The 57,215-nt window shown below is 60.9% G+C and carries 53 protein-coding genes and 4 tRNA genes (1 of these 57 running past the window's edge); 19 read left to right on the forward strand and 38 right to left on the reverse strand.

Going from position 1 to position 57,215, the window contains the following annotated elements:
* Nucleotides 1-1,020: 1,020 nt before the first annotated feature.
* From AWB69_RS24045 to uvrC, 5 genes are all read right to left on the reverse strand, one after another.
* A tRNA-Cys gene (locus AWB69_RS24045) sits at nt 1,021-1,094 on the reverse strand.
* A 115-nt stretch (nt 1,095-1,209) separates the two neighbouring features.
* Nucleotides 1,210-1,285, reverse strand: a tRNA-Gly gene (locus AWB69_RS24050).
* Nucleotides 1,286-1,343: 58 nt separating this feature from the next.
* Nucleotides 1,344-1,419 (reverse strand) — tRNA-Gly (locus AWB69_RS24055).
* Between the two features lie 159 nt (nt 1,420-1,578).
* On the reverse strand, nt 1,579-2,175 hold the full coding sequence (gene pgsA / locus AWB69_RS24060; protein WP_062089334.1) for a CDP-diacylglycerol--glycerol-3-phosphate 3-phosphatidyltransferase: 597 nt from the start codon (nt 2,173-2,175) through the stop codon (nt 1,579-1,581).
* A gap of 85 nt (nt 2,176-2,260) precedes the next feature.
* A complete protein-coding gene (gene uvrC, locus AWB69_RS24065) occupies nt 2,261-4,447 on the reverse strand; it encodes an excinuclease ABC subunit UvrC (RefSeq protein WP_062089335.1) in 2,187 nt (728 codons plus the stop codon).
* 260 nt (nt 4,448-4,707) lie between these two features.
* Here uvrC and earP point away from each other — a divergent pair, with 260 nt between their 5' ends.
* The 4 genes from earP (at nt 4,708) to AWB69_RS24085 (ending at nt 8,987) form a co-directional block, all read left to right on the forward strand.
* Nucleotides 4,708-5,910: an elongation factor P maturation arginine rhamnosyltransferase EarP gene (gene earP / locus AWB69_RS24070; RefSeq protein ID WP_082913555.1), complete on the forward strand. Its 1,203-nt coding sequence runs from the start codon at nt 4,708-4,710 to the stop codon at nt 5,908-5,910.
* Nucleotides 5,911-6,171: 261 nt separating this feature from the next.
* Nucleotides 6,172-6,729 carry an elongation factor P gene (gene efp / locus AWB69_RS24075; RefSeq protein WP_062089336.1) on the forward strand — a complete coding sequence of 186 codons (558 nt, stop codon included), beginning with the start codon at nt 6,172-6,174 and terminating at the stop codon, nt 6,727-6,729.
* A gap of 272 nt (nt 6,730-7,001) precedes the next feature.
* Nucleotides 7,002-7,337 carry a BON domain-containing protein gene (locus AWB69_RS24080; protein ID WP_075643978.1) on the forward strand — a complete coding sequence of 112 codons (336 nt, stop codon included), beginning with the start codon at nt 7,002-7,004 and terminating at the stop codon, nt 7,335-7,337.
* A 267-nt stretch (nt 7,338-7,604) separates the two neighbouring features.
* The gene (locus tag AWB69_RS24085; RefSeq protein WP_062089337.1) at nt 7,605-8,987 is read left to right on the forward strand and encodes a sigma-54-dependent transcriptional regulator; all 1,383 of its coding nucleotides are present in this window, start codon (nt 7,605-7,607) and stop codon (nt 8,985-8,987) included.
* A gap of 110 nt (nt 8,988-9,097) precedes the next feature.
* On the opposite strand, the gene nagZ is transcribed toward AWB69_RS24085, so the two are convergent.
* The 22 genes from nagZ to AWB69_RS24195 form a co-directional block, all read right to left on the reverse strand.
* Nucleotides 9,098-10,102: a beta-N-acetylhexosaminidase gene (nagZ, locus tag AWB69_RS24090; protein WP_062089338.1), complete on the reverse strand. Its 1,005-nt coding sequence runs from the start codon at nt 10,100-10,102 to the stop codon at nt 9,098-9,100.
* Between the two features lie 49 nt (nt 10,103-10,151).
* Nucleotides 10,152-10,583: a holo-ACP synthase gene (acpS, locus tag AWB69_RS24095; protein ID WP_062089339.1), complete on the reverse strand. Its 432-nt coding sequence runs from the start codon at nt 10,581-10,583 to the stop codon at nt 10,152-10,154.
* Between the two features lie 43 nt (nt 10,584-10,626).
* Entirely contained in the window at nt 10,627-11,400 is a 774-nt protein-coding gene (gene pdxJ, locus AWB69_RS24100; RefSeq protein WP_062089340.1) for a pyridoxine 5'-phosphate synthase, read from the reverse strand.
* On the reverse strand, nt 11,397-12,311 hold the full coding sequence (gene recO, locus AWB69_RS24105; protein WP_062089341.1) for a DNA repair protein RecO: 915 nt from the start codon (nt 12,309-12,311) through the stop codon (nt 11,397-11,399). Before recO ends, pdxJ begins: the two co-directional genes overlap by 4 nt.
* The gene (gene era, locus AWB69_RS24110) at nt 12,298-13,197 is read right to left on the reverse strand and encodes a GTPase Era (protein ID WP_062089342.1); all 900 of its coding nucleotides are present in this window, start codon (nt 13,195-13,197) and stop codon (nt 12,298-12,300) included. Before era ends, recO begins: the two co-directional genes overlap by 14 nt.
* A gap of 106 nt (nt 13,198-13,303) precedes the next feature.
* Entirely contained in the window at nt 13,304-14,689 is a 1,386-nt protein-coding gene (rnc, locus tag AWB69_RS24115; protein WP_062089343.1) for a ribonuclease III, read from the reverse strand.
* Nucleotides 14,690-14,901: 212 nt separating this feature from the next.
* Nucleotides 14,902-15,795 (reverse strand): signal peptidase I, encoded by an 894-nt coding sequence (gene lepB, locus AWB69_RS24120; protein WP_062089344.1) that lies wholly within the window; start codon nt 15,793-15,795, stop codon nt 14,902-14,904.
* 21 nt (nt 15,796-15,816) lie between these two features.
* Nucleotides 15,817-17,607: a translation elongation factor 4 gene (gene lepA / locus AWB69_RS24125; protein ID WP_062089345.1), complete on the reverse strand. Its 1,791-nt coding sequence runs from the start codon at nt 17,605-17,607 to the stop codon at nt 15,817-15,819.
* Nucleotides 17,608-17,738: 131 nt separating this feature from the next.
* Nucleotides 17,739-18,011 (reverse strand): glutaredoxin family protein, encoded by a 273-nt coding sequence (locus AWB69_RS24130; RefSeq protein WP_197500305.1) that lies wholly within the window; start codon nt 18,009-18,011, stop codon nt 17,739-17,741.
* Between the two features lie 5 nt (nt 18,012-18,016).
* Entirely contained in the window at nt 18,017-19,639 is a 1,623-nt protein-coding gene (locus tag AWB69_RS24135) for a DegQ family serine endoprotease (protein WP_062089347.1), read from the reverse strand.
* 19 nt (nt 19,640-19,658) lie between these two features.
* The gene (locus AWB69_RS24140; protein WP_062089348.1) at nt 19,659-20,702 is read right to left on the reverse strand and encodes a MucB/RseB C-terminal domain-containing protein; all 1,044 of its coding nucleotides are present in this window, start codon (nt 20,700-20,702) and stop codon (nt 19,659-19,661) included.
* 3 nt (nt 20,703-20,705) lie between these two features.
* Entirely contained in the window at nt 20,706-21,335 is a 630-nt protein-coding gene (locus tag AWB69_RS24145; RefSeq protein WP_062089403.1) for a sigma-E factor negative regulatory protein, read from the reverse strand.
* Nucleotides 21,336-21,415: 80 nt separating this feature from the next.
* Complete coding sequence (gene rpoE, locus AWB69_RS24150) at nt 21,416-22,015, reverse strand: RNA polymerase sigma factor RpoE (RefSeq protein ID WP_047844769.1); 600 nt, start codon at nt 22,013-22,015, stop codon at nt 21,416-21,418.
* 95 nt (nt 22,016-22,110) lie between these two features.
* Complete coding sequence (locus AWB69_RS24155) at nt 22,111-22,590, reverse strand: hypothetical protein (protein WP_062089349.1); 480 nt, start codon at nt 22,588-22,590, stop codon at nt 22,111-22,113.
* A gap of 34 nt (nt 22,591-22,624) precedes the next feature.
* Nucleotides 22,625-23,863: a beta-ketoacyl-ACP synthase II gene (gene fabF / locus AWB69_RS24160; RefSeq protein ID WP_062089350.1), complete on the reverse strand. Its 1,239-nt coding sequence runs from the start codon at nt 23,861-23,863 to the stop codon at nt 22,625-22,627.
* A 145-nt stretch (nt 23,864-24,008) separates the two neighbouring features.
* Entirely contained in the window at nt 24,009-24,248 is a 240-nt protein-coding gene (gene acpP, locus AWB69_RS24165; protein WP_004197638.1) for an acyl carrier protein, read from the reverse strand.
* 251 nt (nt 24,249-24,499) lie between these two features.
* Nucleotides 24,500-25,240 (reverse strand): 3-oxoacyl-ACP reductase FabG, encoded by a 741-nt coding sequence (gene fabG, locus AWB69_RS24170; RefSeq protein ID WP_062089351.1) that lies wholly within the window; start codon nt 25,238-25,240, stop codon nt 24,500-24,502.
* Between the two features lie 56 nt (nt 25,241-25,296).
* On the reverse strand, nt 25,297-26,229 hold the full coding sequence (gene fabD, locus AWB69_RS24175; RefSeq protein ID WP_062089352.1) for an ACP S-malonyltransferase: 933 nt from the start codon (nt 26,227-26,229) through the stop codon (nt 25,297-25,299).
* 73 nt (nt 26,230-26,302) lie between these two features.
* Nucleotides 26,303-27,292: a beta-ketoacyl-ACP synthase III gene (locus tag AWB69_RS24180; RefSeq protein WP_062089353.1), complete on the reverse strand. Its 990-nt coding sequence runs from the start codon at nt 27,290-27,292 to the stop codon at nt 26,303-26,305.
* Complete coding sequence (plsX, locus tag AWB69_RS24185) at nt 27,292-28,464, reverse strand: phosphate acyltransferase PlsX (RefSeq protein WP_062089354.1); 1,173 nt, start codon at nt 28,462-28,464, stop codon at nt 27,292-27,294. The genes AWB69_RS24180 and plsX overlap by 1 nt, the downstream gene beginning before the upstream one ends.
* A gap of 141 nt (nt 28,465-28,605) precedes the next feature.
* Nucleotides 28,606-28,785, reverse strand: coding sequence for a 50S ribosomal protein L32 (gene rpmF, locus AWB69_RS24190; RefSeq protein ID WP_047844776.1), 180 nt, complete (start codon nt 28,783-28,785; stop codon nt 28,606-28,608).
* Nucleotides 28,786-28,983: 198 nt separating this feature from the next.
* On the reverse strand, nt 28,984-29,637 hold the full coding sequence (locus tag AWB69_RS24195; RefSeq protein ID WP_062089355.1) for a DUF177 domain-containing protein: 654 nt from the start codon (nt 29,635-29,637) through the stop codon (nt 28,984-28,986).
* A 524-nt stretch (nt 29,638-30,161) separates the two neighbouring features.
* Here AWB69_RS24195 and AWB69_RS24200 point away from each other — a divergent pair.
* Entirely contained in the window at nt 30,162-30,776 is a 615-nt protein-coding gene (locus tag AWB69_RS24200; protein ID WP_062089356.1) for a Maf-like protein, read from the forward strand.
* On the forward strand, nt 30,773-31,492 hold the full coding sequence (locus AWB69_RS24205; protein WP_062089357.1) for an SAM-dependent methyltransferase: 720 nt from the start codon (nt 30,773-30,775) through the stop codon (nt 31,490-31,492). Before AWB69_RS24200 ends, AWB69_RS24205 begins: the two co-directional genes overlap by 4 nt.
* A gap of 87 nt (nt 31,493-31,579) precedes the next feature.
* Here the strand turns inward: AWB69_RS24205 and AWB69_RS24210 are convergent, their stop codons facing one another.
* From AWB69_RS24210 to AWB69_RS24225, 4 genes are read right to left on the reverse strand one after another with little or no spacing between them, the layout of a single operon-like run.
* A complete protein-coding gene (locus tag AWB69_RS24210) occupies nt 31,580-32,578 on the reverse strand; it encodes a S49 family peptidase (protein ID WP_062089358.1) in 999 nt (332 codons plus the stop codon).
* A 60-nt stretch (nt 32,579-32,638) separates the two neighbouring features.
* The gene (locus AWB69_RS24215; RefSeq protein ID WP_062089359.1) at nt 32,639-33,037 is read right to left on the reverse strand and encodes a Rieske (2Fe-2S) protein; all 399 of its coding nucleotides are present in this window, start codon (nt 33,035-33,037) and stop codon (nt 32,639-32,641) included.
* Nucleotides 33,034-33,693 carry an HAD-IIIA family hydrolase gene (locus tag AWB69_RS24220; protein ID WP_062089360.1) on the reverse strand — a complete coding sequence of 220 codons (660 nt, stop codon included), beginning with the start codon at nt 33,691-33,693 and terminating at the stop codon, nt 33,034-33,036. The genes AWB69_RS24215 and AWB69_RS24220 overlap by 4 nt, the downstream gene beginning before the upstream one ends.
* Nucleotides 33,694-34,698, reverse strand: a complete 1,005-nt coding sequence (locus AWB69_RS24225; protein ID WP_062089361.1) for an RluA family pseudouridine synthase — start codon at nt 34,696-34,698, stop codon at nt 33,694-33,696.
* Nucleotides 34,699-35,622: 924 nt separating this feature from the next.
* Here AWB69_RS24225 and AWB69_RS24235 point away from each other — a divergent pair.
* The 6 genes from AWB69_RS24235 to AWB69_RS24260 all read left to right on the forward strand — a co-directional run bounded on the left by AWB69_RS24235 (nt 35,623) and on the right by AWB69_RS24260 (nt 43,395).
* On the forward strand, nt 35,623-39,063 hold the full coding sequence (locus AWB69_RS24235) for an Rne/Rng family ribonuclease (protein WP_062089363.1): 3,441 nt from the start codon (nt 35,623-35,625) through the stop codon (nt 39,061-39,063).
* A gap of 184 nt (nt 39,064-39,247) precedes the next feature.
* Nucleotides 39,248-40,357, forward strand: a complete 1,110-nt coding sequence (gene moaA, locus AWB69_RS24240) for a GTP 3',8-cyclase MoaA (RefSeq protein ID WP_062089364.1) — start codon at nt 39,248-39,250, stop codon at nt 40,355-40,357.
* A 1-nt stretch (nt 40,358) separates the two neighbouring features.
* Nucleotides 40,359-41,000, forward strand: a complete 642-nt coding sequence (mobA, locus tag AWB69_RS24245; RefSeq protein ID WP_062089365.1) for a molybdenum cofactor guanylyltransferase MobA — start codon at nt 40,359-40,361, stop codon at nt 40,998-41,000.
* A 160-nt stretch (nt 41,001-41,160) separates the two neighbouring features.
* Nucleotides 41,161-42,495, forward strand: coding sequence for a molybdopterin molybdotransferase MoeA (moeA, locus tag AWB69_RS24250; RefSeq protein WP_062089366.1), 1,335 nt, complete (start codon nt 41,161-41,163; stop codon nt 42,493-42,495).
* Nucleotides 42,496-42,628: 133 nt separating this feature from the next.
* Nucleotides 42,629-42,904 (forward strand): hypothetical protein, encoded by a 276-nt coding sequence (locus tag AWB69_RS24255; RefSeq protein WP_031363462.1) that lies wholly within the window; start codon nt 42,629-42,631, stop codon nt 42,902-42,904.
* Nucleotides 42,901-43,395: a GNAT family N-acetyltransferase gene (locus tag AWB69_RS24260; RefSeq protein WP_407923056.1), complete on the forward strand. Its 495-nt coding sequence runs from the start codon at nt 42,901-42,903 to the stop codon at nt 43,393-43,395. Before AWB69_RS24255 ends, AWB69_RS24260 begins: the two co-directional genes overlap by 4 nt.
* Here AWB69_RS24260 and AWB69_RS24265 read toward each other — a convergent pair.
* The 4 genes from AWB69_RS24265 to pncB all read right to left on the reverse strand — a co-directional run bounded on the left by AWB69_RS24265 (nt 43,392) and on the right by pncB (nt 48,681).
* On the reverse strand, nt 43,392-44,876 hold the full coding sequence (locus AWB69_RS24265) for a DNA recombination protein RmuC (RefSeq protein WP_062890658.1): 1,485 nt from the start codon (nt 44,874-44,876) through the stop codon (nt 43,392-43,394). The two genes, AWB69_RS24260 and AWB69_RS24265, sit on opposite strands and share 4 nt — an antisense overlap.
* A 2-nt stretch (nt 44,877-44,878) precedes the next feature.
* Entirely contained in the window at nt 44,879-45,859 is a 981-nt protein-coding gene (locus AWB69_RS24270) for a 2-hydroxyacid dehydrogenase (RefSeq protein ID WP_062089368.1), read from the reverse strand.
* 9 nt (nt 45,860-45,868) lie between these two features.
* Nucleotides 45,869-47,260 carry a sodium:proton antiporter gene (locus AWB69_RS24275; RefSeq protein ID WP_062089369.1) on the reverse strand — a complete coding sequence of 464 codons (1,392 nt, stop codon included), beginning with the start codon at nt 47,258-47,260 and terminating at the stop codon, nt 45,869-45,871.
* Between the two features lie 230 nt (nt 47,261-47,490).
* On the reverse strand, nt 47,491-48,681 hold the full coding sequence (gene pncB / locus AWB69_RS24280; RefSeq protein WP_062089370.1) for a nicotinate phosphoribosyltransferase: 1,191 nt from the start codon (nt 48,679-48,681) through the stop codon (nt 47,491-47,493).
* A 417-nt stretch (nt 48,682-49,098) separates the two neighbouring features.
* Here pncB and fdxA point away from each other — a divergent pair, with 417 nt between their 5' ends.
* The 7 genes from fdxA to kdgD all read left to right on the forward strand — a co-directional run bounded on the left by fdxA (nt 49,099) and on the right by kdgD (nt 54,445).
* Entirely contained in the window at nt 49,099-49,422 is a 324-nt protein-coding gene (fdxA, locus tag AWB69_RS24285; RefSeq protein WP_062089371.1) for a ferredoxin FdxA, read from the forward strand.
* Nucleotides 49,423-49,555: 133 nt separating this feature from the next.
* Nucleotides 49,556-49,631: transfer RNA gene (locus tag AWB69_RS24290), tRNA-Asn, on the forward strand.
* A gap of 345 nt (nt 49,632-49,976) precedes the next feature.
* Nucleotides 49,977-50,219 carry an antitoxin gene (locus AWB69_RS24295; RefSeq protein WP_062089372.1) on the forward strand — a complete coding sequence of 81 codons (243 nt, stop codon included), beginning with the start codon at nt 49,977-49,979 and terminating at the stop codon, nt 50,217-50,219.
* Entirely contained in the window at nt 50,216-50,608 is a 393-nt protein-coding gene (locus AWB69_RS24300; RefSeq protein WP_062089373.1) for a type II toxin-antitoxin system VapC family toxin, read from the forward strand. The genes AWB69_RS24295 and AWB69_RS24300 overlap by 4 nt, the downstream gene beginning before the upstream one ends.
* 293 nt (nt 50,609-50,901) lie before the next feature.
* Entirely contained in the window at nt 50,902-51,645 is a 744-nt protein-coding gene (locus AWB69_RS24305) for a FadR/GntR family transcriptional regulator (RefSeq protein WP_062089374.1), read from the forward strand.
* 480 nt (nt 51,646-52,125) lie between these two features.
* On the forward strand, nt 52,126-53,475 hold the full coding sequence (gene gudD, locus AWB69_RS24310) for a glucarate dehydratase (RefSeq protein WP_062089375.1): 1,350 nt from the start codon (nt 52,126-52,128) through the stop codon (nt 53,473-53,475).
* A 52-nt stretch (nt 53,476-53,527) separates the two neighbouring features.
* Entirely contained in the window at nt 53,528-54,445 is a 918-nt protein-coding gene (kdgD, locus tag AWB69_RS24315; protein WP_062089376.1) for a 5-dehydro-4-deoxyglucarate dehydratase, read from the forward strand.
* A gap of 84 nt (nt 54,446-54,529) precedes the next feature.
* Here the strand turns inward: kdgD and AWB69_RS24320 are convergent, their stop codons facing one another.
* The 3 genes in view from AWB69_RS24320 to AWB69_RS24330 are tightly spaced (each overlapping or abutting the next) and all read right to left on the reverse strand, a layout consistent with a single transcriptional unit that may run on beyond the window.
* A complete protein-coding gene (locus AWB69_RS24320) occupies nt 54,530-55,120 on the reverse strand; it encodes a LutC/YkgG family protein (RefSeq protein WP_062089377.1) in 591 nt (196 codons plus the stop codon).
* A complete protein-coding gene (locus AWB69_RS24325; RefSeq protein ID WP_062089378.1) occupies nt 55,117-56,526 on the reverse strand; it encodes a lactate utilization protein B in 1,410 nt (469 codons plus the stop codon). Before AWB69_RS24325 ends, AWB69_RS24320 begins: the two co-directional genes overlap by 4 nt.
* A protein-coding gene (locus tag AWB69_RS24330; RefSeq protein ID WP_062089379.1) for a (Fe-S)-binding protein crosses the window boundary here: on the reverse strand, nt 56,523-57,215 show its 3' portion. 51 nt of this gene lie beyond the right edge of the window; only the last 693 of its 744 coding nucleotides appear in the window; its start codon lies beyond the right edge, outside the window; its stop codon occupies nt 56,523-56,525. The genes AWB69_RS24325 and AWB69_RS24330 overlap by 4 nt, the downstream gene beginning before the upstream one ends.

Raw genomic sequence — 57,215 nt, forward strand, 5'->3', positions numbered from 1 at the left:
GGCGGCCGTAGTACGCCAAATATGCTTGTTGAACAGTGTCAGTGATTGATGCAGCAGCCATGTATAACTCCAATTAGATTCAGATTAAAAACACATGTAACGACGTCGAAGTGAAATGGCTCGTCGTGGTATGCCTGAATCAACTCGGGCCTGCCAAGCCTCCGCTCACATCGAGCGCTGGCGGATTGTCGGGGGAGGATTCGAAACTATGTGTGATGGCGCGCACAAATCACTAAATTTCGGTATACAACGAGGGCGAGCAGGGACATGAGCTGAAGCTGCAGGAAAACAGGCTGGCAAAGGTGCAACGCGCCATTGCCTATTGATTAGCAGTTCGATATAAACAGGAGGGGCCGCCAATCCCGAAGGATTGGCGGTTTGCTGCGACATGTGTGAACCTATGGCTGCCCATTACTACCGAGCGCACAGAGTCTAGCTGTCTCACTAGTGCGAGTTTGTGATCCAAGTCACATCAATTGCACGATGATCCGTATAGCTTTCGGCACCACTCCCCAGGGGGGGTGTAATTGCGCATAGTCCGAATATAGGACCGTCGTTGACCTTGTAGTTCATGTGAGCCCCAAAGACGCAGGGGACCGATGAGGGCACATGTCATCAGAGAATCACGCCTCCCTTGATAGACGTTCTTAAAAGAAGACCGCCTACCGTTCAATGACCTCGCTCACCAGCGCGGACAAGTCCAACCGCAGACAGCGTCCGATCTGACGAACCAGATTCAGCCGGGTAGTGATGTGTAATCCCACGTCATTGACTGCGTCTGGCAACTCCGCCACGCGGTTCTCGACAGCAGCGTTATTCCATGCCATATATTCAGTCGACATAGCCCCGTTACAAAAACTCGCATCAACGGCCAATGAGCCGATCTACGCGTGGTTGTGGGTGTTTTCCGAAGGATAAGTGAGGGTTTTGTACCGCTTAAGAAGGCGCATTTCCATGTATCTGAAAACAGCATGGACAAAGAAAAAGCCCTGACAGGTCAGGGCTTTTTCTGTAAAACTTTGGAGGCGCGAGCCGGAGTCGAACCGGCCTAAACGGCTTTGCAGGCCGCTGCATAACCGCTTTGCTATCGCGCCAGAAGCGGGGACTACTGGACTACGTACGGCAATCCGTGCCTGGCAAATCCAACCCAAATCAACCTGTTGAGCTGGTGCACCAAACAAAAAGGGAAGCTTGGCTTCCCCTTTTTGTTGGAGCGGGAGACGAGGCTCGAACTCGCGACCTCAACCTTGGCAAGGTTGCGCTCTACCAGCTGAGCTACTCCCGCATGGTCCTGCACTTTGCTGCCAGCCACCGGCTTACCATTGCCAATGACCTTCTAAATTTGGAGCGGGAGACGAGGCTCGAACTCGCGACCTCAACCTTGGCAAGGTTGCGCTCTACCAACTGAGCTACTCCCGCATCTTGCTGACTTCTTCTGCCAATTTACTGCTTTTGTACTTCATCGAGCGCTGCGTTGTTTTGCGTTCACCCGACAGAAACGAGATTATGGAGAAGGCCAACTTTAGTGTCAAGAGCTTTGTATGTACCCCATCACTTTTAAACGCTCTCCAATCTGAATCACAGCATGCCGCCCCGCTCACGAATCTGCGGCCATGCGAGTTTCATGTAATAGAGCATGGACCAGACCGTGAGGAACGCCGCGACGTAGATCAGCCAGAGCCCCCAAACACGGGTGTCGATAACGAGCGGCGTGCCGGCAATCCTCAGCGGCCCATAGAACAGCAGCATGGGGATGGCCACCATCTGGCAGACCGTCTTGAATTTGCCGAGCGAATTCACCGCCACGCTCTTCGATGCCCCGATCTGCGCCATCCATTCCCGCAACGCCGAAATGGTGATCTCACGGCCCACGATCACCAGCGCAATCACCGCGTTCAGCCGCATCAGTTGCACGAGCACGAGCAGCGCGGCGGTGACCATGAGCTTGTCTGCTACGGGATCGAGAAACGCGCCGAATGCCGATGTCTGATTGAGCTTGCGCGCGAGGTAGCCGTCGAACCAGTCGGTCAGCGCGGCCAGCACGAAAATGACCATTGCAAGCAGGTTGCGATGGTCCGGGCTCATCATCACGTCCGGCAAATAGAAGACGCCCACGACGAGCGGAATCAGCACAATTCGCAGCCACGTCAGGAAAATCGGAAAATTAAACGGCATGGGCGTGACTCTTATAGAGAGGTGCCATTGTGCCGCGTCGCCTTATATGTCACAAGACGACGGGCCGGACGGCCGGAGGTTGCGCTCAATGCAACTGCCGGTAGATCTGCTCGGCCAGTGCTTGCGAAATGCCTTCGACGCTCGCCAGATCCTCCACGCTCGCCGCCTGCACCCCGCGCAAACCACCGAAACGCGACAGCAACCGCTGGCGCCGTTTCGCGCCAATGCCCTCCAGTTCCTCAAGCCGCGATGTCTGCCGGGTCTTCGCCCGTTTCGCGCGCATGCCGGTAATCGCAAAACGGTGCGCCTCGTCGCGGATCTGCGCGACAAGCATCAGCGCCGCGCTCTCCTTGCCGAGTTCGAGCGGCGTGCGGCTATCGGCGAAAATCAGCGTCTCGAGTCCCACCTTGCGCCCTTCCCCCTTTGCCACGCCGACCAGCATGCCCTGGTCGAGTCCAAGTTCTGCGAACACTTGCCGCGCGATCTCGACCTGGCCCTTGCCGCCATCGATCAAGACGATATTCGGCAAACGGCCGCCCGATGGAACCGGTTCGGCGACATCGGCTTCGGCAGCACCAACGGGTCCAGGTTCAACTTGCGCTTCGGCCTCCAACTCCACCGCTTCCTGCGGCGGTTCATCGGCGGCTCGCGCGGCGGCCTGCGCCAGCATCTTCTCGTAGCGGCGCGTGAGGACCTGGCGCATGGCGGCGTAATCATCACCGGGGGTGATGCCGGTGATGTTGTAGCGCCGGTATTCGGCCGACTGCATCTTGTGATGGTGATACACCACGCACGATGCCTGCGTTGCCTCGCCCATCGTGTGGCTGATGTCGAAACATTCGATCCGCAATTGCGCGAGGTCGTCCATTTCGAGGCTCAGCGTGTCCGCGAGAGAACGCGTGCGCGCCTGCTGCGAACCCTGTTCGGACAACAGGCGCGCGAGCGCGAGCTTCGCATTCGATTCGGCCATTGAGAGCCACGCGCGCTTTTGTCCTTGCGGCTGGCGCAGCACCACGACCTTGTGCCCCGCCTGTTCGATCAGCAGGTCGACGAGCTCGCGGTTCGCCGGTGCGTGGCTCACCACCAGCACTGGCGGTACACGATTGCCGATGTAATGCTGGGCGATGAACGCCTCCAGCACCTCGGCTTCGAGCGCGCCCTGACGTTCCGATTCCGTCGTGTCGTCCAGCGGCGCGGCGCCGGTTTCAGCAATCTCCTCCTGCATTTCATCGGTAGTAGCGTGCGCTTCAAACGCCTGCTCGCGCGCCGCGAGCGTGCCGGCGGGCAGCGCGATTTCGTCGGCCTGCGCATCCACTTCTTCGATGACGATATTCGCCACGCCGTCCACGAAGTCATCGCCGGCAAGCTCTTCCGGCATTGCATCTTCTATTGCCAGCGCCGCTTCCACATGCGTCGGGAAATAGGCTTTGTCGCCGAGATGCCGGCCGCCGCGCACCATCGCGAGATTCACGCACACCTTGCCGCCCAGCGCCGCGACCGCGAGGATATCGACGTCGTTATCGCCGCCCACCTCGATTGCCTGCTGATGCAGCACGGTGGACAGCGAGCTCATCTGGTTACGCACGGCCGCGGCCTGCTCGAACTTGAGATCGGCGGCGAACGCGTGCATCTTCTGCTCGAGCTCCTTCATCACTTCGCCCTGGCGTCCGAGCAGGAACCGTGATGCGTTCGACACATCGCGTGCGTAATCTTCCTCGTTGATCAGCCCGACGCACGGCCCGGTGCAGCGCCCGATCTGATGCAGCAGGCAAGGCCGCGTGCGATTGTTGAAGACGGAATCCTCGCAGGTGCGCAACTGGAAAACGCGCTGCAGGATCTGGATGCTCTCGCGCACGGCCCACGCGCTCGGGAACGGGCCAAAGTACTGGTTCTTCTTGTCCACACCGCCACGGTAATACGCCATGCGCGGAAACTTGTGGCCGGTGAGCTTCAGATACGGATACGACTTGTCGTCGCGAAACAGGATGTTGTAGCGCGGCGCGAGCGCCTTGATCAGATTATTCTCGAGCAGCAGCGCTTCGGCTTCGGAGCGCGTGACCGTGGTTTCGATTTTGCGAATACGCGTCACCATCATCGCGATGCGCGGAGAAAGCAGCGTCTTCGTAAAATAGCTCGACACGCGTTTTCTCAGGTCGCGCGCCTTGCCGACGTACAGCACGTTGCCATGCTCATCGTAATAGCGGTACACGCCCGGCAAGTGCGGCAACTGAGCCAGGCTTTTTTTAGGGTCGAAAACGTCGGAGTCTGTCATGCAGGGATGATGGCGGGGAGCGCGCAGCTTGGAAACAGCGAAATGATTTGCGAAATGATTTTATTGGTTCCCGGCAGCACTGGATTACGCGGGAAGACCAGCAGGGCGCGGCCGAAGCACTCCCGCCCAGGCAAGCCCTTGACGTAATCGCAACGCAACCGTAACGCAGCGCGCCGCGCGAATCGTTATCCTTAAAAACGCCAGTTTAGTTCAATCTGTTGTCCACCATTCATTAGCGGTTCATCGCCGCTCTATTGCCCATGCCGTCTTCATCGCAACAATTGCCGGCTGCTACCGGCCACGCCAGCGTCGACACCGGCGCTCCGGCCAGCGACATCGCGTGCGACATTTTCTGCGCGGTCATCGACAATTTCGGCGACATCGGCGTCTGCTGGCGGCTCGCGCGCCAACTGGCCAGCGAGCATGACTGGCAGGTACGGCTGTTCGTCGATGATCTCAAGGCCTTTCATGCGCTCTGCCCCGCCGTCGATCCTGCACTGGACCGCCAGAGCGCGGCGGGTGTCGTGATCGAGCACTGGCACGCGCCGTCGCGCGCGGGCGACACGCTACAGATCGCCGATGTCGTGATCGAGGCGTTCGGCTGCGAATTACCGGCGGTCTACGTGAGCGCAATGGCCCGCCGCGAGCAGAAGCCCGTGTGGCTGAATCTCGAATATCTGAGCGGGGAGGACTGGGTCGCGGATTTTCATCTGCGGCCCTCGCCGCATCCGCGCTACGCGCTCGACAAGACGTTCTTTTTCCCCGGCTTGGGGCCGGGCACCGGCGGCGTGCTGAAAGAGAGCGCGCTCGATGCCGGGCGTGAGGCGTTTGATCGCGATGCCTGGTGGCACACACGGGTTGGCATCGCTACGCCGCCGCCCGGCACGACCGTCATTGCGATGTTCGCGTACGAGAATCCGGCCATCGACACGCTGCTCGAACAATGGCGCCACTCCGCCACGCCGATCGCGCTGCTCGTGCCGGAGGGACGCATTTCCGGGGCGGTGGCACGGTTTTTCGGCCTGCCGGACTTCCTTGCCGGAACGAAGGCGAAAAGCGGGTCACTGGAGGCGTACGCGCTCGGTTTTGTCGAACAGCCGCTCTTCGATTCCCTGCTCTGGGCCGCGGATGTGAATTTCGTGCGCGGCGAGGATTCGTTCGTGCGGGCGCAATGGGCGCGAAAGCCATTCGTCTGGCACATCTACCCACAAGGCGACGACGCCCATCTGCCGAAACTCGATGCCGCGCTCGCACACTACGCGAACGGCCTGCCTGCCGGGGCGCGGGCCTCGCTCGAACGCTTCTGGCATGCGTGGAACGGCGCGGGCACCCCGGACTGGGAAGATCTCTGGCAAAACCGCGCGCTGCTGGAACGGCGTGCCGCCGATTGGGCAGAGGAACTGGCAGGCGTTGGGGATCTGGCTGGAAATCTGGCGGAATTCGCGAAAACTCAGTTAAAATAAGCGGTTATCCAACGGCTTGCAGTTCGGGGCGCCATCAGTTCCGGACGAATTCCACAGTGCGCACAGTGGAATAAGCACGGTGGGAATAGTCAAATTGGTCAAATTGGTCAGAATAGCCAGTGAAGCGGCCTCAAGCGAGCATTTAAGCGAGCACAAACGGGCCATCGCCCGGGTTGGGGATCGATCGGATCCCTGGCCACGAGCCAGCCGTCCACACTGCAGCGATCAGGCTCACATTTTCGTACAGGACAGTTTTTTAATATGAAGACCGCACAAGAACTCCGCGTCGGCAACGTCGTGATGATCGGCAGCGATGCCATGGTCGTGCTGAAGGCCGAGTACAACAAATCCGGCCGCAATTCCGCGGTCGTGAAGATGAAGTTCCGTAACCTGCTGTCAACCGGCAACATGGAATCGGTGTACAAGGCGGACGACAAGTTCGACGTCGTCCAGCTCGACCGCAAGGAAGTGACGTACTCGTACTTCGCCGACCCCATGTACGTGTTCATGGACGCCGACTACAACCAGTTCGAAGTCGAAGCCGACATGATGGGCGACGCCCTGCACTACCTCGCAGACGGCATGCCGTGCGAAGTGGTGTTCTACAACGAGAAAGCCATCTCGGTGGAACTGCCGACCACGCTGGTTCGCGAAATCATCTATACGGAACCGGCTGTGAAGGGTGACACGTCGTCGGGCAAGGTCCTGAAGACCGCCAAGCTCGCGACGGGTTTCGAACTGCAGGTGCCGCTGTTCTGCGGTATTGGCGACAAGATCGAAATCGATACGCGTACCAACGAGTATCGCAGCCGCGCTTAAGGCTTCGGTCCGCCGGCTGCAACGCCGGCTCGCGTGCTCAAGGTAAGAAAAGCGCCCTTCGGGGCGCTTTTTCTTTTTGCTGAACATTATTGCCAATTCAGGCAAACTTTACCGGACCGTTTCCCGAAATTTCCGGGTGCTCCCTTGCATGGAATGCGATGTTGAGTGCTAAGACCTTGATTTTTCTAAAACACGCCGATGGCATGAAACCTGCTCAGTTAGTTGTAGCCACGCTGTGACGGCGTCGAATTTTCCAACAACAACACACGACCATGCCTATCACAAAAACCGCTCTCACCCGTCTTGCTCTTGCTCTTTCATGTGCCGTACCGGTAGTAGCGATCACTGCCGGATGTTCGTCGACACCATCGCATGAATCGGCTGGCGAATACACCACCGACTCCGCGCTGACCGCCAAGGTGAAAGCAGCATTGCTGGAAGATCCGGGTCTGAAGTCGCTGGCGGTCAGCGTGACGACATATCGGAGTGAAGTGCTGTTGTCGGGCTTTGTGAATTCGCAGGAACAGATTCAAAAGGCGGTGTCGGTCGCACGCGGCGTGGAAGGCGTGCAGTCGGTCAAGAACGAACTGCAGGTGAAGCCGCAATAGCACGCTGAAAACGCTGAACGACCGCGTCGGGCACACGTCGTGCCTAGAGAGAACCGGCTGCTTCAGGAAAACTGCAGGAAGCGCAGGACGAAGACCCCGCAGCGTCGGGCAAGGGCTGGAAGCTGGAGCGGAAACTGACACCATGACGTCATCCCGCCCGTGGCCCACGCCGACGTTGCCCGGCATCGAGGCGTCCGCCGCTGGATTTCGCCATTAGAGGCGACCGGCACGGAACGCATTTCAGACCATTTATACGTTGTGTCCGCCATGCCACACGCTTTGATTGTCGAAGACGATCCCAACAGCCTTTCCGGCCTCTCCGCCATCCTCACGGCCGACGGTTTTTCCGTCGACACCGCGACGACGCTCGCCGAAGCGCGCTCAGCGCTTACGCGCTTTATCCCGGACGTCGTGCTCGTCGACCTGAACCTGCCCGACGGCAGTGGTCTCGAGCTGCTGCACAACCTGCCGGCGCAACCGCCTGGCGGTGCGCTGCCCGTGATTGTGATGACGGGTAACGCGACAGTGGAAAGCGCTATCGAAGGCTTGCGGCAAGGGATCTGGGATTACCTGCTGAAGCCGGTCAACATTCCGCGCTTGCGCAGCTTGCTCGCCCGTATTCCGCGCCCGTACGAATTGACAGAGGAAGTGCGGGCGTTGCGCACCACGCTCCGCGAACTGGGGCATTTCGGCGGGTTGCTCGGCCGCAGCGGCGCGATCCAGCATGTGTACGACCTGATCGAACACACCGCGCCCACCGAGGCGGCCGTGTTGATCTGCGGCGAAAGCGGCACGGGCAAGAAAGTCGCGGCGCGCACGCTGCATGAGATGAGCCGGCGTCGCAAAGGCCCGTTCGTTTCATTCGATTGCGCTGCGGCCAACGAAACCAGCAACCGGTCGATGGAAAGCCTGATGTTCGGCCACGAGCGCGGCGCGTTCGCCGGCGCGGAAAACCGCGAACCCGGCTTGCTCGAGCAAGCTGGCGGCGGAACGCTGTTCCTCGATCAGATCGACGCATTGCCGATCCCGCAGCAAGAAGCGCTGCTGCGCGCGCTCGATTCGCAGACCTTCATGCGCGTGGGCGGCAGCAACAAGATCGTGACGGACTTCCGCCTGCTCGCGGCGACGCGCACGCCGGTAAAAGACGCGTTGGCCGAAGGCAAGTTGCGCGAAGATCTGTTCCTGCGCCTGAATGCATCGTCGATAGCGTTGCCGCCCTTGCGCGACCGGGGCGACGACATTGCGTTGCTCGCAGAGTATTTCGTCGACGAACTGAACCGTGAGAACCACGTGAGCGGCATCACGAGCGGTGCGCCGAAACGCGTGAGCCCGGATTTCATTCGCGAATGCCTGGCGACAGAATGGCCCGGCAATGTGCGCGAACTGCGCGAGCGGGTACGCCGCGCGTATCACGCATCGGGCGATGTGATCGAAACCCTGCGGGCCGATGAGCACGCCGGTGCAGGCGGACGCGGACTGAACGGCAGCAGCGTGCAGGTGACGGTGGGCACGGCGCTAGCCGATGTGGAAGATATGCTGATCCGCGCGACGCTGGAGGCCGTGGGCGGCACGCGGCACCGCGCGGCGACGCTGCTCGGGATCAGCCCCAAGACGCTTTACAACAAGCTCCAGCGCATGAAGATGGAGTGATGAGGCGTTGATTGAAACAAGCCGCTCGTTCTTTCGTTTTTCGAACCAGCGGCTTTTTTTACGGCTACGCTCGCCTGTGCCATCTGCGGTAGAAAGCGCTGGAAACCGCTTCAGCCCAGCGCGCTTTTCACCAGCGCCCGCGCCTGCTGATACTCCACCTGCTCCATCAGCTTGCCCCAGCTCCACGCGCGGCCTCGTGGCCGCATCCGCCGCAAGCGGGCCTGCGATGCCTTCGTCTGCACGAACGTAAGCCGCTCCAGCACCTTCTCGGCTTCGTCCGGCTGATTGCAGATCAGCACCATGTCGCAACCTGCCGTGAGGGCCGCCGTGGCAGCTTGCGTCAGCGTTCCGCCGGCGCGGGCGGCTTCCATCGACAGGTCGTCGCTGAAAATCGCGCCGTTGAAACCCAGCTTGCCGCGCAGGATCTCCTGCAGCCAGACTCGCGAAAAACCCGCGGGCTTTTCATCGACCTGCGGGTAAATCACGTGCGCCGGGATCACCGACGCCAGGGACATGCCGAGCCAGTCGTACGGTTTGGTATCGGCGGCGAGTATGTCCTCGAGCGAACGATCGTCCACAGGCATGGCCACATGCGAATCCGCCGATGCAAACCCGTGCCCCGGAAAATGCTTGCCGCAATTGGCCATGCCGGCGAGTGCCAAGCCATGGTTCAGGCTCTTCGCGAGCAAGGTCACCACGCGCGGATCGCTGTGCAACGCGCGATCGCCGATCACTTTCGAGTGCCCGTAATCCAGGTCGAGCACGGGCGTAAAACTCATGTCGATGCCACATGCCCGCAGTTCTGCCGCGAGCACATAACCGAACGCGGTCGCGGTTTTCGTCGCCAGCAACACGTCACGGTCCCACAGCTCGCCGAGCTTGCCCGGCGCCGGCAAAACGGTGAAGCCATCGGTACGGAAACGCTGCACGCGGCCGCCTTCGTGATCAACGGCAATCAGGATGTCGTCACGAATCTCGCGAATCGCATGAGTCAGCGCGACGAGTTGCGCGCGATCCTGGAAATGCCGTGCGAAGAGGATGATGCCGCCGGTCATTGAATGGCCGATACGGCGAATGTCGGCGTCGGAGAGAGTGGTACCGGCCACGTCGAGCATGACCGGTCCGGGAATACGTTTTAACGAGTTCAAATTGAGGGAGAAAAAGTCAGGGGGTTTTTGTTGCTGTGGGTGGTGCCGGGCTTGCGCCTGTTTCCGCGATCACAAACGACACCGCGTAGTCGCGTTCATCGGTGATCGTGACCTGTGCGGTGATGCCGCGCACCGCCATCCAGTCGGCGAGTTCTCCCGACGCGACAATCTTCGGCTTGCCGCTCGGCTCGTTGAGCGTTTGCAGCGCACGCCAGGTCATCGGCCAGTGCATGCCAAGTCCGATGGCTTTCGAAAACGCTTCTTTCGCGGAGAACCGCGTCGCGAGGAATGCGAGACCGCGGACTTCGGAGCGGGCGTTGCGCGCGTGGTAAATGCGAAGCTCGTCGGCCCCGAGCACCTTCTCGGCGAAGCGCCCTTTCGTGCGCTCCATCACGCCCGCCACACGGCTTACCTGAACGAGATCGGTACCTATTCCGTAGATCGCCATCGTTGGGCCTGAGTTGGGGTTATGAGCGTTGACCGGTGATCGTTTATCGCGAGGCGGTGGCGGCAAGCCGCGACGCCACCATGATCGCCTTCATCTCGCGCACCGCATTGTCCCAGCCGGCGAAAATGGCGTGCGCAACGATCGCATGGCCAATATTCAATTCCACAATGCCCTCCAGCGCCGCGATCGGCTGGACGTTGGTGTAGTGCAGGCCGTGTCCGGCGTTCACTTTCAAGCCCAGGGAATTGCCGAAATCGACACTGCGCGCCACGCGCTCGTACTCCTTCTGCCGGGTGGCTTCGTCGTGGGCTTCGGCATAACACCCGGTATGCAATTCGATCACCGGCGCGCCGGCTTCGTACGCCGCGCGGATCTGCGTTTCATCGGCGTCGATAAACAGCGACACCCGCGCTCCCGCCTGAGCCAATTGCTCGCACGCGGCCTTCACGGCCTGGAACTGCCCGGCAACGTCCAACCCGCCTTCAGTCGTCAGTTCCTGGCGCTTTTCCGGCACAAGACACACGTCATGCGGACGCACGCCGCACGCGATATCTAGCATTTCCTGCGTCACCGCGCATTCCAGGTTCATCCGCGTTTTCAATAGCGGACGCAGCGTGTGGACATCGGCATCGACAATATGCCGGCGATCTTCCCGCAAATGCAATGTGATGGCGTCGGCGCCCGCTTCCTCGGCTTGGAGCGCGGCGCGGATCGGATCGGGGTACGACGTGCCGCGCGCGTTGCGCAGCGTGGCGACGTGATCAATATTGATACCCAGATCGATCACGTTGGCGGGCGACGAAAGGAAGAAGCTCATAGATTTTGCAGGTCGATCAGGATTTGACGGGTGGCGAGCGGCGTGCCGCCAAGATACACGTTCAGCAGAAAGCGCATCAGCGTCTTGCTTTGCGCGGCCGTCTGCGGGCGGCTGTATTCGTCCTTCTCCATGTCGAGAAGGGTCTGGCCGGCGATCACCGGCCATTGCGACGGTACATCATCCGATGCGTCACGCACACCGCGTTCGGGATCGAAGACGTATTTCTGATCGGCGAGAACCGGCTGGCGCGTGATGGTTTTATGCAACGCCATGGCGTAACCGGTCTCACGCAGCAGCACGCGTTCGAAGGAACGCAGCGCATGCAGGGCGGGCTCGCCATGCGCGAGACGAGACAACGTCAGTACGTAATGATTGAACAGCGCGGGATGCGCGTCTTCGCGAGCGCAAAACTTCACGAGCAATTCGTTGACGTAGAAGCCGCATAGCAACGCGTCGCCGGCAAGAGGCAACATGCCGCCCACCCATTCCGCCTGCGTCAAGGTGCGGACTTCACCTTTTCCCGTCCACGATAACCCCAGCGGCTGGAAAGTCTGCAGCACGCCGCGCAGCGCTGAATGCGGGCGCTTGGCGCCCTTGGCGACCAGAGCGACGCGGCCGTGATCGCGTGAAAACACGTCGAGCACCAGGCTGGTCTCACGGTACGGATAGCTGTGCAGCACGAACGACGGCTGCTCGGCGATACGAAAGTCCGAACGCGGCGCGGCGCGCGGCGGTTTTGGGGCTTTAGGTTCTTTGAACTCTTTCGGCGCGGCGGATTTCGCTGACGCAGACGCCGTCCGGCGCCTTTTAGGCGCAGGCGCTGACCGCTCGTCGGTGCTGAAGTTATTCTCGGCGAGCGGATCGGAGTCTGCGTCGGAGGACTGGGTCATCCACGCGTCATTCGTACCCATAGGCGCGCAGTCCCGCTTCGTTGTCCGCCCAGCCGCTCTTCACCTTGATGAAGGTCTCGAGATACACGGGGCCATCGAAGAGCTTTTCCATGTCGAGGCGCGCTTCGGTGCTGATCTGCTTCAGCTTCGCTCCCTTCTGGCCGATGATCATCGCCTTGTGGGTATCGCGTTCGACCAGGATCGTCGCGAAAATGCGGCGCAGGCGGCCTTCGGTTTCCCATTTATCGATAAGCACCGTGCTCGTGTACGGCAACTCGTCGCCGGTCCAGCGGAACACTTTCTCACGCAGGATTTCAGCGGCGAGAAAACGCTCGCTGCGATCGGTGAGATCGTCTTCACCGTAGATGGGCGAACCTTCCGGCAGATACGGCTTAACCACCGTCATCAGACGCGTGATGTCGTCGGGATGCTTCGCGGTCATCGGCACGATTTCCTTGAAGTCGTGCAGCGCGCTCATTTTCTGCATGAACGGGAAGAGCGTTTCCTTATCGTTCACGTGGTCGAGCTTGTTCGCGATCAGCAAGCAAGGCGTGTCATTCGGAATCAGGTCGAGCACCTTCTGGTCGTCGGGGCCGAAACGGCCCGCTTCGATCACGAACAGAATGGCGTCGACGGCCGTCAGCGTGGACGTCACCGCGCGGTTCAGCGAGCGGTTCAGCGCGCCGCTATGCTTGGTCTGGAAACCCGGGGTATCGACGAAAATGTACTGCGCGTCGTCAAGCGTGTGAATGCCAGTAATACGGTGACGCGTGGTCTGCGCCTTGCGCGACGTGATGCTGACTTTCTGCCCGACAAGCGCGTTCATCAAGGTCGATTTGCCGACGTTCGGCCGACCGACGATCGCGACCATGCCGCAGCGGAAACCAGGGGGAGTGGGAGCGTTCATAATGTGTGCGGCTGCGGATTCGGTGAATTCGTGGGGACGCGTGGCGTCGGGATCATGCTGGTGTTCGGGAGGGTGCGAGCTTCAACTGCGAGCTTTAAAGCCTGTGTCAATGGCCAGCATCGGCAGCGCGTACGACGGTTGCATCGACGCTTTCTTCCAGGTGCGCTTCGACCTTTGCTTCAACGCTCTCCGCACCCTTCGGGGCCGTTGCAGAGTGCGCGGCGGGCACGTCTTCCCGCTGCCGCGCGGAGGCTGCGGACTTCTCGACCGTGGACGTTTCGGCACTTTTCGCAGACGGCTTGTCGGCTTGCTTGTCGATCTGCTTGTCAGCAGGCTTCTCGGCTTGTTTCGCGACCGCCTTCTCACCCGTACTATCGGCCTTCGCCGCGTTTTTTTCCACCGGGTCATGCACAGCGTTATCCACCGGGGATTCGGCGTGCGCAACCAATGACTTGTCCGCGTTTTCGCTTCGAGCCGCCGGCGCATCGGCCGCTGCTTTGTCGGCCTTCTCCGTCCTCTCCGCCCGATGAATCGTCGCCCGCTCGGTTTTCTCCGCGCTGGCGAATGCACCCGCCGACGGTTCCACATGCGATGCGCGAATCACCGCGAACGGCGCGGTGGCCGGACGCTCGGGATCGTTATGCGTGTTGCTGCCATGCCCGGCGCTATTGCCGGTGCTGCTGGCACGTGCGCGCTCACGACGGTCCGGTGCGCGCAGATCGAGCGCCGCCTGCACACCCGTCACGCCCGGCACGATTTCCGGTTCCGCTTGCTTGGCCGCGCGTGCGCCTTTGCGCTTCGGCTTCGCCGTCATGGCCGGCGCGGCAGAGGCGAGCTCATCGAGCGCCTTCTTTGCCGCAGCCTGTTCAGCCGCGCGCCGGCTCGCACCGGAACCCGAGACCTTCACCTCGAGCTTCGGCACCGTACATTCGACTTCGAATTGCTGGTTATGCGCCGCGCCGTGCGTGGCCACGACGGTATAGGTCGGCAATGCGATCTTGTGGCCCTGCAGATATTCTTGCAGCAGCGTCTTCGCGTCTTTACCGATCGTGCGCGGATCGATGTGGTCGAGGATGGGCGTGTAGAGCCGCTTGATGACCTGATGCGCGGCGTCAAAACCACCGTCGAGAAAGACCGCGCCGAAGATGGCTTCGAGCGTGTCAGCCAGTATGGACGGGCGCCGGAAGCCGCCGCTGCGCAATTCGCCCTCGCCCAGCCGCAACGACTCCGAGACGTTCAGCGCCTGTGCGATCTCATAAAGGGACTGCTGCTTGACGAGATTGGCGCGGACGCGAGAAAGGTCGCCTTCGTCGAGTTTTGCGAATCGTTGGAACAAAAGCGCAGCCACCACGCAATTTAGAACGGAATCTCCGAGAAATTCGAGTCGTTCATTGTGCGTGGCACTGTGACTGCGGTGGGTCATCGCCTGGCGCAGCAATTCCGCATTGCGAAATTCGTACTGGAGCCGGCTTTCCAACGGGGTTGAGGGCATGGGCAGAGTATAACGCGGGCGCCGGGAGGGGCGAATCCGGCTGAAAGGCCGGAAAACCGCAAGGAAAATGGCGCGGCAAGCGCACGTTAGCCGCGATTCTTCGTGCTGTTTCTAGGCGGCTCAAAGGTGACTTGCAATAACAACTACGCCGCGATGACGCGGCGTAGTGGTCGAACGAAATTACTGCCTGGGTGACTGCACAAAACCACGCATCAATGGAACACGCCAATGCGTTTCAAACTGCTGAAGTTCATCCAGATAAAGAATGCGCGGCCAACAATATTTGCGTCAGGCACGAAACCCCAATAACGGCTGTCTGCGCTGTTATCGCGGTTGTCGCCCATCATGAAATAGTTGCCCGGCGGTACTTTGCAAATGACGCCTTGAGCGTTGTAGTTGCAGTTGTCGCGGAATGGGAAGTCGTCGGCGCCAATCACGAACGGCGGCACTTGCGCGTTATTCAGGATCGCGTTCTTGCGGCCGTCGAGATCTTCTTCGAATTGCTTCGCATAACCAATGCGTTCGTCATCGAAATAATCAGGCAGCGCCGTTTCCGGAACCGGCTTGCCGTTGATGGTCAGCTTCTTGTCCTGATACGCAACGGTGTCGCCGGGAAGGCCGATCACGCGCTTGATGTAATCCACCGACTCGTCTTTCGGATAACGGAACACCACTACGTCACCGCGCTTGAGCGGCGTGCCGCTGGTCAGCTTGGTATTGCTGATCGGCAGACGCAGGCCATATTCGAATTTATTGACGAGAATGAAGTCACCCACCAGCAATGTGGGAACCATGGACCCCGATGGAATCTTGAATGGTTCGACCACGAACGAGCGCACCACGAACACCACCAGGATCACCGGAAAGAAGCTTGCCGAATACTCCAGATACCACGGCTGGCGGAGCTTTTCATCGCGCAGGCGAGCGCGCGTTTGTGGCGCGTTTTCATCGGCGAAACGGGGCTCAAGGCGTGCCTGCTGCTGATCGAATTCCGCTACCGCTGCATCTGCTGCCCGGCGCCGCTGCTTCTCAAACACCAGTTTGTCGAACACCCACGCAATCCCCGTCACGATGACGAGCACCAAAAGAATCAACGCAAAATTCATCAATCGTTTCCGGTTGTTTTATTAATCTTCGACGCGAAGAATCGCGAGGAAAGCTTCTTGCGGAATCTCGACCGAACCGACTTGTTTCATGCGCTTCTTGCCGGCCTTCTGCTTTTCCAGAAGCTTTTTCTTTCGCGAGATATCGCCGCCGTAGCACTTTGCCAGAACGTTCTTACGCAATGCTTTAATGTTCTCGCGCGCGATAATGTTGGCGCCGATAGTCGCCTGGATTGCCACGTCGTACATTTGCCGTGGAATCAGTTCGCGCATCTTCGACGCCACTTCGCGTCCGCGATGCTGGCTCTGCGACCGGTGCACGATGACCGACAACGCGTCGACCTTGTCGCCATTGATCAGCATGTCGACCTTCACCACATCGGACGCGCGATATTCCTTGAACTCGTAGTCCATGGAGGCATAACCGCGTGACGTGGACTTCAGCCGGTCGAAGAAATCCAGCACGATTTCCGCCATTGGGATTTCGTAGGTGAGCTGGACCTGACGGCCGTGATACAGCATGTTGATCTGCGAACCGCGCTTGTTCGTGCAAAGCGTGATCACCGCGCCCACATACTCCTGCGGCATGTACAGGTTCACGGTCACGATCGGCTCGCGCACTTCTTCAATGAACGAAGGCTCCGGCATCTTGGCCGGGTTCTCGACCTGGATCAGCTCGCCGTCGCGCTTCAGGACTTCGTACACTACGGTTGGCGCCGTGGTGATGAGGTCCATGTCGAACTCGCGCTCGAGGCGCTCCTGCACGATCTCCATGTGCAGGAGACCGAGAAAGCCGCAGCGGAAACCGAAACCGAGTGCTTGCGACACTTCCGGCTCGTATTGCAGCGACGAGTCGTTGAGTTTCAACTTTTCCAGCGACTCACGCAGTGCGTCGTACTGGTTTGCTTCGACCGGATACAAACCCGCGAACACCTGCGGCTTCACTTCCTTGAAACCTGGCAGCGGCACTTCGGACGGGCGCGCGACGGTGGTGACCGTGTCGCCGACTTTCGCCGCCTGCAATTCCTTGATGCCCGCGATAATGAAACCCACCTGCCCTGCCGACAACGACGCAAGATTCGTGGATTTCGGCGCGAACACACCAAGATGCTCGACCGGATAAACCGCGCCGGACGCCATCATCTTGATCTTGTCCTTCGGGCGCAGCGTGCCGTTCTTGATACGCACGAGCATGACCACGCCGACATAGTTGTCGAACCATGAATCGATGATCAGCGCCTGCAGCGGTGCGTCCGGATCGCCCTTCGGGGGCGGCACTTTGGCGATCAGCGCCTCGAGCACGTCGGTCACGCCGAGGCCCGTCTTGGCGCTGCAACGCGCGGCATTGGTTGCATCGATGCCGATCACGTCTTCGATTTCCGAAATGGCGTTCTCGGGGTCGGCCGCGGGCAAATCGATCTTGTTCAGCACCGGCACGACTTCCACGCCCAGTTCGATCGCCATGTAGCAATTGGCAACGGTTTGCGCTTCCACGCCCTGGCTTGCGTCGACCACGAGCAACGCGCCTTCGCAGGCGGACAGCGAGCGGCTGACTTCGTACGAGAAGTCGACGTGGCCCGGGGTGTCGATGAGATTCAGGTTGTAGACCTGACCGTCCAGGGCCTTGTAGCTCAGTGCTGCAGTTTGCGCCTTGATGGTGATGCCGCGTTCGCGCTCGAGATCCATGGAGTCGAGCACCTGCGCGTCCATCTCGCGGTCGGACAAGCCGCCGCACAACTGGATGATGCGATCGGCGAGCGTCGACTTGCCGTGGTCGATGTGCGCAATGATCGAGAAGTTACGAATATGATTCATTCAGTGCCGATCAAGCAAAAAGGCGCGCCCAGACAAACGCGGAGCACGCCTTGAAAATGGGGGTGAAAAACCTTTCTATTTTAGCTGAAAAGACGGGCTGACGGCGGATTTTACGGAAAAGGTCCGACTGTTCAGGGACTTAAGCGCGTGCCGCGAATGCCCGGAAGCACGCTTGAGAGCGCGCTGCGCACACGTGTTTCATCCAGCCGGTAGTGGCATAACTCCACCCCATCCAGCACCAGAACGGGCACGAGTTCGTCGTATAACGCTTCGAGCGCGGGATCGGTGTCGATATCGATCCACTCGATCGGCACGCCGAACTCTGCCGCAATCGGCTCAAGCCCGGCGCGCAAGTCTTCACACAAATGGCACCACGCGCGCCCGTAAAGCTTGAACGCGCTCATTGTGCTTATTTCTGCACCGGCGCACGCGGGCGCAACGGCACAAACTGCGTGTTGTCCCCACGACGCACCAGCACCGCGACCATCTTGCTCGGATCGACGTTTTGCGCGACCGCGTCGAATTGCTTCGCGCTCGTGATGTCCGTGTCGCCAATGCGCAAGATGATGTCGCCCTTCTGGAAGCCGGCACGCGCCGCCGGACCTTCCACCGCGTCCACCATCACGCCGTTGGTGAGTTTCAGCGCTTTCTTCTGGTCAGCCGGAATGTCGCTCACCGCAATGCCGAGCGTATTGCTCGCGCTGGCCTTCGGCGGCGGCGTCTTCTTGGCCTCGGTCTTCGCGACCTTGTCCGGCTGCATTTCGGCGATGGTGATCGGCAGATCGCGCGACTCGCCCTTGCGCCACACGGTGATCGTCGCCTTCGTGCCCGGCTTCGTGTCGCCGACCATGCGCGGCAGGTCCGTCGCCGTGGCAACGTCGTGGCCGTTGTACTTCAGGATGATGTCGCCCGGCTGGATACCGGCCTTGTCGGCCGGACCACCTGCTTCCACGCTGCTCACCAGCGCGCCTTGCGCCTTCGGAAGCCCAAGCGAATCCGCCACTTCCTTCGTGACCTCGCCGATCGCCACCGCAATGCGGCCGCGCGTGACCTTGCCCGTTGTCTTCAATTGATCGGCGACACGCATGGCTTCATCGATAGGAATCGCGAACGAAATCCCCATGAAGCCGCCCGTACGGCTGTAGATCTGCGAGTTGATGCCAATCACCTCGCCCGCCATGTTGATCAGCGGACCACCCGAATTGCCCGGATTCACCGCGACGTCAGTCTGGATGAAAGGCAGATAGTCACCGGTGTCACGACCCTTCGCGCTGACAATACCCGCCGTCACCGTGTTGTCGAGTCCGAACGGCGAACCGATTGCCAGCACCCATTCGCCGACCCGCACCTTGTTCGAATCGCCGACGGTAATGGCCGGCAAGCTGCTCGCCTGGATCTTGACGACCGCCACGTCCGTGCGCTCATCGACACCAATCAGCTTCGCCTTGAATTCGCGCTTGTCCGTAAGCGTGACATAGATGGTGTCCGCGTCGTCGACCACGTGGGCATTGGTCATTACGTAGCCATCGGCCGACATGATGAACCCCGAGCCCACGCCGCTGCTCTGCTCCGAATTGTCCGGACTGTCAGGGCTGTTGTCCTGCGGGGCGTTGCGATTACCCTGACTGCCGCCGTTGTCGCCACCCTGGTCGCCGCCACCGCTCCCGCCGCCGCTTCCACCACCGCCGCGCGGTGAACCGGGCGTGCCGGGCATTGGAATACCGAAGAAACGGCGGAAGAACTCCGACATGTCGCCGTCGTCCATACCAGGCGGCAAGCCGCGCAGATCATTACTGCTGCTGACGCGGGTTGTCGTACGGATATTGACGACCGAGGGACCCACTTTATCGACGAGCGTGGTGAAGTCGGGCAGGTTCACTCCCGGCGCCGCGACCGGCCCAACCGGTGCGACGGCCGGCGCCGGCGTAGACGCGGGCGCCGTTGCTGTTGCTGTAGCCGCGTAGGTCGCGAGCGGCAGGCATGCGGCAAACGCCGCGGCCGCGAAATAGGTGCGCAGCGAGAGATTGCTCATATCGTGGTGGGCCGAGGAATTACTTGGAAGGCTTGTATTCTATGGCAGAAGCAAATTGCTGCAACGTGGCCTGGGGCACTTCGCCCAGCAAGGTAATCCAGAAATCCCCGCGACGCTTGACCAGCACGTGTGTCGCGCCGCTATTACCCGCGCCTTCCTTGCGGGAATTTTTTTCCACGGGCTCGACAAAAATCGAGATTGCCGCAAGTCCGTCAGAGAAAACAGCCTGATCGACGGGAATAGGCGGCTGGCCCTCTTCACTCGACGCCATCGGCCGGCGCAACTCACGAATCTCGCGGAATCCTGGAATGGCAGGCGTGATTTTCCAGCCCTGCGCTTCCATATCGACAGGCTGAACGGGCGGACGCACGATCGTCCATCCGGCCAAGCTCTTGATTCCGTTCGCAATGGCAGCCCGGTCGACGGACCCGCCAATCTGAACTTGCGAAAATGAAAGCTGCTCGAGCACCTGGCCGTCAGGCCCAAGCGTCTGAGCGCGCAGCAGGAGGCCGGTTTTCGAGTCGGCCCAAAGCTTGTACGCAAAGCGCCATGCATCTTTCGGATCGAGTTCGATCACCTGGCTGTCGATCCCCGCAACGCGGTCCGGGCCAAGCATTTTGGGCTCATAGACCGTCAGGACCTGATCGCTGCTGGTAGTCAGCAGCGAGGGGAATGAATCCTTGTTCTGACGCTTTTCGACGACTACCAAATGCCGTTCGGGTACGAACGTGTACATGTCGTCGTCGTGGCGAAGCATCTTGCGAGGCTTGCCGTCCAGGCTTTCCAGCGACTCGAACTCACCGTCGCTGCGCGCCGCCGAGTGCGTAATCCGCGACGATTGCACCGTTGTCCCACGCTGGTAGACGAAGGTGCCCTCGTAGTTCTGCTGCTGTGCGGCGTCGTGAATCCGGTTGAGCAGTTCCGCAGCGGACTTGCGCGTGGCGGCGGAATCGTCGCCCTGCGCAAAAGCACTCGATGCTACGGATAACAACGCGGCTGCACAGAACATCAACGCCGGCAACCGCCCCCAATGAGTCGTTTTCTTCAACCGCACACGTTGCATCAGTTATTGGCCTTGGCTGGTAGCCGCAGTGCGAATCAAAGGCATCGAGCCCGGCATGACGGGCTGTTGGGAGAATTGCTGATGCGCTTCGAGATACTGGTCCAGGCTGGCGTCGCGAATGATATTCGCTTCGACAACCGGCGAGCGCGTGCTGGCGGCAGGCATGGAAGCCATGGCCACGCGCTGCACATGATCCGACGAGAGGCTCGAGACCTGCACGCCGTTGCGAGAGTCCACGCCCTGCAATTGCGGCACGACGATCCACGTCAGCGTGGCGGCAGCAGCCGCAACGGCAAACGCCGGCACCACGCGGCGGCGGAACAGGCGCGAACGCAGGCGCTCGGCTGAAACCGCCGGAATGGCCGCAGGCGCAAATACGTGCGCTTCAGCCTCAAAACGCGCCGAGAACGCGTTCATGAACGCGCTGCTGGCCACAGGACTGGCCGCGAGATCGTCGGAACGCAGGGCGTCGCCGATCAAGTGGTAATCCGACCACGCGGCACGATCCTTCTGCGTAAACCCGGAAAGAAACTGACTGATGTCGCCCGAACCGTCGAACGATTCACCGTCGACAAAAGCGGACAGACGCTCGCTTCGCGAGCTAGCTTGCGATTGCACCGAAACCGACCCCATGATGCTCCCCATCTTGACTGCACCCCATAGTGACACTACCTGACTCAGATACCGCGTCCCTGCCCCGCGCACCCTCGCTGTTACCAGCGCTTGCCTTCGGGAGTGTCCAGCAATGGACGCAATTTTGCCGCAATGGCTTCGCGAGCACGAAAAATTCTTGATCTGACGGTTCCAATAGGGCAACCCATCATTTCGGCTATTTCCTCGTAGCTCAGACCTTCAATCTCACGAAGAGTAATGGCGGTGCGCAGCTCTTCCGGTAAAACCGCCATCGCAGCATTGACCGTCTGTGCGATCTGCTTGCTCATCAACATCGACTCAGGCGTGTTGATATCCCTTAGTTGGTCTGCATCGGAGAAAGTTTCCGCTTCTTCTGCATCAGCTTCGGTAGAAGTTGGAGCACGCCGGCTCTGAGTGGCAAGGTAATTCTTCGCGGTGTTCACCGCAATCCGGTAAAGCCAAGTATAAAACGCCGATTCTCCGCGAAATTGCGGCAACGCGCGATAAGCCTTGATAAAGGCATCCTGCGCGACGTCCTCGACCTCGGCGGGATCCCGCACGAGACGCGAGATAAGCCGGATGATTTTGCGCTGATATTTGGCGACCAGTAGCTCGAACGCTGCTTTGTCGCCTTTTTGCACGCGTTCGACCAGTACCTGATCGATTTCTTTTTCGCTCACCTGGGAAATCCGTTAACTTTGGGGGTGCTACGCGGAGGGCTATTGTAGCGTTACGCCGCCGGAACACGCGGGATGCTGACCGGCGGTTACACGGGTTACAGATGTTCCTGGGCGCAGCGCCGGGCGCGCACGGCCAGTTCGCGGAACGCGGAGGCATTGGCGAGCGCGTCCGCGGCCACCAGAAAGGGTACCGGGCGGCCTTTCGCCGGCACCAGGATGAGGGCAAGCAAGCGATCGCTCCACTGGGCGCAACCTGCAATACGCCGGTATTGCGCGTTCCCCGCGCGATCCCATGTGGTCACCCCGTCTTGTCCGATCTCGAACGCAACGGGCCGGCGACGCTCTCCGCCCCAGGCTGAAGCGGCCAGCGCCGCGGTCACGGTCAAAGCCGCCACGCATGCGCTGAACGGCCCGGTGTAAGCTGCCGCGCACTGGAATACCGACCCGGCCGCTACCGCCACGAATGCTGCGGTAGCGCCCCACAGCAAGGGTGAGGGGCGGATTGCGTGCCGGCGCGGGAAATCAGCGGACGGCTCCACCGATATTTGCGGCGACAGAACTTGAGCGCTTGTCATTCGCCCGCACCCGCAACCATCAGGCGCGCGCCGCTCAATGCCGCTTGAAAACGAGCGTGCCGTTCGTGCCGCCAAAACCGAACGAGTTCTTCAGCGCCACGTCGATCTTCATGTCCCGCGCTTCGTTTGCGCAGTAGTCCAGGTCGCATTCCGGGTCCTGGTTGAAGATGTTGATGGTGGGCGGGGAGATCTGGTGGTGCAGCGCCAGCACCGTGAAGACCGACTCCAGTCCGCCGGCGCCGCCGAGCAGGTGGCCCGTCATCGACTTGGTGGAATTCACCACGATTTTCTTCGCGTGGTCGCCGAAGGTGTTCTTGATGCCGATGGTCTCGGCCAGATCACCCAGCGGCGTGGACGTGCCGTGAGCGTTCAGGTAGTGCACTTCGTCCGCATTCACCGACGCGTTTTTCAACGCATTGCGCATGCTGCGGCGTGCGCCGTCGCCGTCTTCCGGCGGGGCGGTCATGTGATAGGCGTCGCCGCTCATGCCGTAGCCGCTGACTTCGGCGTAGATCTTCGCGCCACGCGCTTTCGCATGCTCATACTCTTCGAGCACCATCACGCCGGCGCCTTCGCCCAGCACAAAACCGTCGCGATCCTTGTCCCACGGACGGCTGGCGGTGGCCGGGTCGTCGTTGCGCTGGGACAACGCGCGCGCAGCCGCGAAGCCGCCGATACCCAAAGGCGACACGGTCGCCTCGGAGCCGCCGCAGATCATCACATCGGCGTCGCCGTATTCAATCAACCGCGAGCCTTCGCCGATGCAATGCAGCCCGGTCGTACACGCGGTCACGATGGCGAGGTTCGGCCCTTTCAAACCGAAGCGGATGGAGAGATGGCCGGAGATCATGTTGATGATCGACGCCGGCACGAAGAACGGCGAAATCCGGCGCGGGCCGCGATTCAGCAATTCCGTTTGCGTGACTTCGATCATCGGCAAACCGCCGATTCCCGAGCCAACCACCACACCCACGCGTTCCGAGTTTTCTTCGGTAATTTCCAGCCCGCTGTCCTGCATGGCTTGCACACCGGCGGCAATGCCGTAATGGATAAAGGTATCCATGTGGCGCGCTTCCTTGGCCGGCATATAGTCTTCGACATTGAAGCCTTTGACTTCACCGGCAAAGCGCGTGGAGAAGTTCGTGGCATCGAACTTCGTGATCTCGGCAATGCCCGACTTGCCAGCGACCAGATTGGCCCAGCCGTCGGCAACGGTATTGCCGACAGGCGAAATCAGCCCAAGGCCTGTAACAACAACACGACGACGGCTCACGGTAACCCCTTATCCATAAATGACAAAAAGCAAAAGCCACAAGATTCACAGGAAATTGCCCTGTGAGCCCTGTGGCTGTTAAATCGGTTCGAATCGCGACAGAGCGTCAACCCCGAAAGTGTAGAAGCAGCTTGGCGCGCGGGCCTTAGGCCTTGACGTTGGCGCGAGCGTAGTCGATCGCCTGCTGAACCGTCGTGATCTTCTCGGCTTCTTCGTCAGGGATTTCCATGCCGAATTCGTCTTCGAGAGCCATCACGAGTTCGACGGTGTCGAGCGAGTCAGCGCCCAGATCGTTGACGAACGAAGCTTCGTTCTTGATTTCGGCTTCGGCGACGCCCAGTTGTTCGGCGACGATCTTCTTCACGCGCTGTTCGATATTGTCCATGCAGCCCTCCGAGGGAAATGTAGTTCAAAAACACGAGTGCGCGCATTTTATCAGGTTTGTACCCGTAAATACCCACGCACGGAATCAGCTTTGTTTCGCGCGTGACATGCCTTTGATGCCCGTCACGCCCGTTCCAGCGCCCTTTCCCGCTTACCACTTCTGACAGCAAATCTTGCGCCTTGCGCACCGCGCTTTAAATCAGCACTTTGCGCACCCCGCGCCCCAAGGCGCGGATATTAACGAAATGCCTGTCACATGTACATGCCGCCGTTCACATGGAGCGTAGTGCCCGTTATGTAGCCGGCGTGCGGCGAAGCAAGGAAAGCCACAGCATGCGCGATATCTTCCGGACTGCCCAGTCGGCCGAGTGGTATCTGTGCTGTGAGCGCCGCGCGCTGCGCTTCCGGCAGGACCTTGGTCATGTCGGTATCGATAAAACCCGGCGCAATGCAGTTCACCGTGATCCCGCGGCTACCGATTTCACGCGCCAGCGCCCGCGTCATGCCTGCCACGCCCGCCTTCGCGGCCGCGTAATTAGCCTGTCCCGGGTTGCCCGACGACGCCACCACCGAGGTGATGTTGATGATCCGGCCGCCGCGCGCTTTCATCATCGGGCGCAGCACGGCGCGCGAAAGACGAAAAACGGCGCGCAGGTTGGTGTCGATGACGGCGTCGAATTCGTCGTCCTTCATGCGCATCGCCAACTGATCTTTCGTGATCCCGGCGTTGTTCACCAGCACGTTGAGGCCGCCGAACTCCTTGACCACGCCGTCGATAAACGCTTCGCTCGCGGCCGCGTCGGTGACGTTCAGGACGGCGCCACGGCTTTGTCCGCCAAACTCTTTCAACGCTTCGGTAATGCCCTCTGCGCCGCTTTCGCTGGTCGCCGTACCAATTACGGTCGCGCCCTGACGCGCGAGTTCGACCGCGATCGACCGGCCGATCCCTCGCGACGCACCCGTCACGACCACTATTTGCTTGTCCAGAATCATCTTTTGTTTATTCCTTGTCTGTCGCTTAACTGCTTTGACCTGCCTGGCTGACGAATTCAGCCGGCGAGCAGTTTGCGGGTTTCTTCGAGCGAAGCCGGATCGAAGATCGACGCGCCGATCAGCGTACCGTCGATGCGCTTCGTCAACCCGTTCAACACCTTGCCCGGACCGCATTCGATCACGTGCGTGATCCCTTCGTGCGCCATCTTCTGCACGGTTTCGACCCAGCGCACGGGACCGGCGGCCTGACGCACAAGCGCGTCCTTGATGGCGGCCGGTTCAGCGACGCTCGCGACATCGATGTTATTGATCAGCGGAATCTGCGGCACTCCAATATCGACGCTAGCCAGGTACTCGCGCAACTGGTCCGACGCCGGCTTGAGCAGCGACGAATGGAATGGCGCGGATACCGGCAGCGGCAATGCGCGTTTCGCGCCCTTGGCCTTGGCGATTTCGCAGGCTTTTTCAACGCCCGCTTTCGCACCGGCGATCACCACTTGGGACGGCGCATTGAAGTTCACCGCTTCCACAATCCCCGCCGCCGATGCTTCGGCGCAAACGGCACGCACGGCGTCGTCATCGAGACCGAGGATGGCGGCCATTCCACCCTCGCCCACGGGTACGGCGCTCTGCATGGCCTGCGCGCGAAAGCGCACAAGCGGCACCGCAGCCGAAAACGGGAGCGCTCCAGCGACAACCAGCGCCGTGTATTCGCCCAAGCTATGACCCGCGACAATCGCCGGTTTCAGCCCGGTTTCCTGTTCCCACACACGATAAATCGCATAGGCGGCCGTCAGCATCACGGGTTGCGTGTTCGCGGTCAGACCCAGCTCTTCAACCGGACCTTCAGCGATCAGCTTGCCCAGATCCTGGCCGAGTGCATCGGAGGCCTGCTGCACGGTATCGCGCACCACGGCGTGGTCGGCAAATGCATTGAGCATGCCGACCGACTGGGATCCTTGTCCCGGAAAAACGAACGCGAATTTCATGAGGTTCTTACTCGATTGAATTGTCGAATGACTGGCGTGGCGTGATGACGCAGCTGAATCGGCTAATACCCGCTTAATAGCGGATAACCGACGCGCCCCACGTGAAGCCGCCGCCCACCCCTTCGATCAGCACATGCTGGCCGCGCTTGATGCGGCCGTCGCGCACGGCGACGTCGAATGCGAGAGGAATGGATGCTGCCGACGTATTGCCATGCTCGCCAACGGTCACGACCATGCGCTCCAGCGGCAAATGCAACTTGCGCGCGGTGCTCTCCATGATGCGGATATTGGCCTGATGCGGAATGAGCCAGTCGATGTCGCCAGCGGTCAGTTGCGCTTTCTCGAGCGCCTCGACAGCCACTTTTTCCAGCACCTTGACCGCCAGCTTGAACACGGCCTGGCCATCCATGTGGAGGAACGCGCTGCCTTCGATCACGCCCTTGTTCACGTTGCCCGGCGTGCACAGGATGTTCGCGTGGCTGCCGTCGGCGTGAAGCGCGCTCGACAGTACGCCGGGTTCATCGGAGGCCTGCAGGATCACGGCGCCCGCACCGTCGCCGAACAGCACGCAAGTGGTGCGGTCGTTGAAATCGAGAATGCGCGAGAAGGTTTCAGCGCCAACGACCAGAGCCGTGCGATTGGCGCCGCCGCGGATAAGGCTGTCTGCCATTGCAACCGCGTAAGCAAATCCCGAGCAGACAGCCTGGATGTCGAACGCTGCGCCGCCGTTCTTGATGCCGAGCTTGTTCTGCAACAGGCAAGCAGTGCTGGGAAAAACGAAGTCAGGCGTGGACGTGGCGACAATGATCAGATCGATCGATTGCGGATCAATGCCCGCAGCCTCGATCGCATGACGCGACGCCTGCAAGGCAAGGTCGCTGGTCGTTTGGTCGGGTGCGGCGAAGTGGCGTGCATGGATACCGGTGCGGGCGACGATCCACTCATCGCTCGTTTCAACACCTTGTTTTGCGAGACGCTCGGCCAGTTCCTGGTTCGAGACACGGTCCGCCGGCAGGTAACTGCCCGTTCCGATCACGCGGGAATAGAGATTCGATTGAGCCATTATGCCTTCGAGGATAGCGCGGCGCCCGGTTCGCCCGGCTGCACGAGCGGGCGGTCAACGACCGTATTATCGCCTGGGGCGACGGGGTCGGCCGCGGGGTCGGTCTGATTCGGAACCGTGGCGCCAGCAGTGTCAGCGGAAGCGCCGAGCGCCGCTTGTTGCACGGGAGCAGCGTTTTCTTCCATGGCGCGCACGAGGCGTTCAAGCACGCCATTTTTGACCGCATCATACCCGCGTTTGATAGCCCATTCAAACCCGTACGCTTGTGCCGACCCGTGGCTCTTGATGACCAGCCCGCGCAAGCCGAGCAGCGCAGCGCCGTTGTACTGAGCGGGGTCGACCCGGCGTTTGAAGCGTTTGAGAACGGGCAATGCGACGATTGCCATCAGCTTGGTGAGGAGTGACCGGCTGAATTCCTCGCGAATCATGTCGGTCAGCATCTGCGCCAGACCTTCCGAAGTCTTCAGCGCCACGTTGCCGACAAAACCATCGCATACGACCACGTCGGTCGTGCCTTTATAGATGTCGTTGCCTTCCACGTTGCCGTAGAAATTGAGCGTGCTTGCGCGCAGCAATTCGCCGGCGCGTTTGATGATGTCGTTGCCCTTGATGACTTCTTCGCCAATGTTGAGCAGACCGATGGTCGGCCGCTCCTTGTCCCCGATGGCGGCGACGAGCGCGTGGCCCATTTCGGCGAATTGCAGCAAGTGTTGCGGCTCGCAGTCCACGTTCGCGCCCAGGTCGAGCACGGTGGTGAAGCCCTTCTGGCTTGGCATCGCGAATGCGATAGCCGGGCGCTCGATGCCCGGCAGCGTCTTGAGCACGTAGCGGGACACGGCCATCAGTGCGCCGGTGTTGCCTGCCGAGATGCACGTCTGTGCCTGGCCGTCCTTGACGAGGTTGAGCGCCACCCGCATGGACGAATCTTTTTTCCGGCGCAGCGCGACCTCTACCGGATCGTCCATCTCGACCACTTCGGTGGCCGGAACGACCGTCAGCCGGGTTTCGCCGGTGGCTTTGCACTTCTTCAGTTGCGCGCGGATGGCCGGCTCGATGCCGACGAGCAACAGATGCGCATCAGGATGCGAACGCACAAAACTGACCGCGGCGGGAACGGTCACGGCCGGGCCGTGGTCGCCTCCCATGCAGTCGATAGTGATCTTTACGGTCATGGAGTGCGACGAATTTCAGGCACAAAAAAGCGGCAGTGAAATGCCGCCTTCTTGTCGTACCGGGAAGATGTCAAGCGCGAGCAACCGCGACTCAGACCACGAGTCAAGACGGTGACGCTAGACGCAACAAGCGCCGTACGCTTAGTCGTTCTTCGTCTTGATGACTTTCTTGCCACGATAGTAGCCGTTCGGGCTCACGTGGTGACGCAGATGCACTTCACCCGTGCTCGGCTCAACTGCCAGCGGCGCTGCGGTGAGGAAATCGTGCGAACGATGCATGCCGCGCTTGGACGGCGATTTCTTGTTTTGCTGAACTGCCATGATGACTCCAGAAAAATTTTGCGAATTCTAACACAGCTCGACACGCCGGAGACCCTGACCTGAGGCCAGTGAGTCTTTCCGGACGCGTCGCGCCGCCTGATGATTCGACACCCGGCCTGATGCCGGACGTCAATACTCTTTAATGCGAGCGTTTAATGCACACTCAGTGCGTGCGCTTCACTGCCCGCTTAATGCTGCTTAATGCTTATTGTCGTCGGAACCGCCCTGCTTGAGCTTACCGAGCGCGGCGAACGGATTGGGTCTGCCTGTGCCGCCATCCTGCTGCGTGCCTGCATCGCCATTCAGACCACCATCGTCCAGCTCGCCCTCGGCGCCGTCGAGACCCGTTACCAGGCTCTCGTGCACTTCGGGACACACATCGTGCTTCGGCACGAGCGGCAAGGACAACAACAATTCCTCTTCGATCAAGTCGACGAGATCGAACTGGCGTGAGCCGACGATCACTTCCACTTCATCGTTGTCTAGCGGAAACTCGTCCGCTTCTTCTTCCGTCGTGACAATGCGATACGTTGCATCGACATCCAGGTGCTGCGAATACGGCGAAAGACAACGCTGGCATTCGATCCAGACCGATCCGTGCACAGCGAGCCGCAAATAAGGCTGCGGCGCTTCAGTGCCGTCGTCCTGCAACTCGGGCTGCATGGAGCCTTCGGCCTGCCATGAAAACACCGTGTCACGGTCCGGGGCATCGGCCGGCACTTCGTTCTGCATACGCGGCAATTGCGAGACTCGTACACCACCTGCTGCCTGCCGACGGCTTTGGGCGAATTCGAACAGGTCGAGTGCGCGCAAGTCGGCGGGACATGCAGGTTTGCCAGGATTCTGTGTCATGTGCGCTCCTGCAGTGGTCGTTGCCGTGACGGCTGGATAGCAAGTCCACGGAGGACGACCGGGGGTGAAACCGCAGTATGCACCGCACCGGACCCGTCCGGCTGGTGTGGTTTATCCCGATCTTTCGGTTCGGCCACTTCTCGAATCAAGCACCAGTCCGAGCCGCTATGTGGGCGAGCCGCTTTTCCGGCTCAAGCAGCCTTGGCTCAAGCAATCGCACCGGGTCTCCAGATCCGCCTTGCACACGCTGATGCCCGACATCTCGGTACACTTCCAGCCACCGCCTGCGCTTCGGCCCGACCGTGGCCCGACCATGTTTCTTCAGTTTCCGACCATGTTTCTTCAGTTTCTTCACCGGTCTCTAGCGGACAAAGGGCTCCACATACCGATGAAAAGCCCAAAATCATAGCGGCTTTGTCTTTTCGAGTCAAACACTTATGCTCCGGTGTGCGGCACCGCCGGTTCAGTCCGGACCCAGCCCGGTTCCAGTCCTTCACCCCATTTGTTGATAGCCAATCCCTTTCATGCCCGACGCCTCAAATAAGCCGCGCCTCATCCTTGCCTCGAGTTCGCGTTACCGGCGGGAGTTGCTCGAACGCCTGCGCATTCCCTTCGATGTGATCACGCCCGATATCGACGAAACGCTGCTCGACGGCGAAACGCCGGAAGCCACGGCCGTCCGGCTGTCGATCGCCAAGGCGCGTGCGGCCGCGGCCCGCGTGACCCATGCTTCCGGTGCGCTCGTGATCGGCTCGGATCAGGTCGCCACCTGCGACGGCCGTCAGATCGGCAAGCCCGGCACGCATGACAATGCGCGCGCCCAGCTTCTGTCGATGCGCGGCAAAAGCGTCGAATTCCACAGCGCGCTGTGTCTCTTCGACAGCCGCACGGACGCGATCCAATCCGCCGATATTGTCACCCGCGTGCAGTTCCGCGACCTGACGGATCCGGAAATCGAAGCATATTTGCTCGCCGAAACGCCTTACGACGTGGCGGGCAGCGCGAAATCGGAGGGCTTGGGCATCACGCTTATCGATGCAATTCACTCCGACGATCCCACCGCGCTGGTCGGCTTGCCGCTGATTGCGTTGTCGCGGATGTTGCGCACGGCCGGGTTTCCGTTGGTGGAGGCAGCATGAGCGGCGTCCTGTATCTCATCCCGAACACGCTCGGCGACGGCGACAGCGCCGCGCTCGCCGACGTCCTGCCCGAACCCGTGCGTGCGCGTGCCGCGGCGCTGCAGTACTACATTGGCGAGAATGCTAAAACCACGCGCGCCTTCCTGAAGAAGGTCGGAACCGAGCGGCCGATCCAGGAAATCGAGATCCGCGAACTCAACGTCAACACACCGCCGGGAGAGGTCGAGAAGCTGCTCAAACCGATTCTGGAAGGCACTGACGCCGGTCTCGTCTCGGAAGCGGGATGTCCGGCAGTCGCAGATCCGGGCGCCCTGCTCGTGCGCCGCGCGCATGAGCGCGGCGTGAAAGTCGTGCCGTTCGTCGGTCCCAGTTCGATTTTGCTGGCGTTGATGGCGTCAGGCATGAACGGGCAAAGCTTTGCGTTCAACGGCTATCTTCCCGTCGATGCCACCGAGCGTGGCAAACGCCTGCGCGAGCTGGAAGCGTTGTCGCGCAAGGCGAACCAGACGCAGATCTTTATCGAGACGCCGTACAGGAATCGTGCGCTGCTGGACACGTTGCTCGCGACCTGCGCGCCGTCCACGCTGGTGTGCGTCGCGGTTGACCTGACATTACCGGCCGAGACGATCGTCACGCGAACGGTGGCGGACTGGAAAAAGAAGGCCGCGCCTGAACTGCATAAACGGCCGGCGATTTTCCTGTTGTTGGGGGCGTAAGGCGCTCAGCCAGCCCGTGGGCGCGAAAAAACCGCTCGCCTGAATACCCAAGGCGAGCGGTTTATCGTCTGATGAAAACGGCGAAGCTCACTTCAACTGCATCTTCCCGCCCATCATCAGCGCATGCATGGATGCATTGCCGACCGCTGCGCCAAACTTGCGCGCCACGCGCTCGCCAATGCTCTCTTTCTGCGTGTAATCGACAAGATCCGGCTGCTTGACGATCTCGCGCGCAACGTAATCGGCGTCGCCGAAACCATCGGCGAGACCCAGTTCCACGCTCTTCTGACCCGTCCAGAACATGCCCGAGAACACATCGGGCGTGTCTTTCAGCCGGTTGCCCCGGCCTTGTTTGACGGCATCGATGAATTGCTGGTGAATCTGGTCAAGCATCTCCTGTGCGTGAGCATCCATGGCCGGCGTCTCAGGCGAGAACGGATCGAACGCGCCCTTGTTCGCACCCGATGTATGCAGCCGGCGTTGCACCCCGAGCTTGTCCATCAGGCCCGTAAAGCCGAAACCGTCCATCAGCACGCCAATTGACCCGACAATGCTCGCCTTGTCGACGTAGATCTTGTCGGCGGCCGCCGCGGCGTAATAACCGCCCGACGCGCACATGTCGCCCACCACCACATACAGCGGCTTTGACGGATATTTCGCCCGCAAACGCGTGATCTCGCGATTGATGATGCCCGCCTGCACCGGACTGCCGCCCGGGCTGTTGCAGCGAAGGATCACCGCAGCCGTGCCGTCGTCTTCAAACGCGCTGTCGAGCGCCGCGTTCACGTTGTCCGCGCTTGCGTCGCCATTCGAGGAGATTTCGCCTTCCAGTTCAACCAGCGCCGTATGGCGCGCCGTTTTTGCGACTTTGTCGCTGGTGAAATCGAACGCGCTCCAGGCCGCGATCGCCAGGATCGCAAGGAACACGAAGCGGAAAAATATCCGCCAGCGGCGCGCGGCGCGCTGTTCGTTGATGGCCGCGAGCGCGATACGTTCGAGCGCGGCGCGCTCCCAGTTGTCGCCGGTGTCGCCGATGGATTTGGGACGCGCCTTATCCGCGGAATCGGTGGGAATTTGATCGGACATGCGTCGCCTGGTTGACTGATTGGAAATGAAAAGCGGGGATGTTTCAAGCCGCGAGAACGGTCAAGCCGGACGGATATCTTCGTCGGGAAGCCAGAAGACGGCACGGCCTTCGGGTGTGTCGCGATCTTCCGCCGCCACCCGCCGCAAACGCGCGCCACGACATGGACCACCAACGCATTTCCCCGTGTCCGGCTCGTAAATAGCGCCGTGAGTCGCGCACATCAAGTATAAGCCGGAGCTCTCGAAGAACTTGCCTTCGGACCAGTCCATCTCCATGGGCACGTGCGCGCAGCGGTTGAGATAGCCGAAGGGTTTGCCGTCGTAGCGGACGAAAAACACTGTAGCTTCACCGCCTTTGTCGACAGCGTTGTGACGAACGCCGTCGCCGCCGTCGACCAGCTCTTCCGACGCGCAGATTCGCACCGGCGCAAGCGGCCTCTCAAGCGGCGTTCCGGTCATGCATGCTCCCGCAGCCAGTCTCCCAGCGACGTGACGTTGTCGGCCACGAACAGCGGCTCCAGGGCTTGCAGCGACTTCGCCGGATGCGCACCGTACGTCACGCCGATCGCCGCCGCGCCGGCATTCTTCGCCATCTGCAAGTCGTGGGTGGTGTCGCCGATCATCACGGTGCGGCTCACGTCCTGCCCGAGTTCGCGCGTGAGTTCGTGCAGCATGGCCGGATGCGGCTTGGAGAACGTTTCGTCGGCACAGCGCGTGCCGTCGAAGAGGCTTGTCAGGCGCGACTGGTCCAGCGCCCGGTTCAGGCCCACGCGGCTTTTGCCTGTGGCGACCGCCAGCAGGTAGCCCTCGTCGCGCAGGTTCTGCAGCATGCCGCGCACGCCGTCGAAGAGCTCGGTTTGCTCGCCCTTGATCAAATAATGAAAGCGATACCGCTCGGCAAGCTTCGGGTAATCGACGGGATCGAGCGTGGGCGCGGCAATCTGCAACGCGTCGCGCAACCCCAGGCCGATCACGTAGCTTGCCGCTTCGTCGGCGGGAACGGGCAGGCTCAGGTCGCGGCACGCCGCCTGAATGCTGCGCGTAATGTGCGCCGTGGAATCCATCAAGGTGCCGTCCCAGTCGAAGACAATCAGGTCGAATTGCTGACGGGCCATTTATTGGGTCTCTCTAGAATTTTGTTTGAGTTGTTCGATGAAGCGCCGGCATTCGGCCGGCAGCGGCGCTTCGACCTGAAGCGTCTCGCCGGTCGCCGGATGCACGAGTTTCAGCCGGAACGCGTGCAGAAACATGCGTTTGAGCGACGGATTGGCGTCGGTGCGCACCAGATTCTTGTTTAGCGCAAAGTCGCCGTATTTGGTGTCACCGGCGATCGGCAGGCCGATATGCGCCATGTGCACACGAATCTGATGCGTACGACCGGTCTTCAATTCCGCCTCGACCCACGCGTACTCACTGAAACGCTCGATCAGGTTGAACACAGTATGCGACGCGAGGCCGTCGTCCTGGACCCGCACGCGGCGCTCGCCCTCGGGCGTGAGGTACTTGTGCAGCGGCTCCTTCACGATCCGCCTGCGGCCCCAGCCCGCCAGCCAGTCGCCGTGACCAACGGCCTGGTAGCGTTTATCGATCAGGTTCTCGCGCATCTGCTCATGCACGTTGATCAGCGCCGAGCGTTTTTTCGCGAGCATCAGCACGCCTGACGTCTCGCGATCCAGCCGATGCACCAATTCGAGGAATTTTGCCTGCGGGCGCGCGTTGCGCAATTGTTCGATGACGCCGAACGCCACGCCACTGCCGCCATGAACGGCGACACCGGCAGGTTTATCGATCACGATCAGATGATCGTCTTCAAATAGTATGGGGAATTCGGCTGCGGGCGCATTCGATGAAACCGGCGTTTCGTCCAGTTGCGCGGTACGAATAGGAGGGACGCGAACGAGATCGCCCATTTCCAGCCTGTAAGCGGCGTCGATACGGCCCTTGTTTACGCGCACTTCCCCGCTGCGCAAAATCCGGTAAATATGACTTTTCGGCACACCTTTACAGACGCGGAGTAAAAAATTGTCGATACGTTGACCTGCCGCATTTTCGTCGATCTCGATCATGGAGACCTGTTCGCTTGCGACCTTTTTATGGGATGTTTTGCCTAACTCATTCATTCTGAATATAATTTGCGGACAGTCTGGAAAAAGCCACTAAGCTGGCCGGATGTTGTCAGACTGTACAGGTGCAAGCGATAAACCGTTATTTTACTTGCGCCCAGGGCCAGTTGCTCACCCGGAAAACGGAGTAACAAGTTGCACGCACGACGATATCGCACGGCAGGGACGGTGCCCACAGGCGCGTTCGGTCGAGTCGATCGTCGACACGGTAACGGATTTTTGGCGATCAAGAATTTTATCGGCGAGAGACGATGAGGTCCGGACTTAAACCCGGCTTCTTCCGGATGTGACCCGGGTATCAGGCAGGTATCGAAAAGATATCGCGCGGGTATCAGGTTAGGGTGAACGGAACATCGTCGCTTGGCCGTTGCGAAGAAAACGGCCTCTGCTGCAAGCTGCGCTGAAACGGGCGAAGCGTGGCGGAGGACGCAACAAGACGAGACACCCAACGCGGTTATCGGGCGCTTTGAGCACCCGGCAAACCGCAACGGCAACCTGCTGCAGGTTTGGAAAACGTCGGTCGGTTTGCTTGACGCGCGGGTTATGCGCGAAGACCCTCCACCCGTTTGACACTGTGTCAGGGCGCATCCGGCTGCTGCTGGCTGCGCTGCCGGCTCTTCAAGCAGTTTGAAGGACGTCGAGCCGCAGTGCTGTGTCGCTTAAGCCGCCAGCCGTTGCTTTACGGTGTGTCGAAGTCTGTTCGCATGTGCCCCAAGGCTTGCTGCCCGTCGCGACGCGTTTCGTCGCTGGCCGGCGGCCAGGCCCGTCCCAGGCAATTCTCCCCGCCAGAACTCCTGCGCAAGCGTGCTTTGTGACAACACACACAAAAAAGCGCGGCGCGCCCGCCCTCCTGCTTCACGCGACTGACAACCGCGCGAATTCGCTCGATGGGGGCCGGTAGAGCCGCTCTGGAGCCGTCCAATGAAACGCATGCTGTTTAACGCGACGCAGCAAGAAGAATTGCGCGTCGCCATCGTCGATGGGCAAAAACTCATCGATATCGACATCGAAACCGCCGGGCGCGAACAGCGCAAAGGCAATATCTACAAGGGAGTTGTTACCCGCATCGAGCCCTCGCTCGAAGCATGCTTCGTGAACTACGGCGAAGACCGCCACGGTTTCCTGCCGTTCAAGGAAGTCGCCCGCCAGTATTTCAAGGACGGCGTCGACATGCGCTCCGCGCGCATCCAGGACGCGCTGCGCGAAGGCCAGGAACTGATCGTTCAGGTCGAAAAGGAAGAGCGCGGCAACAAGGGCGCAGCCCTGACCACGTTTATCTCGCTCGCCGGACGTTACCTCGTCCTGATGCCGAATAACCCGCGTGGCGGTGGTGTATCGCGCCGGATCGAAGGCGACGAGCGCCAGGAATTGCGCGAAACGATGGCCCAGCTCGATTTGCCGGAAGGCATGAGCATCATCGCGCGTACGGCAGGGATTGGCCGCTCGGCTGAAGAACTGCAGTGGGACCTGAATTACCTGATGCAATTGTGGCGCGCGGTGGAAGCGGCGTCGCAAAGCGGCGTGGCCGGCAAGCCGATGCTGATTTATCTCGAATCCAGCCTCGTGATCCGCGCAATCCGCGATTACTTCCAGCCGGATATCGGCGAAATTCTCATCGATACCACCGAAATCCATGACCAGGCCAGCGCCTTCATGGACATCGTGATGCCGGATAACTTGAGCAAAGTTAAGCGCTATCACGACGACGTTCCCCTCTTCTCCCGTTTCCAGATCGAACACCAGATTGAAACCGCGTATTCGCGCACGGTGCCGTTGCCCTCGGGCGGCGCGATCGTGATCGACCACACGGAAGCGCTGGTGGCTATCGACGTGAACTCGGCCCGCTCGACGAAGGGCGCGGATATCGAGGAAACAGCGACCCGCACGAACCTCGAAGCCGCCGACGAAGTCGCGCGCCAGCTGCGCCTGCGCGACCTGGGCGGTTTGATCGTGATCGACTTCATCGACATGGAGTCGGCCAAGAGCCAGCGCGAAGTCGAGCAGCGCCTGAAAGACGCGCTCAAGCACGACCGCGCGCGTGTACAAATGGGCAAGATTTCGCGCTTCGGTTTGATGGAACTGTCGCGTCAGCGCCTGCGTCCGGCCCTCTCCGAAGGCAGCCATGTGACGTGCCCGCGTTGTAACGGCACAGGCCACATTCGCGATACCGAATCGTCCGCGCTGCAAGTGCTGCGGATCATTCAGGAAGAAGCGATGAAGGAAAACACCGCGGCAATTCATTGCCAGGTGCCGGTGGAAGTCACCGCCTTCCTGCTGAACGAAAAGCGTTCGGAAATCAACAAGATCGAGTCGCGTTTCAAGGTCAACGTCGTGTTGATCCCGAACAAGCATCTCGAAACGCCGCATTACAAGCTGGAACGCCTGCGTCACGACGACACGCGTCTGGACGAGCCGCGTGCATCCTGGAAGATGGCCGAAGAAGCGGCGCACGAACTGGAATCCGAAACGGGTTACAGCAAGCGCACCGAAGAAATCAAGCCGAAGCAGGAAGCGATGGTCAAGGGCATCACGCCGACATCGCCCGCGCCGAGCGCGCCGGTGAAGGTGGCCACTCCGGTTGCAGCGCCTGCGCCGGTGGTGGCGGCGTCGACGGGTGGGTTTATCGGCTGGCTGAAGAATCTGTTTGGCGTGCAGCCCGAAGTGAAACCGGCTCCTGCGCCCGTCGCAGCGCCCGCACCGGTACGTCCGGCACGTGGCGAACGGCCGGAGCGTTCGGGCCAGGGTGGTGACCGGAACCGGAATCGTCGTGGCGGTGCAGCTTCGCGCGATAGCGCTGCTGCCGCTAACGGCGCTACGCCAAGCGCACCGGGCACGGCAGGTGGTCGTCAAAACCCGCGCCGCGAGGAACGGGAACCGAAGGAAACGCGTGAACCGCGCGAAGCACGTGAAACCCGCGAGCCGCGGGAACCGCGTGAGCCGCGTGGTGGTCGTGAAGGCCGTGAGCCGCGTGAAGCACGCGAAGGTCGCGAACCGCGTGAGGCACGCGAAGGCCGTGAACCCCGCGAGCCGCGTGAAGTGCGCGAGCCACGCGAACCGCGCGAGAACCGTGGTGAGCGCACGCCGGAACGCGCTGAAGCCGCCGATCGCGGTGAACGCCGTGAACGTGGGGAACGTCCGGAACGGGGCGAACGCCGCAAGCCACAGCCGGAAGCCGCCGTCGAAGCGTTGACGCAAGGCGAAACGGTGGTGTCGGAGTTCACGGAAAGCACCCTGTCAGGCGGGGAATCGCAGCAGAACGGCAGCGCTGACGCGTTGCAGGCCGATCAGGCCAGCGCAGCGCGTGAAGGCGAAGAGCGTCGTCGTCGCCGTCGCGGTCGTCGTGGTGGACGCCGTGATCGTGAAGAAGAAGGCGTGACGGCCAATCAGGCCGCCGATACCGCTGAAAACGAAGGCAATGCTGACAGCGAACGGGCTCAAGCCGGTGTGTTCGACACGGATTCGTCGAATGAAACTGATGACAGCCGTGATTTCGCACCCGTTGCGGCCAAGCCGGTCGAGACGGCGCCGGCAGTGCAGGCACCCGAGTACGCACACGCAGTCACGGTCGAGCCGGTTTCAGCCGCCGCGATCAGTGTGACGGAGTTGCCTGAACCGGTTCGTGTCGCGCAAGTTGCGCCGGTGGAAGCAGCGCCGGTGGAAGCGAGACACGCCGAGGCCGAAGGTTTTGTCGTGTCGCATGCAGCACAGGAAGTTCATGCCGCTCAGGAAACCAGCGCAACGGTTGCTGAAGCTGAAGCACCTGCAGCGGACATCTTCGAGAAGCCAGTCTCACGACCGATCGAAAACCCGTTCGGACCGGCGCCGACGGTAGCGGAAGAAAAGGTCGAAAGTCCTTTCGCCGATACCCCGAAGGCAGCAGAACCTGAGCCCGTCATTGCTCACGCTCAGCCGGAAGTGCACGTCGCTGAACCGGTCGAAACGGCGCCGGTCGCCGCGACGCAGGCATCGGAGACGGTTGCGTCGATCACAACATCACCCGCGCCTGTCGTGGTGGAGGTGTCTACGCCGGTCGAACCCGAGCCGGCGAAGACGTTTGAACCGGTGGAAACCGTGGCTCCCGCAGCACCCGCTCCCGTAGCGGTTGCTCCGTCCGCCCCAGTTGCTCCGGCAGCTCCGGTTGCTCCGCTCGCTGTGGTCACCCTGAAGGAAGAAGTGCTCAAGCCGATGCTGGATACGGCAGGCCTCGTTTGGGTGAACACCGACGCCGACAAGCTCCGCGCAGCCCGCGAAGCTGCCGCGCAGGCGGAAGCACCGAAGCGTGTGGTACGCGAACGCAAGCGCCTGCCGCCGCTCGACACCGCGCCGATGCAGCAAGTCGAAACGGGTAAAGACGCACACTAAATACGTCTGATGTTTCGGAAAGCGCCACGTGACTCCGGTCCGTGGCGCTTTTTTTATTGTGCCGTAGAGAAATGACCGGGAAAACAGCGCAGCAGGCCGCCTTAAATCCGCCCTTCCGCTAAAATGAGTCGTTAGACCTTCATAGCAGCCGCCCCACCGCCGCTGCGCGAGAAATAAAACGATCATGTCCCGGCGCATCATTCCCGTCACCGATGTCAGCGCGATCCCGGATTTTGCCGGCATCGCAAGGACACCGCACGGACTGCTCACGGACCGGCTGTCGCGTGAGCTGCGCGATCTGCGCATATCGGTGACCGATCGTTGCAATTTCCGCTGCGTGTACTGCATGCCGCGCGAAGTCTTCGATAAAAACTACGAATTCCTGCCTCACAGCGCCCTGCTGTCGTTCGAGGAAATCGAGCGGCTGGCGCGGCTGTTCGTCGACCACGGCGTTGAGAAAATCCGGCTGACCGGCGGCGAACCGCTGCTGCGCAAGAACATCGAATTCCTGATCGAGCGGCTGGCGCTGCTGCGCACGCCGGAAGGTCGCCCGCTCGACATCACGCTCACCACCAACGGGTCCATCCTCGCCCGCAAGGCGCGCTCGCTGAAAGACGCGGGGTTGTCGCGGGTGACGGTGAGTCTGGATGCACTCGACGACGCGTTATTTCGCCGCATGAACGACGCGGATTTCGCCGTCGCCGACGTGCTCGAAGGCATCGAGGCCGCGCACGCCGCCGGCCTGGCGCCACTGAAAGTCAACATGGTGGTCAAGCGCGGGACGAACGACGCCGAAATCGTGCCAATGGCGCGCCATTTCAAAGGCAGCGGCACGGTGCTGCGCTTTATCGAATATATGGACGTGGGTGCTTCGAACGGCTGGAACATGAGCGAAGTGCTGCCGTCGGCTGACGTGGTCGCCCGGATTGCCGAGCATTTTCCGCTACGGCCGCTGGAAGCCCACAACGACGCCGAGACCGCACAGCGCTGGGGTTATGAGGATGGCAGCGGCGAGATCGGTGTCATTTCAAGCGTGACGCGCGCGTTCTGCAGCTCCTGCACGCGCGCGCGCCTTTCTACCGAAGGCAAGTTGTACTTGTGCCTGTTCGCCACGTCGGGCCACGACTTGCGCGCGCTCATCCGTAGCGGTGCGAGCGACGCCACGATTGCCACGGCTATCGCCGGGATCTGGGAAGCGCGCACCGACCGCTACTCGCAACTTCGCGGCAGCAACGCGTTGCCCGCCACTGACCCGGACGCGCCGCGCGTCGAAATGTCTTATATCGGTGGCTGACATGGCCGAGGTGACTCGCCCGGGCGGCAGTCGTTTTCCGAAGCTCGACATTACCGGCGTAGTGCTGGCGGGTGGGCGCGGATCGCGCATGGGCGGTATCGATAAAGGCCTGCAGCCGCTCAACCTCGAACCGCTCGCGCTCCATGCGCTGCGGGCGCTCAAGCCGCAATGCGGCGCGATGCTGATCAGCGCAAATCGCAGCCTCGAGATCTACGCGCAGCTTGGCATGCCGTTCCAGGCAAAGGTCATTGTCGACGCGTTTCCCGATTTTCCGGGCCCGCTTGCAGGAATATCGGCTGCGTTGCGCGCGGCGCAAACTGAATTCGTGCTGTTCGTGCCCTGCGACGCGCCATTCGTCGATCCTCATCTGGCCGAACGGTTATTCGAGGGCTTGAGCGCAGGACAAGCGGATATCGCGACGGCAGCAGTGGTCAATGCCGCCGGCGAGCGCCACGTGCATCCGGTTTTCGCGTTGCTGCGCGCGTCGCTGGCGGACGATCTCGACACGTTCATCCGTGCCGGCGAGCGTAAGGTACGCGCGTGGTACGCGCGCCACAAGGCGGTAGAAGTGATCTTCGCCAACGAGCGTGCGTTTTACAATGTCAACGATTTGCAGCAGCTAGCCGATCTCGAACGCGACTGAGCACAGGTTCGTTTCGTTCCATGCTCAGGTTTGCGGTGAGCCCTCGGCTTGGTCAGTGCCGCGCTATGCAGCGGCTGCGCCAGCATCCTGGACACGCCTGCCTTTTTCACCGGTCCGCCCGCGGGCTTTGCGTCGCGACTCCGCTCCGATCCACCCATCAATGAACACACCCAGGCACTTTTCGAGCTGCGTCGCCGAGTACGATCCGAACGCGCTGCCTGTCAGCGCGGCGCAGGAGATCGTGCGTCAGTGGGCGTTGCCGCGCGGTCGCGCCGAGGTGGAACGCGTGCGCCTGTTCGACGCACTTGATCGCGTGCTGGCTGAAGATGTCATTTCACCGATCAACGTCCCCTCTCACGACAACTCCGCGATGGACGGTTATGCGTTCGACGGCGCGGTGTTGTCGAATGGAGCGGATGGAGCCGATGGATCGGGCCTGCCAGACGATGCGCCGCTTCGCTTGACGCTTGCGGGTACCGCGCTCGCCGGACAGCCATTCGAAGGCCGTCCGCTCGCCACGCAATGCGTGCGCATCATGACCGGTGCGCTCATCCCGCCGGGGTGCGACACCGTCGTGCCGCAAGAACTCGTGCAGCGCACCGGAGATACGGTCACGTTCACCGCCGCGAACATCGTGCGCGGCGCGAACCGGCGGCTGGCGGGCGAAGACCTCGCGCAGGGCCAGGCGGCGCTACGCAAGGGCCGTATCGTGCGGGCGTCGGATCTTGGCTTGCTGGCGTCGCTGGGTATTGACAACGTAGCGGTGCAACGGCGCTTGCGGGTTGCGTTTTTTTCAACAGGCGACGAATTGCGTTCAGTTGGCGAAGCACTCGCGCCGGGTTGCATCTACGATAGCAACCGCTATACCCTTTTCGCGATGCTGCGCCGGATGAACGTGGAACCGGTGGATCTGGGCATCGTGCGTGACGATCGTGCATCGCTTGAACGAGCGTTGCGACAGGCCACGCAAGATGCCGATGTGGTGATCAGTTCGGGCGGTGTGTCGGTAGGCGACGCTGATTTCACGCGTGACCTGATGAACGCACTCGGCGACGTGGCGTTCTGGAAGATCGCGATGCGTCCCGGCAGGCCGCTCGCGTTTGGCCGCCTGTGGTCGGGCAAGCGTCCGGGGGAAGGCGAGTCGGCCTTGTTCTTTGGCTTGCCGGGCAATCCGGTCGCGGTGATGGCGACGTTTTATTTCATCGTGCGCGAGGCGCTGCTCGCCATGTCGGGTGCGACGCCGCATGCTGTGCCGTTGATATCGGCGAGAAGTACGCAGCCAATCAGCAAACGCGCCGGGCGCACGGAGTTTCAACGCGGCATTGCACACCGCGATACCGCGGGGCACTGGCATGTGGTGACAACCGGGCCGCAAGGCTCGGGGGTGCTGAGTTCAATGAGCGAAGCCAATTGCTTCATTGTCCTGAAGCACGACGCAGGAAATATCGATGCGGGAGACAGCGTGGATATCCTGCCATTCGACGGCCTGATCTAGTTTCAAAGGCTTCTCGACAACCTGCTTCAAGAACCTGAACCTCAAGAACCTGGACCGCCGCGCCGTCATCACCTGAGCGGCTGAAACGGATGGTTCGAATGCATTGCACTATGACTGACAGGGCTTTTCCTTCATGAAAAAACAGATTTCGTTCATCGCGCCGGGACAAACCGCCAAAGCGCTGATTCTCGTGTACCTCACCTTCAGCGTGCCCATTGTGCTGCTGGGGGTACTGGTCGCTTTCTTCCGATACGGCTCGGTCGAACTGAGCACCGTGACAAGCGCGCTGCTGCTCAACGCAATCCTCGGCTTCATCTTGCTGTGGATCGCATGTCACGCATACAACTGGGTGGCGTCGCGGTTCGGCGGCATTGAGATCGTCTTGTCCGACGCACCGGAAGAGGCATGATGAGCACTCAAATCCGACCCGCAGCACCCGCCGATGCCGGCGCTATCTTTGGCTTGATGATCGAGCTGGCCGAGTTTGAAAAGCTCATGCATATGTTCATCGCCACCGAGACCGGCGTGCATGACGCCCTGTTCGGCGCGCGGCCGTCCGCCGAGGCGCTGGTGGCCGAAGAGAACGGGCACATAGTGGGCTATGCGCTGTTCTTCCAAAATTACTCGACCTTCCTCGGCAAGCGCGGCTTGTTTCTCGAAGACCTGTACGTGAAGCCGGCCACTCGCGGCAGCGGACTCGGCACGAAGATGCTGCGTGCGCTTGCGGCGCTGGCGGTGGAACGCCAGTGCGGCCGCTTCGAGTGGACCGTGCTCGACTGGAATCAAAACGCAATCGGCTTCTACGAGAAGATGGGGGCAACCGTGTTGCCCGACTGGCGCATCGTGCGCATTACCGGTGACGCACTGGCTACGCTGGCCTCGCCTGCTGCTGCAGACTAAGGCAGATCCGCGCCGGGCTCGTCGCGTTCTGCAGGTTCTTCGCGTTCGTCCCCGAGCAGGTTGGCCACCTGCTCGCCCGGCAACGCTTCCACGTCACGCAGTTTCTTGCTCATCTGGCGCGTACGCGTTTCCGCCGATTCAATGGAACGTGTCACCGCTTCGAGCTGTGACCGCGTCTTCGACAGCACTTCGCCAAACTTCCTGAACTCCGTTTTCACCGCGCCGAGCACTTGCCAGACTTCACTGGAGCGCTGCTCGATTGCCAAGGTCCTGAAACCCATCTGCAGGCTGTTCAGCAGCGCGGTCAACGTGGTCGGACCCGTCACGCTCACCCGGTATTCCCGCTGCAGAAAATCCGTCAGCCCCGGACGGCGCAGGATTTCCGCATACAGGCCTTCGGTCGGCAGGAACAACAGCGCGAAGTCCGTGGTATGCGGAGGCGCAACGTACTTCTGTGCGATAGCCTTCGCCTCCGCACGAATGCGGCTTTCCAGCGCCCGTGACGCTTCCTCGACCGCTACAACGTCAGCGCGATCCTGCGCATCAATCAACCGCTCGTAGTCCTCACGCGGAAACTTGGCGTCGATAGGCAGCCATACCGGCGTAGCCACTCCATTCGCGCCGCTCTGGCCGGGCGCATCGTGACGGCCTGGCAGCTTGATCGCGAACTCCACACGGTCGTTGCTCTTCGGGATGGTTGCCACATTCTTCGCGTACTGCTCAGGCGTGAGCAACTGCTCCAGCAGCGATTCAAGCTGCACTTCGCCCCACGTCCCACGCGTCTTGACGTTGGTCAGCACCTTCTTCAAGTCCCCGACACCCGCCGCCAGGGTCTGCATCTCGCCCAGTCCGCGATGCACCTGCTCCAGCCTGTCCGAAACCAGCTTGAACGATTCGCCAAGCCGTTGTTCCAGCGTGGCATGCAGCTTTTCATCGACGGTACGGCGCATTTCTTCGAGCTTCGCCGCGTTGTTCGCTTCGATATCCTTCAGCCGCGCTTCGAGCGTTGCGCGCACTTCGCTCAGACGACGGTCATTCGATTCGGACATCTGCGCGAGCTGCAGCGTGAGTGCATCGCCGAAACGCTTCAACGCCTGGCTTTGTTCGTCGCGTGCGTGCTGGCTCTGCTGCACGTTGCTTTCCGTCAACGTGACCAGTTGACGGGAGAACGCTTCAAGCTGTGTGTTCTGGACGTTCGCCATGCTCGCGAGTTGCGTCGCGAGTGTCTGCTGGAACTGAGCGAACGCAGTGCCCGCCTCGGTACGCGACGCACGCGAGGTTTCTGTCACTTCGCCACGCACGTTGCGTTCGAGCCGCTCCTGGGCGCGCGCGTGGGCCTCGCCCATGTCGATGATCCGATCGGCCAGCGCCTCGAACTGCTCCTCGACATCTGTCTCGCGCTTCGGCCGCAACAACAGCATCAACGCGATCACCAGCGCGATCGCGAGGACAGCGACACCCACGCTCAACAGCAACAACATGGTCATTTCTTCAGGACTTCCGGATTGATCGGGTTCGGCGGATTGCCTGCGCGCGGACCTTCGCCCAGCGCGGCAATCAGGTTGTCGGCCGCGAGATTGGCCATGGCGCGGCGCGTGGATTCGGTCGCGCTCGCAATATGCGGCGTCAGCACCACGTTCGGCACGGTGAGGAAATCGCGATTGAAATTCGGCTCGCCTTCGAACACGTCAAGCCCCGCCGCTGCGATGGTCTTGTTGCGCAAGGCCTGGATCAGCGCGGCGTCGTCAACAATTCCGCCCCGTGCGATGTTGGTCAGCGTAGCCGTAGGTTTCATGCTTGCCAGTTCAGCCGCTCCGATGGTGTGGCGATTCTCGGCGGTATACGGGAGCACCAGCACGAGGTGGTCTGCACGCTTGAGCAAGTCCGCCTTCGACACATACTCGGCATTCAGTTCCGCCTCGATCTCCGGCGCGACGCGCGAACGGTTGTGATAAATCACGCGCATGTTGAATCCGCGCGCACGCCGGGCAAGCGCCTGGCCGATGCGCCCCATGCCAAGCACGCCGAGCGTGGCGCCGCACACGTCAGTACCGAGAAAAGCGTCGTAGGACCATGTACCCCACTTGCCCGCGCGCAGGAAGTGTTCGGATTCAGCAATTCGGCGTGCGGCCGCCATCATCAGCGCCCAGCCGAAGTCCGCCGTGCTTTCGTTCAATACGTCCGGCGTGTTGGTGCCGAGCACGCCGTGCGCGTTCAACGCCTGCATGTCGAAGTTGTTGTAGCCAACCGCCATGTTCGACACCACCTTCAGATTCGGCGCGCCTTCAAGTACCTTCGCCGTGACGGGATCGCCGGCCAGCAACGCGCCGTCGCGATCGGCCATGCGGCGCGCGAATTCGTCGGCGGCCAGCGGTGCGCCCGGATTGGCATCGACTTCGAAATACTGCCGGAGGCGGTCGATCACGTCCGGGAAGATGGGACGGGCAACCAGCACTTTTTTCATAGACTTCTCCTAAAAGAACAACCATCCAGTAAGTAGGAACAAGGGCAGCAAAATGACTGTCGACCAGCCGACGTACGCAAAGAATCCGGGCATGACAATGCCGCGCGATTCGGCAATCGCCTTGACCATGAAGTTGGGCGCGTTGCCGATATAGCTGTTCGCACCCATGAACACGGCGCCCGCCGAGATAGCGGCGAGCGTGCTGGCGCCGGTCGTCATCAACGTGGGTGCATCGCCGCCGGCAAGGTTGAAAAACACGAGATAAGTCGGCGCGTTGTCGAGGAACGACGACAGCAGTCCCGTCGCCCAGAAATACGCAATGTCGATAGGCTTGCCGCTTGAATCGGTCACCATGTGCACGATGCCGGCGAACGCGCCGTCAGCTCCCGCGCGCAGGATCATGATCACGGGCGCGATGGTGACGAAGATGGCGGCGAACAACTTCGCGACTTCTTCAATAGGCGCCCAGTTGAACGCGTTGCCCGCGCGCGCGCTTTTCGGCGTGAGGATTAGCGACAAGAGCGTCACCACGACAAGCAGCGCATCGCGCACGACATTCTGCAACCCGACGTGCGTGCCGAATACATCGAACTCAATGCCCGGTTTCCACAAGCCGCTCATCAGCACGAGCGCGACCACCGCCGCGAGCAAAACGAAATTGATCTTGCCTTCGACACGCAACGGCGTTTTCACCTCACTCCGATGCACCACCTCTTCCTTGGCGAAGTAATAGCGGTCGAGGACGTAGAAGAGCGCCAGCAAAACCACGCAGATGAAGAGCGTTGGCGCGGCGAGATGCACCGTGGTCCAGAAAAAGCTCACGCCATTCAGGAAGCCCAGGAACAGCGGCGGATCCCCAAGCGGCGAGAGCGAACCTCCGGCATTGGCCACAAGAAAAATGAAGAACACCACGCGATGCACAACGTGCCGGCAATGTTCATTGGCGCGCAGCAATGGGCGAATCAGCAGCATGGCTGCGCCCGTTGTCCCCATGATGCTGGCGAGCACCGTGCCGAGCGCGAGCAGTCCCGTATTCAGGCGCGGGGACCCATGCAGGTCGCCATGCAGGCAAATTCCGCCCGCGACAGTGAACAGCGCCGTGAGCAGGATGATGAACGGCACATACTCTTCCAGCATGGCGTGCACGAAGGTGGCGAATGCAGCCTGCGTACCAAAACGGAGTGCAAAAGGGACCAGGAACACAAGCGCCCAGGCCGCCGATATCTTGCCGAAGTGAGCATGCCACGCATGCGGCGCAATCAGCGGAACAATCGCGATGGATAACAGGATCCCGGCGAACGGAAGTGCCCACAGCGGAGACAGCGTGGCGCCATCAAGCGATGCCGCAGACGCGGTCAACGGCAATAAGAGAAGCGCCAGGCCTTGCCATGAACGTCGCATAGTCACGGATGTGCTCATGCGGGAGCAGCACCGGTTGCGGCTGGAGCCGGAGCATGCGGCCTCAAGCCCTGCTCTCTTGAGTTCCGGCGTGCGGCCGATGTATTCATGATGCTGTCCTCGTAGGCCTGTGCGTCGATCAAGGACTTGATTATAACGAGCGCTCCGGCTCGACTAACCCTGACCGAACGGCTAACGCGGACAGCACCGCCCCTCAAAAACGCCTGCGCGGGTTACTGTTCTTCCACGGGTTTGGCGATGTCGAACACCTGGCGCAGGTAGGCAAGGTAAGCCTGGTCGTCGCACATGTTCTTGCCGGGGGAATCGGAGAGTTTGGCCACGGGCTGGCCGTTGCAGCGAACCATCTTGATCACGATCTGCAGCGGCTGATAGCCAAGGTCGTTGGTCAGGTTGGTGCCCACGCCAAAAGCAAGCTGACAGCGGCCGCGGAAACGTTCGTAGAGGCGCAGGACCTTCGGAATGTCAAGTGCATCCGAGAACACGAGCACCTTGGTACGCGGGTCGCAACGGTTCTGCTCGTAGTGGCGGATCAGGCGCTCGCCCCAGTCGAACGGGTCGCCGGAGTCGTGGCGGGCGCCGTCGAAGAGTTTGCAGAAGTACATGTCGAAGTCGTTCAGGAACGCCTTCATGCCATAGACGTCGGAGAGCGCAATACCCAGGTCGCCCCGGTACTCCTTCGCCCACATCTCGAAGCCGAAGACCTGCGAATCGCGCAGCCGGGGGCCGAGCGCCTGGCAAGCCTGCAGATATTCATGCGCCATGGTGCCGAGCGGACGCAAGCCGTGCTTCATGGCGTAGTAGACATTGCTCGTGCCCGTGAACTGCTCGTCCAGGCCCTCCTTCAGCTTGAGGATGACCTCCTCATGCCACTGCTTGGAGAAACGCCGGCGGGTGCCGTAGTCGGCAATCTTGCAGTCGGAGACTTCGGGTCGGCCGCCGAGCAACTGGATCTTGTCGCGCAGGCGGTCGCGGCCAACATCGAAGGTCGGGTCGCGTTGCGTGTTGCGGAAATAGACCTCGTTGACAATCGCGAGGATCGGGATTTCGAAGAGGATGGTATGCAGCCAGGGGCCAATGATATCAATGTCGATCTCGCCATTCTGCTTGGCGGACGGCTTGATCGTGATGGCCTTTTCGTTGAGTTGAAATAGCGCGAGGAAGTCAATGAAATCGCTCTTGATGAAGCGCATCCGGCGAAGGTATTCGAGCTCGTCCTCCTTGAAGCGCAAATGGCAGAGCTGGCGCACTTCGTCGCGTATTTCATCTATATACGGCACGAGATCGACGTCCGGCGTACGGCAACGGAACTTGTATTCCGCGTGTGCCGCCGGGAAGTGATGCAGCACGACCTGCATCATCGTGAACTTGTAGAGATCGGTATCGAGCAGCGAATGGATAATCATGGTTCCAGACGAACAGCTAGGAAAACGGGTAAAGCCGCGGACAAGCGCGCGGGTAGAACCGCAAACGGACCCGGCACGCCCCAACGCACTCTATGCGTTGCCCCCGGCGGCCTCCAGTGCATGTTACCCGAAGTGTCCGCCCGGAGCGCCGCCCCCGCCCTTGGCCGAAACACGCCGCACCCCGCCCCTGCGGAGGTCCATAAACAAATCACTAAACGATATAAGGCCTGAGGGATGGGGGTCGCGCTCAAATATACCGGTACGCTACAATATCGGTTTTGGCGCGCAGATCGTGCACAGTCCGGCTGTACAGCCCGGATAAAGACGCTCGGTAAGAGACACCAGGTCCCACTGGTCAAACCCGACGTTCATGTCGCCCTCGCCGTCGCCCCACGAATTCCGTATGCAGGAGCCTGAATGACTCACGTTGTGACCGAAAGCTGCATCAAGTGCCGCTATACCGATTGCGTGGACGTGTGCCCGGTGGATTGCTTCCGCGAAGGTCCCAATTTCCTCTCGATCGATCCCGACGAGTGCATCGACTGCGCCGTTTGTGTGGCCGAATGCCCGGTCAATGCAATCTATGCCGAAGAAGATGTTCCTGGTGATCAGCAGCACTTCATTGAGCTGAACGCCGAACTGTCGCGCGGCTGGCCGAGTATTACCAAGACCAAGGCGCCGCTGCCCGAAGCCGACGATTTCAAGGACGTGAAAGAGAAGCTTGAACTGCTGGTGCGGTAAGGCCCAAGTGGTCGCATGTCGTCGCATTCTTCGTAATGCCCCGCTCGTTTGTGACTTTTTGAATTGAGATGAACGCAGGGTGTTGACAGGCTAGATTCCCCTCCATATAATTTTGTTTCTCTGCTGCAGATGTTCCTCGATAGCTCAGTTGGTAGAGCGCCGGACTGTTAATCCGTAGGTCCCTGGTTCGAGCCCAGGTCGAGGAGCCAAAAAAGTTTCAGGCCAAAAAGCCCAATCGAAAGATTGGGCTTTTTGCATTTCCGGACGCTCAAATCAAGCGATCAATACGCGCTGATGCCCTGCACGACCTCCACGCCTTCCCTGAAGGTCGCTCAACTCGGTTTATCACAGGGGCAAATAAGGGTGGCTCGGACCTCAACGCCTCTCGACCAGACTTTTCATGGACTGCTAACGATATTGCGCAACCCGATCGCCCCGGGAATGCACGGTCGTCAGCGCCCGCGGCCGAAGTATCGGGAAGCAGTCACGCTTCCCACATCAGGCCACTACAAAATGGTATATACTTTTGCTATATATCATTTAGTGAGGCGCATATGGATACTGCAAAGGTTTTTTGGTCCGGCCGATCCCAGGCGGTGCGCCTGCCGAAGGAATTCCGGCTGGATGCCGAAGAAGTGCGCGTTCGCCGCCACGGCCGTGCCATCATTCTGGAGCCGATCGCGAGCGATTGGGCGTGGCTGGATTCGGTTGTCGGTCCAGTCGATGACGATTTCTCTCGAGCCGCACAGGAAAAGCTGCCGGAACAGGACCGCCCGGACCTGGACTTCTTTAAGTGAATTATTTGCTCGACACGAATGCCGTTATCGCCTTGATGAAAGGGAATACCGGTTTTTTGACGCGGCTGCGCCAGCACCAGCCACGAGATTTCGCCATGCCGTCGATCGTCGCTCATGAGCTCTATTTCGGCGCTTACAAGAGCCTGCGTGCAGCCGACAACCTCAGGCGCGTGGAAGCGCTGCAATTCGAGATTCTCGACTTCGCCCCGGAAGACGCTCGCCGCGCTGGCGAAGTGCGCGCGCAACTCGCTTCGGCAGGAGCACCCATCGGACCCTACGATGTCCTGATTGCGGGACAGGCTCTGGCGAGATCGCTCACGCTCGTGACGCACAATGTTCGCGAGTTTCAACGCGTGTCCGGGCTGAGCGTCGAGGACTGGGAAAGCTGATCGCCACCAAAGCGCCGACGGAACAAGGCCACGTGATTGACCCATCCCTCATCCGCGCCCTGTCGATACCCAACCGACATAGCTCTCAACCCGCTGCCGCCGCGCACAGCAAGACCCGCCGTAGACGCTGCCCGATGCCCTTCTTCACGCCGCCCATCTTCAGCAGAACCCGAACAACCCACCCGCCCTCCAATCTTTAAAATTGAGAGTCGTCAGACAACGGTATAATCTAGTGATCCAGCCCCTCTTCAAACTACGGCATCGCCAAACGGCTGACCCAAGGAGCGTTTCTGATGGCTGAACCCCTCACATCCGTCGTCACACCCCGACGCGCCCGTAATCTGGCGGAGAGCGTGTTCGATTACGTGATCGAACAGATCGAGTCCGCGGCGTTGAAGCCGGGCGACAAACTGCCCACCGAAGCGAAACTCATGCTGACGCTCGGCGTGAGCCGCACCGTCGTGCGTGAAGGCATTTCTCGCCTGCAGGCCAACGAGGTCATCGAAACACGTCATGGAATCGGCAGTTTCGTGCTGGAACCGCGCCGCGAGAAACTGGGCATCGACATGGTGCCGGCCACCACGCTGCGTGACGTGCTGTCCGTGCTTGAGCTGCGCATCAGCCTGGAAACCGAATGCGCCGGGCTGGCAGCGCAACGCGCCCAGCCGGAAGATCTCGTGCGCATGCGTGCGGCGCTCGACGCGATAGAAGCCACCAGCCGTAACGGCAGCGACAGCGTCGCGGCCGATCTCCAGTTTCACATCGCACTCGCGCGGGCGACCGGAAACCGCTATTTCGTCGATATCCTGACGCAGATGGGCACTGCGCTGATCCCGCGCAACCGCATCGATTCAGCAGGGATAGCGAAGGCTGACCCGAAAGCGTACGTCTCGCTCGTCAATCTCGAACACGAGAGCATTCTGGAAGCCATCACACGACGCGACGCCGAAAGCGCGCGCGCGGCCATGCGCATGCATTTATCGAATAGCCGGGAACGGTTGCGGCGCGCGAATCAGTCGAGCGAAGCAACGGGCTGAACACGCTCGATTGTCGCCAGCCTGGCTGGCATGGGCCGCACGAAATACTCGCGCCGACACATCGATCGCGCCGCTGGGCACCTGCAGCAACATTGGCAGCCCCCCGACCATCCGCCGGTGACTTCCACGATATCGATTATCTTGTCTGACGTCGTACTTTAATTCATATTCCTTTCGATGCAAAACATTGTAAGAATAGACCGAATCATCTTTATCATGGCGCAATTTCGGGTTAACACCCATGTTGACGTCATCTGCACAACCCGTAAAATGTCATCAGACAACATATCACAGATTGAAAATTGCGAAATAACCAGCCGCGGATCGCGTCGACCACTGCAGCCGTTATAGGATTTTTCGCGAAGGACCGGTTGATCGGCCAACCCGAACACGCTGCCGGACCGAATTCGACCCACGTCGTCCAAGCGAGCCCTACTCACCCATGCGTACCGCCCCGATCAACGCACACTGACCACGTCCATGTCCACGAACTCAACCGCTTCAAACGCCACGCCCACCGTCATCGAACTGCGCGTGGTTCCGGTTGCCGGCCGCGACAGCATGTTGCTGAACCTGAGCGGCGCACACGGCCCGTTCTTCACTCGCAACGTTGTGATCCTGCGTGACAGCGCGGGGCACACGGGCGTGGGGGAGGTACCGGGCGGCGAGAGCATCCGCAAGACGATCGATGACGCACGACCACTCGTCGTCGGGCAGTCGGTCGGCAATCTGCACGCCGTGCTCAACACCACGCGCAAGCAATTCGCGGATCGCGATGCAGGCGGACGCGGCACGCAAACCTTCGACCTGCGCACGACCATTCATGCCGTGACGGGTCTCGAAGCCGCGTTGCTCGACTTGCTCGGCCAGCATCTGGGCGTGCCCGTTGCAGCGCTGCTGGGCGAAGGCCAGCAACGCGATGAAGTGGAAATGCTCGGCTACCTGTTTTATGTCGGCGATAGAAACAAGACCGACCTGCCCTATTCCGCCGGGGCGGACGCGACCGACGACTGGACCCGCGTGCGCCACGAAGAAGCGATGACGCCCGAAGCCGTCGTGCGGCTGGCGGAAGCAGCGCACGCGCGCTACGGCTTCAACGACTTCAAGCTCAAGGGCGGCGTGCTGTCGGGAGACGCGGAAATAGAAGCGGTCACGGCGCTCGCCGAACGTTTCCCCAAAGCCCGCGTGACGCTCGACCCGAACGGCGCATGGTCGCTGTCCGAAGCCGTGCGCCTGTGCCGTGACCAGCATCACGTACTCGCTTACGCCGAGGACCCGTGCGGTGCCGAAAACGGTTATTCCGGGCGCGAGGTGATGGCTGAATTCCGCCGCGCAACGGGTTTGCCGACTGCGACCAACATGATCGCAACCGACTGGCGCCAGATGGGCCACGCGATCCAGTTGCAATCAGTGGATATTCCCCTCGCCGATCCGCATTTCTGGACGATGCAAGGCTCGGTGCGCGTCGCGCAAATGTGCAACGAGTGGGGCCTGACGTGGGGTTCGCACTCGAACAATCACTTCGACATTTCGCTCGCCATGTTCACGCACGTCGCGGCGGCGGCGCCCGGCAAGATCACCGCTATCGACACCCACTGGATCTGGCAGGACGGCCAGCGTCTCACGCGCGAACCGTTGCAGATTGTGGGCGGCAAGGTGAAGGTGCCGGCGCGGCCGGGACTGGGCGTGGATATCGATATGGACGAGCTCGAGAAAGCCCACGCGCTGTATCAGGAACACGGTCTCGGCGCCCGCGATGACGCCATCGCAATGCAGTACCTGATTCCGAACTGGACCTTCGACAACAAGCGCCCGTGCCTGGTGCGCTGATTTCTATAACGACCCGCGCAAAGACTCACCCAAAACCAATTCACGACCAACCATGACGACACCTCAAGAGCTCAAGCAAATCGTTTCCGAAGGGCTGCTGTCCTTTCCGCTGACCGACTTCGACGAACAAGGCGACTTTCGCGCCGACACCTATGCCGAACGTCTCGAGTGGCTTGCGCCCTATGGCGCGACAGCGTTGTTCGCAGCCGGTGGCACGGGTGAATTTTTCTCGCTGACGCACAGCGAATATTCAGACGTGATTCGCACGGCGACCGAAACCTGCAAGGGCAAGGTGCCGATTCTCGCCGGTGCGGGCGGCGCGACGCGGGTTGCGATAGCTTATGCACAGGAGGCCGAACGGCTTGGAGCAAACGGTATCCTGCTGATGCCGCACTACCTTACCGAAGCCAGCCAGGAAGGTATTGCCGCGCACGTCGAACAGGTGTGCAAGGCGGTGAAGAACATTGGCGTGATCGTGTATAACCGCGCCAATTCGAAGCTCAACGCCGACATGCTCGAACGGCTCGCCGATACCTGCCCGAACCTGATCGGCTTCAAGGACGGCGTGGGCGAGATTGAAAACATGGTGACGATCCGTCGCCGTCTGGGCGACCGGTTTTCGTACCTCGGTGGCTTGCCGACAGCCGAGGTTTATGCCGAAGCGTATAAGGCGCTGGGCGTGCCGGTGTATTCGTCGGCGGTGTTCAACTTCATTCCGAAGACTGCGATGGAGTTTTATCGTGCGGTGACCTCGCAGGATCACGCGACCACTGGCCGTCTGCTCGACGAGTTCTTCATGCCGTACCTGGCTATTCGCAACCGCCGAGCGGGTTATGCGGTGAGTATCGTGAAGGCGGGGGCGAAGCTGATTGGCCGCAGCGCCGGTCCTGTGCGCGCACCGCTGACCGATCTGACCGAAGACGAAATGGCGCAACTCGACGTGCTGATCAAGAAGCTCGGCGCTCAATAAGACCCGCGCTAGTTAAAAAGCCGTTCCAAAGCGAGTTGGAACGGCTTTCTTGCACTTGGCACTAAGCATAAAAACGCGCTCGACCTAAGCCGCGAGCAACACCACCGTCAGCGACCGCACGCCTTGCGCGCCACGAATCAGCACGCCTTCGATATCCGCCGTCGCCGATGGCCCCGTCACCAGCACGGCATAACGCGCGGCCTTGAAGTCATCGCGTCGATACACATCCTGCAGCCCATCCACGATTTGCGCGGGGTCGAGCAGCACGACCAGATGCTGCACCAGATAGCCGATCGAATTGACGATGTATTCGTCCTCGCTGAACCAGGCCGAGCCCGTTTCCGCCACGCCGAAGCGCGCGCGCACCACGCCTGCATCGACATCCTGAAGCAATGCTGGCGGCATATCGGCGGCAAGCGCACGGTTCCCCTCGATACCCGGCACGGCCGAGGCGACTATCGCGCCCGCGCCGAAACGCTCGCTGAGCAGCGCTCGCACCGTATCGAGCGATTCGCCTTCGACCACCGATCCTCCCATCGCGGCCAAGGCGGTGCGAAAGCGTTCGAGGCGCTCACCGGGCGGGGTATCGAAGAGCGGCACGTCGGGGCGCGGCCTTGCAGCCGGTTGCGCCGCACGAATCTTCGCGAGAAAAGTGTCGCGCGTGGTCGTCGTCATTTTTTGGCCGCCTTGCGATTTTTCTTGTACCACTCGTGGAAAGTTTCCGCGGGCGTTTCAGGCAGGTCGCGCTGCCGGCCCCAGATGTTCAGCGGGTTGTAGAGCACGAAGTTCGGCAGCCGCTTGAGCGCGCCGCCGAGCGACGCAACCGTGCCTCGATACAGCGTCGGACTGGCAAGAAGGCGCCCCGCCATCTTCAGCACTTCCTGCTTCACGAACGGCACTTCATGATTCGCAGCAATCACCTCGCGCCACTTGTAGATCTGCTCGTGGATGTTGACCTTGGTCGGGCAAACGTTCGTGCAGCTGCCATTAAGAGTCGATGCAAACGGCAGGCTGCTGAAGCGCTTCATATCGTAAGTAGGATTGATGATCGCGCCGATCGGTCCGGAGTATGTAAAGCCATACGACAAGCCCCCGCTCCGCCGATACACCGGGCACGTATTCATGCACGCGCCGCAGCGGATGCATTTGAGCGAGTACCAGAAATCCTCCATCGCGAGGCGTTCTGAACGGCCGTGATCGACGAGGATGTAATGCATCTCCGAGCCGGGTCGCGGTGCGCGGAAATGCGAGGTGTATTGCGTGATCGGCGAGCCGAGCGCACTGCGCGACAGCATGCGGATGAACACGCCGAGATCGGAAATCCTGGGAATCAGCTTTTCGATCCCTATCGATGCAATGTGCAGCGGCGGCACGTTTGCCGATAGATCCGCGTTGCCCTCGTTCGTGCACACCACGACCGTTCCCGTCTCCGCGACCGCGAAGTTGCAACCTGTCATGCCGGCAGTTTTCTCGCGCACGAAATACGGCCGCGTGTTCATGCGCTGGCTTTCGGCGAGATAGTGGATGTCGCTGTTTTGCGGATCGGTGCCTATCGTGCGGCCGAACAATTCGGCTACATCCGCGCGCAGTTTATGCACGGCGGGCACAACCATGTGACTCGGGTCCTGGTTATCCAGTTGCTGGATGCGTTCGCCGAGATCCGTTTCCATCACCGTGATGCCGCGCGGCTCGATGTACTCGCGCATCTTGCATTCATCGGTGAGCATGGATTTGCTTTTGACGAGCGTGGTGAGGCCGCGCTCGGACATCAGCTTGTAGACAATCTCGTTGTGTTCCTCGGCCGTCGACGCGTAATGCACGACCACGCCGTGCGACTCGGCCTGGCTGATGAACTGGTCGAGGTAATCCGCGAGATTCGAAAGCGTGTGCTCCTTGATCCCCGACGCCAGCTCGCGCAGCGTCTCCCATTCGGGCATGCCGTGCGCCTGTGCGTCGCGTTTGCTGCGCAGGTCCCAGAGGCGTTTGTCGTGGAAAGCGAGGTGATCTTCCTTCGCGATAAACACGCCCGCCGCCTTCGCGTGATCGAGCCGCTTGCTTTTTCCCTTCGCGACGTCGCTCATGCGCGTGCTCCGTTCAGGATCTGGGCAATGTGGATAAAACGGGCATCGAGTTTCAGGCGTTCTGCGCAGCCTTGCTGATGCATCAGGCACGACATATCGCCTGAGACGATATATTGCGCGCCCGCGCCGAGATGATCGCGGACCTTGTCCTGCCCCATCCTCACCGATACCGCTTCTTCGGTCACTGAAAACGTGCCGCCGAAGCCGCAGCATTCGTCGGGGCGTGCAGGCGTGACGAATTCGATGCCTTTGACGCCTTCGAGCAATGCACGAGGTTTGGAAAACGGCGTCCCATTGATCTCCGATGCAGACGCTTCCTTTAAGTGCCGGATGGCGCTGCAGCTATTGTGCAATCCCACGCGATGCGGGAATTCGGCCCACGGGAATTCGCGCACCTTGAGGACATCGTGGAGAAATTCGACCAGTTCGTAGGCGCTCGTTCGGACCTTGCGAACAGACGCGGTCTGCTCGATGGCGGTCAGGTGCTCGCGCACGTGATGGATACAACTTGCCGATGGCCCGACCACGTAGTCGTAACCGGCGAAATTACGGGCGAACACACGCTCGGCGCCGGCTGCTTCTTTTTGCGCGCCGCTGTTTGCCATTGGCTGGCCGCAGCAGGTTTGTTCCTCGGGGTAATCCACTTCCACGCCAAGGCGTTCGAGCAATTCGAGTGTCGCGATGCCGAC

The organism is Caballeronia udeis (assembly GCF_001544555.2).
Classification (GTDB): Bacteria; Pseudomonadota; Gammaproteobacteria; order Burkholderiales; family Burkholderiaceae; genus Caballeronia; species Caballeronia udeis.

Coding starts and splice junctions, on each gene's coding strand:
- pgsA (WP_062089334.1), bottom strand. CDS start 2,175: ATGCCGTTTAATTTTCCGATTTTCCTGACGTGGCTGCGAATTGTGCTG.
- uvrC (WP_062089335.1), bottom strand. CDS start 4,447: ATGACAGACTCCGACGTTTTCGACCCTAAAAAAAGCCTGGCTCAGTTG.
- earP (WP_082913555.1), top strand. CDS start 4,708: ATGCCGTCTTCATCGCAACAATTGCCGGCTGCTACCGGCCACGCCAGC.
- efp (WP_062089336.1), top strand. CDS start 6,172: ATGAAGACCGCACAAGAACTCCGCGTCGGCAACGTCGTGATGATCGGC.
- AWB69_RS24080 (WP_075643978.1), top strand. CDS start 7,002: ATGCCTATCACAAAAACCGCTCTCACCCGTCTTGCTCTTGCTCTTTCA.
- AWB69_RS24085 (WP_062089337.1), top strand. CDS start 7,605: ATGCCACACGCTTTGATTGTCGAAGACGATCCCAACAGCCTTTCCGGC.
- nagZ (WP_062089338.1), bottom strand. CDS start 10,102: ATGCTCGACGTGGCCGGTACCACTCTCTCCGACGCCGACATTCGCCGT.
- acpS (WP_062089339.1), bottom strand. CDS start 10,583: ATGGCGATCTACGGAATAGGTACCGATCTCGTTCAGGTAAGCCGTGTG.
- pdxJ (WP_062089340.1), bottom strand. CDS start 11,400: ATGAGCTTCTTCCTTTCGTCGCCCGCCAACGTGATCGATCTGGGTATC.
- recO (WP_062089341.1), bottom strand. CDS start 12,311: ATGGGTACGAATGACGCGTGGATGACCCAGTCCTCCGACGCAGACTCC.
- era (WP_062089342.1), bottom strand. CDS start 13,197: ATGAACGCTCCCACTCCCCCTGGTTTCCGCTGCGGCATGGTCGCGATC.
- rnc (WP_062089343.1), bottom strand. CDS start 14,689: ATGCCCTCAACCCCGTTGGAAAGCCGGCTCCAGTACGAATTTCGCAAT.
- lepB (WP_062089344.1), bottom strand. CDS start 15,795: ATGAATTTTGCGTTGATTCTTTTGGTGCTCGTCATCGTGACGGGGATT.
- lepA (WP_062089345.1), bottom strand. CDS start 17,607: ATGAATCATATTCGTAACTTCTCGATCATTGCGCACATCGACCACGGC.
- AWB69_RS24130 (WP_197500305.1), bottom strand. CDS start 18,011: ATGAGCGCGTTCAAGCTTTACGGGCGCGCGTGGTGCCATTTGTGTGAA.
- AWB69_RS24135 (WP_062089347.1), bottom strand. CDS start 19,639: ATGAGCAATCTCTCGCTGCGCACCTATTTCGCGGCCGCGGCGTTTGCC.
- AWB69_RS24140 (WP_062089348.1), bottom strand. CDS start 20,702: ATGCAACGTGTGCGGTTGAAGAAAACGACTCATTGGGGGCGGTTGCCG.
- AWB69_RS24145 (WP_062089403.1), bottom strand. CDS start 21,335: ATGGGGTCGGTTTCGGTGCAATCGCAAGCTAGCTCGCGAAGCGAGCGT.
- AWB69_RS24155 (WP_062089349.1), bottom strand. CDS start 22,590: ATGACAAGCGCTCAAGTTCTGTCGCCGCAAATATCGGTGGAGCCGTCC.
- acpP (WP_004197638.1), bottom strand. CDS start 24,248: ATGGACAATATCGAACAGCGCGTGAAGAAGATCGTCGCCGAACAACTG.
- fabG (WP_062089351.1), bottom strand. CDS start 25,240: ATGATTCTGGACAAGCAAATAGTGGTCGTGACGGGTGCGTCGCGAGGG.
- fabD (WP_062089352.1), bottom strand. CDS start 26,229: ATGAAATTCGCGTTCGTTTTTCCGGGACAAGGATCCCAGTCGGTCGGC.
- AWB69_RS24180 (WP_062089353.1), bottom strand. CDS start 27,292: ATGGCTCAATCGAATCTCTATTCCCGCGTGATCGGAACGGGCAGTTAC.
- plsX (WP_062089354.1), bottom strand. CDS start 28,464: ATGACCGTAAAGATCACTATCGACTGCATGGGAGGCGACCACGGCCCG.
- rpmF (WP_047844776.1), bottom strand. CDS start 28,785: ATGGCAGTTCAGCAAAACAAGAAATCGCCGTCCAAGCGCGGCATGCAT.
- AWB69_RS24195 (WP_062089355.1), bottom strand. CDS start 29,637: ATGACACAGAATCCTGGCAAACCTGCATGTCCCGCCGACTTGCGCGCA.
- AWB69_RS24200 (WP_062089356.1), top strand. CDS start 30,162: ATGCCCGACGCCTCAAATAAGCCGCGCCTCATCCTTGCCTCGAGTTCG.
- AWB69_RS24205 (WP_062089357.1), top strand. CDS start 30,773: ATGAGCGGCGTCCTGTATCTCATCCCGAACACGCTCGGCGACGGCGAC.
- AWB69_RS24210 (WP_062089358.1), bottom strand. CDS start 32,578: ATGTCCGATCAAATTCCCACCGATTCCGCGGATAAGGCGCGTCCCAAA.
- AWB69_RS24215 (WP_062089359.1), bottom strand. CDS start 33,037: ATGACCGGAACGCCGCTTGAGAGGCCGCTTGCGCCGGTGCGAATCTGC.
- AWB69_RS24220 (WP_062089360.1), bottom strand. CDS start 33,693: ATGGCCCGTCAGCAATTCGACCTGATTGTCTTCGACTGGGACGGCACC.
- AWB69_RS24225 (WP_062089361.1), bottom strand. CDS start 34,698: ATGAATGAGTTAGGCAAAACATCCCATAAAAAGGTCGCAAGCGAACAG.
- AWB69_RS24235 (WP_062089363.1), top strand. CDS start 35,623: ATGAAACGCATGCTGTTTAACGCGACGCAGCAAGAAGAATTGCGCGTC.
- moaA (WP_062089364.1), top strand. CDS start 39,248: ATGTCCCGGCGCATCATTCCCGTCACCGATGTCAGCGCGATCCCGGAT.
- mobA (WP_062089365.1), top strand. CDS start 40,359: ATGGCCGAGGTGACTCGCCCGGGCGGCAGTCGTTTTCCGAAGCTCGAC.
- moeA (WP_062089366.1), top strand. CDS start 41,161: ATGAACACACCCAGGCACTTTTCGAGCTGCGTCGCCGAGTACGATCCG.
- AWB69_RS24255 (WP_031363462.1), top strand. CDS start 42,629: ATGAAAAAACAGATTTCGTTCATCGCGCCGGGACAAACCGCCAAAGCG.
- AWB69_RS24260 (WP_407923056.1), top strand. CDS start 42,901: ATGATGAGCACTCAAATCCGACCCGCAGCACCCGCCGATGCCGGCGCT.
- AWB69_RS24265 (WP_062890658.1), bottom strand. CDS start 44,876: ATGTTGTTGCTGTTGAGCGTGGGTGTCGCTGTCCTCGCGATCGCGCTG.
- AWB69_RS24270 (WP_062089368.1), bottom strand. CDS start 45,859: ATGAAAAAAGTGCTGGTTGCCCGTCCCATCTTCCCGGACGTGATCGAC.
- AWB69_RS24275 (WP_062089369.1), bottom strand. CDS start 47,260: ATGCGACGTTCATGGCAAGGCCTGGCGCTTCTCTTATTGCCGTTGACC.
- pncB (WP_062089370.1), bottom strand. CDS start 48,681: ATGATTATCCATTCGCTGCTCGATACCGATCTCTACAAGTTCACGATG.
- fdxA (WP_062089371.1), top strand. CDS start 49,099: ATGACTCACGTTGTGACCGAAAGCTGCATCAAGTGCCGCTATACCGAT.
- AWB69_RS24295 (WP_062089372.1), top strand. CDS start 49,977: ATGGATACTGCAAAGGTTTTTTGGTCCGGCCGATCCCAGGCGGTGCGC.
- AWB69_RS24305 (WP_062089374.1), top strand. CDS start 50,902: ATGGCTGAACCCCTCACATCCGTCGTCACACCCCGACGCGCCCGTAAT.
- gudD (WP_062089375.1), top strand. CDS start 52,126: ATGTCCACGAACTCAACCGCTTCAAACGCCACGCCCACCGTCATCGAA.
- kdgD (WP_062089376.1), top strand. CDS start 53,528: ATGACGACACCTCAAGAGCTCAAGCAAATCGTTTCCGAAGGGCTGCTG.
- AWB69_RS24320 (WP_062089377.1), bottom strand. CDS start 55,120: ATGACGACGACCACGCGCGACACTTTTCTCGCGAAGATTCGTGCGGCG.
- AWB69_RS24325 (WP_062089378.1), bottom strand. CDS start 56,526: ATGAGCGACGTCGCGAAGGGAAAAAGCAAGCGGCTCGATCACGCGAAG.